Origin of the sequence: Pseudomonas sp. Irchel 3E20, from assembly GCF_900187645.1 — a bacterium.
Taxonomy (GTDB): Bacteria; Pseudomonadota; Gammaproteobacteria; order Pseudomonadales; family Pseudomonadaceae; genus Aquipseudomonas.
In genome coordinates this window covers 281205-330076 of the sequence record NZ_FYEE01000006.1, presented here as the reverse complement: position 1 = coordinate 330076, position 48872 = coordinate 281205, and the positions used below count along the sequence as shown (strand labels likewise).

The 48872-nt window shown below is 62.4% G+C and carries 39 protein-coding genes and 1 rRNA gene (1 of these 40 only partly in view); 21 read left to right on the top strand and 19 right to left on the bottom strand.

The window, feature by feature from the left end:
- Window positions 1–185 precede the first annotated feature (185 nt).
- Together rrf and CKW13_RS14365 are read left to right on the top strand one after the other, a co-directional pair.
- A 5S ribosomal RNA gene (rrf, locus tag CKW13_RS14370) occupies window positions 186–301 on the top strand.
- Window positions 302–604: 303 nt separating this feature from the next.
- Window positions 605–2485, top strand: coding sequence for a methyl-accepting chemotaxis protein (locus CKW13_RS14365; RefSeq protein ID WP_095109291.1), 1881 nt, complete (start codon window positions 605–607; stop codon window positions 2483–2485).
- Window positions 2486–2550: 65 nt separating this feature from the next.
- Here the strand turns inward: CKW13_RS14365 and CKW13_RS14360 are convergent, their stop codons facing one another.
- The 5 genes from CKW13_RS14360 to CKW13_RS14340 form a co-directional block, all read right to left on the bottom strand.
- Complete coding sequence (locus CKW13_RS14360; RefSeq protein WP_095109284.1) at window positions 2551–3021, bottom strand: SRPBCC family protein; 471 nt, start codon at window positions 3019–3021, stop codon at window positions 2551–2553.
- 29 nt (window positions 3022–3050) lie between these two features.
- Window positions 3051–6470, bottom strand: a complete 3420-nt coding sequence (locus CKW13_RS14355; RefSeq protein WP_095109283.1) for an amino acid adenylation domain-containing protein — start codon at window positions 6468–6470, stop codon at window positions 3051–3053.
- 16 nt (window positions 6471–6486) lie between these two features.
- Window positions 6487–7416 carry a diiron oxygenase gene (locus CKW13_RS14350; RefSeq protein ID WP_095109282.1) on the bottom strand — a complete coding sequence of 310 codons (930 nt, stop codon included), beginning with the start codon at window positions 7414–7416 and terminating at the stop codon, window positions 6487–6489.
- Window positions 7413–8177, bottom strand: coding sequence for a DUF3050 domain-containing protein (locus tag CKW13_RS14345; RefSeq protein ID WP_095109281.1), 765 nt, complete (start codon window positions 8175–8177; stop codon window positions 7413–7415). Before CKW13_RS14345 ends, CKW13_RS14350 begins: the two co-directional genes overlap by 4 nt.
- 698 nt (window positions 8178–8875) lie before the next feature.
- On the bottom strand, window positions 8876–9568 hold the full coding sequence (locus CKW13_RS14340) for a GntR family transcriptional regulator (protein ID WP_095109280.1): 693 nt from the start codon (window positions 9566–9568) through the stop codon (window positions 8876–8878).
- Between the two features lie 232 nt (window positions 9569–9800).
- Here CKW13_RS14340 and lapG point away from each other — a divergent pair, with 232 nt between their 5' ends.
- Both lapG and lapD read left to right on the top strand, forming a co-directional pair.
- The gene (gene lapG / locus CKW13_RS14335; RefSeq protein WP_095109290.1) at window positions 9801–10493 is read left to right on the top strand and encodes a cysteine protease LapG; all 693 of its coding nucleotides are present in this window, start codon (window positions 9801–9803) and stop codon (window positions 10491–10493) included.
- 14 nt (window positions 10494–10507) lie between these two features.
- Window positions 10508–12463, top strand: coding sequence for a cyclic di-GMP receptor LapD (gene lapD, locus CKW13_RS14330; RefSeq protein ID WP_095109279.1), 1956 nt, complete (start codon window positions 10508–10510; stop codon window positions 12461–12463).
- On the opposite strand, the gene CKW13_RS14325 is transcribed toward lapD, so the two are convergent.
- Entirely contained in the window at window positions 12460–12945 is a 486-nt protein-coding gene (locus tag CKW13_RS14325; RefSeq protein WP_095109278.1) for an acyl-CoA thioesterase, read from the bottom strand. The genes lapD and CKW13_RS14325 overlap by 4 nt on opposite strands.
- A 292-nt stretch (window positions 12946–13237) precedes the next feature.
- Between CKW13_RS14325 and CKW13_RS14320 the strand changes: the two genes are divergently transcribed.
- Window positions 13238–15001 (top strand): cation:proton antiporter, encoded by a 1764-nt coding sequence (locus CKW13_RS14320; protein ID WP_095109277.1) that lies wholly within the window; start codon window positions 13238–13240, stop codon window positions 14999–15001.
- A gap of 45 nt (window positions 15002–15046) precedes the next feature.
- Here CKW13_RS14320 and CKW13_RS14315 read toward each other — a convergent pair whose 3' ends face one another.
- From CKW13_RS14315 to uvrD, 3 genes are all read right to left on the bottom strand, one after another.
- Window positions 15047–15457 carry an SMI1/KNR4 family protein gene (locus CKW13_RS14315; RefSeq protein ID WP_095109276.1) on the bottom strand — a complete coding sequence of 137 codons (411 nt, stop codon included), beginning with the start codon at window positions 15455–15457 and terminating at the stop codon, window positions 15047–15049.
- Between the two features lie 137 nt (window positions 15458–15594).
- A complete protein-coding gene (locus CKW13_RS14310) occupies window positions 15595–16467 on the bottom strand; it encodes a Tim44 domain-containing protein (RefSeq protein WP_095109275.1) in 873 nt (290 codons plus the stop codon).
- 210 nt (window positions 16468–16677) lie between these two features.
- Entirely contained in the window at window positions 16678–18861 is a 2184-nt protein-coding gene (gene uvrD / locus CKW13_RS14305; RefSeq protein WP_095109274.1) for a DNA helicase II, read from the bottom strand.
- 250 nt (window positions 18862–19111) lie between these two features.
- Between uvrD and CKW13_RS14300 the strand changes: the two genes are divergently transcribed.
- The 3 genes from CKW13_RS14300 (at window position 19112) to CKW13_RS14290 (ending at window position 23322) form a co-directional block, all read left to right on the top strand.
- Entirely contained in the window at window positions 19112–21964 is a 2853-nt protein-coding gene (locus CKW13_RS14300) for a bifunctional diguanylate cyclase/phosphodiesterase (RefSeq protein WP_095109273.1), read from the top strand.
- Between the two features lie 180 nt (window positions 21965–22144).
- Complete coding sequence (hexR, locus tag CKW13_RS14295) at window positions 22145–23011, top strand: transcriptional regulator HexR (RefSeq protein ID WP_095109272.1); 867 nt, start codon at window positions 22145–22147, stop codon at window positions 23009–23011.
- A 98-nt stretch (window positions 23012–23109) separates the two neighbouring features.
- A complete protein-coding gene (locus CKW13_RS14290) occupies window positions 23110–23322 on the top strand; it encodes a PA3496 family putative envelope integrity protein (RefSeq protein ID WP_095109271.1) in 213 nt (70 codons plus the stop codon).
- Here CKW13_RS14290 and CKW13_RS14285 read toward each other — a convergent pair.
- Window positions 23264–24226, bottom strand: a complete 963-nt coding sequence (locus tag CKW13_RS14285; RefSeq protein WP_095109270.1) for a LysR family transcriptional regulator — start codon at window positions 24224–24226, stop codon at window positions 23264–23266. The genes CKW13_RS14290 and CKW13_RS14285 overlap by 59 nt on opposite strands.
- A gap of 190 nt (window positions 24227–24416) precedes the next feature.
- Between CKW13_RS14285 and CKW13_RS14280 the strand changes: the two genes are divergently transcribed.
- Window positions 24417–25832, top strand: a complete 1416-nt coding sequence (locus tag CKW13_RS14280; RefSeq protein WP_095109269.1) for an acetyl-CoA carboxylase biotin carboxylase subunit — start codon at window positions 24417–24419, stop codon at window positions 25830–25832.
- A 102-nt stretch (window positions 25833–25934) separates the two neighbouring features.
- Complete coding sequence (gene oadA, locus CKW13_RS14275; RefSeq protein ID WP_095109268.1) at window positions 25935–27743, top strand: sodium-extruding oxaloacetate decarboxylase subunit alpha; 1809 nt, start codon at window positions 25935–25937, stop codon at window positions 27741–27743.
- 77 nt (window positions 27744–27820) lie between these two features.
- Here the strand turns inward: oadA and CKW13_RS14270 are convergent, their stop codons facing one another.
- Together CKW13_RS14270 and CKW13_RS14265 are read right to left on the bottom strand one after the other, a co-directional pair.
- Window positions 27821–28129: a hypothetical protein gene (locus CKW13_RS14270; protein WP_095109267.1), complete on the bottom strand. Its 309-nt coding sequence runs from the start codon at window positions 28127–28129 to the stop codon at window positions 27821–27823.
- Between the two features lie 99 nt (window positions 28130–28228).
- The gene (locus tag CKW13_RS14265; protein WP_095109266.1) at window positions 28229–30274 is read right to left on the bottom strand and encodes an autotransporter domain-containing protein; all 2046 of its coding nucleotides are present in this window, start codon (window positions 30272–30274) and stop codon (window positions 28229–28231) included.
- 443 nt (window positions 30275–30717) lie between these two features.
- On the opposite strand from CKW13_RS14265, the gene CKW13_RS14260 reads away from it, so the two are divergent.
- The 3 genes from CKW13_RS14260 to CKW13_RS14250 are packed head-to-tail and all read left to right on the top strand — an operon-like array spanning window position 30718 to window position 32816.
- Window positions 30718–32043 (top strand): type II toxin-antitoxin system HipA family toxin, encoded by a 1326-nt coding sequence (locus CKW13_RS14260; RefSeq protein WP_095109265.1) that lies wholly within the window; start codon window positions 30718–30720, stop codon window positions 32041–32043.
- A complete protein-coding gene (locus CKW13_RS14255; RefSeq protein WP_095109264.1) occupies window positions 32040–32324 on the top strand; it encodes a helix-turn-helix domain-containing protein in 285 nt (94 codons plus the stop codon). Before CKW13_RS14260 ends, CKW13_RS14255 begins: the two co-directional genes overlap by 4 nt.
- A gap of 36 nt (window positions 32325–32360) precedes the next feature.
- Window positions 32361–32816, top strand: a complete 456-nt coding sequence (locus CKW13_RS14250) for a YaiI/YqxD family protein (RefSeq protein ID WP_095109263.1) — start codon at window positions 32361–32363, stop codon at window positions 32814–32816.
- A gap of 87 nt (window positions 32817–32903) precedes the next feature.
- On the opposite strand, the gene elbB is transcribed toward CKW13_RS14250, so the two are convergent.
- Window positions 32904–33569: an isoprenoid biosynthesis glyoxalase ElbB gene (gene elbB / locus CKW13_RS14245; protein ID WP_095109262.1), complete on the bottom strand. Its 666-nt coding sequence runs from the start codon at window positions 33567–33569 to the stop codon at window positions 32904–32906.
- Between the two features lie 107 nt (window positions 33570–33676).
- A complete protein-coding gene (locus CKW13_RS14240) occupies window positions 33677–34297 on the bottom strand; it encodes a DedA family protein (protein WP_095109261.1) in 621 nt (206 codons plus the stop codon).
- Window positions 34298–34504: 207 nt separating this feature from the next.
- On the opposite strand from CKW13_RS14240, the gene hemB reads away from it, so the two are divergent.
- Together hemB and ppk1 are read left to right on the top strand one after the other, a co-directional pair.
- Window positions 34505–35518, top strand: coding sequence for a porphobilinogen synthase (gene hemB / locus CKW13_RS14235; protein ID WP_095109260.1), 1014 nt, complete (start codon window positions 34505–34507; stop codon window positions 35516–35518).
- Between the two features lie 18 nt (window positions 35519–35536).
- On the top strand, window positions 35537–37765 hold the full coding sequence (gene ppk1, locus CKW13_RS14230) for a polyphosphate kinase 1 (protein ID WP_095109259.1): 2229 nt from the start codon (window positions 35537–35539) through the stop codon (window positions 37763–37765).
- 49 nt (window positions 37766–37814) lie between these two features.
- Here the strand turns inward: ppk1 and ppx are convergent, their stop codons facing one another.
- From ppx to CKW13_RS14215, 3 genes are all read right to left on the bottom strand, one after another.
- Window positions 37815–39317 (bottom strand): exopolyphosphatase, encoded by a 1503-nt coding sequence (gene ppx, locus CKW13_RS14225; RefSeq protein WP_095109258.1) that lies wholly within the window; start codon window positions 39315–39317, stop codon window positions 37815–37817.
- Window positions 39318–39495: 178 nt separating this feature from the next.
- Window positions 39496–41055 (bottom strand): phospholipase D family protein, encoded by a 1560-nt coding sequence (locus tag CKW13_RS14220; protein ID WP_095109257.1) that lies wholly within the window; start codon window positions 41053–41055, stop codon window positions 39496–39498.
- Between the two features lie 53 nt (window positions 41056–41108).
- Window positions 41109–42545 (bottom strand): PLP-dependent aminotransferase family protein, encoded by a 1437-nt coding sequence (locus CKW13_RS14215; RefSeq protein ID WP_095109256.1) that lies wholly within the window; start codon window positions 42543–42545, stop codon window positions 41109–41111.
- A 176-nt stretch (window positions 42546–42721) separates the two neighbouring features.
- Here CKW13_RS14215 and CKW13_RS14210 point away from each other — a divergent pair, with 176 nt between their 5' ends.
- Entirely contained in the window at window positions 42722–42967 is a 246-nt protein-coding gene (locus tag CKW13_RS14210; RefSeq protein ID WP_095109255.1) for a DUF1127 domain-containing protein, read from the top strand.
- A 104-nt stretch (window positions 42968–43071) separates the two neighbouring features.
- On the opposite strand, the gene CKW13_RS14205 is transcribed toward CKW13_RS14210, so the two are convergent.
- Window positions 43072–44382, bottom strand: a complete 1311-nt coding sequence (locus tag CKW13_RS14205) for an FAD-binding oxidoreductase (RefSeq protein ID WP_095109254.1) — start codon at window positions 44380–44382, stop codon at window positions 43072–43074.
- A gap of 147 nt (window positions 44383–44529) precedes the next feature.
- Here CKW13_RS14205 and CKW13_RS14200 point away from each other — a divergent pair, with 147 nt between their 5' ends.
- Window positions 44530–44883 (top strand): YkgJ family cysteine cluster protein, encoded by a 354-nt coding sequence (locus tag CKW13_RS14200; RefSeq protein ID WP_095109253.1) that lies wholly within the window; start codon window positions 44530–44532, stop codon window positions 44881–44883.
- 135 nt (window positions 44884–45018) lie between these two features.
- Here CKW13_RS14200 and CKW13_RS14195 read toward each other — a convergent pair whose 3' ends face one another.
- A complete protein-coding gene (locus CKW13_RS14195; protein WP_095109252.1) occupies window positions 45019–45507 on the bottom strand; it encodes an Lrp/AsnC ligand binding domain-containing protein in 489 nt (162 codons plus the stop codon).
- A 155-nt stretch (window positions 45508–45662) separates the two neighbouring features.
- Between CKW13_RS14195 and dadA the strand changes: the two genes are divergently transcribed.
- From dadA to CKW13_RS14175, 4 genes are all read left to right on the top strand, one after another.
- Window positions 45663–46964, top strand: coding sequence for a D-amino acid dehydrogenase (gene dadA / locus CKW13_RS14190; protein ID WP_095109251.1), 1302 nt, complete (start codon window positions 45663–45665; stop codon window positions 46962–46964).
- A complete protein-coding gene (locus tag CKW13_RS14185) occupies window positions 46936–47286 on the top strand; it encodes a RidA family protein (protein WP_095109250.1) in 351 nt (116 codons plus the stop codon). The genes dadA and CKW13_RS14185 overlap by 29 nt, the downstream gene beginning before the upstream one ends.
- A gap of 89 nt (window positions 47287–47375) precedes the next feature.
- A complete protein-coding gene (gene alr / locus CKW13_RS14180) occupies window positions 47376–48449 on the top strand; it encodes an alanine racemase (protein ID WP_095109249.1) in 1074 nt (357 codons plus the stop codon).
- A 127-nt stretch (window positions 48450–48576) separates the two neighbouring features.
- A protein-coding gene (locus CKW13_RS14175) for a cupin domain-containing protein (RefSeq protein WP_095109248.1) crosses the window boundary here: on the top strand, window positions 48577–48872 show its 5' portion. It continues 253 nt past the right edge of the window; 296 of the gene's 549 nt are visible here — the first part of the coding sequence; its start codon is at window positions 48577–48579; the stop codon falls past the right edge of the window.

The window sequence follows — 48872 nt, the reverse complement described above, 5'->3', positions numbered from 1 at the left end:
CATCCCGAACTCAGCAGTGAAACGATGCATCGCCGATGGTAGTGTGGGGTTTCCCCATGTGAGAGTAGGTCATCGTCAAGATTAAATTCCGAAACCCCATTTGCGAAAGCAGATGGGGTTTTGTTTTAAGTAGAAGCTAAAGATTTTCGCGAGCCCGTTTCTTTAACGAGCCGCACACAGAATTTCTTGACGACCATAGAGCATTGGAACCACCTGATCCCATCCCGAACTCAGCAGTGAAACGATGCATCGCCGATGGTAGTGTGGGGTTTCCCCATGTGAGAGTAGGTCATCGTCAAGATTGAATTCCGAAACCCCATTTGCGAAAGCAAATGGGGTTTTGTCTTTCTGGTCCCTGCTGTTTTCAGCGTTTTTTTGTCCTTTCCCTAAACCCCGCCATACCGCTCTAGCATGCCGTCCGGCAGGTTTTTGCCTGTTATGTCGTCTATTTCTTACAAAGCCCTAAGTTTTATCGCCGTGGTGCCGACATGTACTGAGACGAGCGTGCACCAAAGTAGAGCAGCCATAGAATGCTGCCTGCGCGGCGACATGGAATGACGCGACACGGATGACCCCCCATTTTTTGCATAAGAAGTCCCATGAAATGAATCTCAAGTTCAGCCATAAAATCCTTTTGGCCGCCTCTGGCGTAGTGGTTCTGGCTTTTGCCTTGTTCACTTTGTACAACGACTACCTGCAGCGGAACACGATCAAGCAAAACCTTGAGGCCTCGGTGGAACAGGCCGGCGACTTGACCGCCAGCAGCGTGCAGAACTGGCTGAGCGGCCGCATCTTGGTGCTGGAGAGCCTCGCCCAGAACGTCGCGCACCAAGGCGCCCAGGCCGACTTCCCGGGCCTGGTGGACCAACCGGCCTTCACCTCGAATTTCCAATTCACCTACGTTGGCCAGAGCAACGGTGTTTTCACTCAGCGGCCTGACGCCAAAATGCCCGACGGCTATGACCCCCGCGAGCGTCCTTGGTACAAGCAGGCCGTTGCGGCCAACCAGACCATGCTCACGCCGCCCTACAAGGCTGCGGTGGGCGGGTTGATCGTTACCATTGCCATGCCGGTAAAGAAAGAGGGGCAACTGCTGGGTGTGGTCGGTGGTGACCTCAGCCTGCAAACGCTGATGAACATCATCAATTCGGTGGACTTCGGTGGCATCGGCCATGCCTTTCTGGTCAGCGGCGACGGTCAGGTCATCGTCAGCCCGGACGAGGATCAGGTGATGAAAAACCTGAAGGACATCTACCCAGGCACCGCACTGCGCCTGGAGAAGACTGCACAGGAAGTGACGCTCAACCAGCAGGAACGCATTCTGTCCTTCACCCCCGTCGCTGGGTTGCCGAATGCCCAGTGGTATATCGGCCTATCGATCGATAGGGACAAAGCTTACGAACCTCTCAGCCAATTCCGCACATCTGCATTGATCGCCATGTTCATCGCGGTATCGGCCATTGCGGTGCTGTTGAGCTTGCTGATTCAGGTGTTGATGCGTCCGTTGACCACCATGGGCCGTGCGATGCAGGACATCGCCCAGGGCGAAGGTGACTTGACCCGTCGTCTGACGGTAGAGAGCAAGGACGAATTTGGCGTGCTGGGCGGCTCTTTCAACCAGTTTGTGGAGCGTATTCACGCATCAATTTCGGAAGTGTCGTCGGCTACCCGTCAGGTTCATGATTTGTCGCAACGGGTGATGGCTTCATCCAACGCTTCCATTGTCGGTTCCGATGAGCAAAGTGCGCGCACTAACAGCGTGGCGGCGGCCATCAATGAACTGGGGGCGGCGACCCAGGAGATTGCCCGCAACGCGGCTGATGCGTCGCAGCATGCCAGCGGCGCTAGCGAGCAGGCGGATGACGGCCGGCAGGTGGTGGAAAAAACCATCCTGGCGATGACCGAGTTGTCGCAGAAGATCAGCTTGTCCTGCACCCAGATCGAAACGCTGAATGCGAGTACCGACAACATCGGCCACATTCTCGATGTGATTAAAGGCATCTCCCAACAGACCAACCTGCTGGCCCTCAACGCAGCCATCGAAGCGGCCCGTGCCGGCGAGGCGGGTCGTGGTTTTGCTGTGGTTGCGGACGAAGTGCGCAACCTGGCACACCGCACCCAGGAGTCGGCCGAAGAGATCCACAAGATGATTACGTCGCTGCAGATCGGCTCTCGCGAAGCGGTTACCACCATGAACGCGAGCCAGGTTTCCAGCGAGGAAAGCGTCGAAGTGGCGAACCAGGCTGGCGAACGGTTGGTCAGCGTGACGCAGCGCATCACGGAAATCGACGGCATGAACCAGTCGGTGGCCGCGGCTACTGAAGAGCAGACGGCGGTGGTGGAAACCCTCAACGTGGACATCAACCAGATCAACCTGTTGAACCAGCAGGGCGTGGCCAACCTCAACGAAACCTTGAAGGACTGCGACGCGCTGTCGTTGCAGGCCAATCGACTCAAGCAATTGGTCGATAGCTTCAAGATCTGAGGCGCAGCCGCTACAGCAAAACGCGATGAAGCCTGCCAGGCTCATCGCGTTTTTTTATGGGCCGCTTACACAAACAGCGTGCGTAGATTGCCCATGGCCTCGTCAGCAAAACCCTGTACGAACTGCGCGAAGGCATCGGCCTCACCCTCACCCTCACCCTGCGTCGGTTCGGCAATGATGGTCCAGGTGGCACGCGAGCAATCGGCGCCCGCGGCTTCAACCACCATGGCTGCCCACAACTGACCGACGCCCAGGGTGTTGTAGAGGGTGGTCCAGGTCATCGTCATGGCCTGCTCGTCGCGATGGTTGAGCTGTTCGACCACCAGGTTGCCGTCTTTAAAGAACTTCTTGCGCAGCGAACCCGGGCCTTGGCCGGTCATCTCGATGCGCTCCAGTGCTGGGATGAAGCGGTCGAAGCCAGCAAACTCGCCGGCCACGGCCCAGACACGGCTGGCCGATGCGCGAATCTCGACGCTGGCGGTGATCGGGTTGCCGTTGGGGTTGCGGATCAGGGTGTCGGGTTGGGGGTGGTTCATGGTCTTACTCCTGTATGCGCTGGGTGGTGTCAGATAAAGGCAATCTGCTTGAGGTACTCACAGCCTTTGCGCAGTAGCGCTGGGGATTTTTCCGGGTAGTGCTCGCCCATTTGTTTGATGCCATGGCGGGCATTGGTGTGGCCGATCATGGAGATATCGCCGATGTCCTCTTCAAAGCCGTTGAGGTAGAAGCCCAGCACGCCGAACAACGCGTTCTGGCTGTCGACTCGGGCCAGTTGTTGCTGCCACTGGGCCACGGTCGCCCATTCAAAACAGTGGCCGACCTGTTCGAACGCGGCCACATAGGCCGCCCAGCTCAAGGGTTGAGGGTTATGCAGGTTGAAGACGGTGCGGCCGGGTTGATAGCGGGTGCTGTGCCAAGCAATGAAACGGGCCAGGAAGTCCACGGGCATCAAGTCGAAGTTCAGTTCAAGACGTGGCACCAGGCCCAGTTGCAGTGAGCCCTTGAGCATCAACAACAAGCGGTTTTTATGGGGTTGGCATACGCCGTTGCGGCTGTTGAAGCTGATGTTGCCCGGGCGGTACAGGTTGACCTGCACACCGCGCTCGCGGGCGCGCTCTAGCAGGCGTTCGCCAACCCATTTGGACAGGTTATAGCCGTTGCGCAGGTAGATCGGCGGGGTCGGCGCGGCGGCCACTTCCAGCACTTGGCCGGCGGCGTCGCGGGTGCTGCAGGCTGAAAGGGTCGAGATGAAATTGAAGATCTTTTTGCTGCGCCCTTCGCACAGCCGCAGCAGGTGCAATAGCGGCTCGACGTTGTCACCCGCCAGCGACGGGTAGTCGAGGACATGATTGACGTTGGCGGCGTTGTGCACCAACGCGCCGAACTCCCTGTCCAGGCGCTCGTACAGCGGCGGCGCCAGCCCCAGGTCGGGGCGGGTCAGGTCGGCGGCGTGAACCTGCACCCGGCTCAGGTCCAGATGCTCCAGGCAGTTGTCCCGCAGGGCCTGGGCGAAGCGCTGCGCCGCCGATTGCCCGGCGCTGTCGCGCACCAGGCACGCCACTTCCCTCGCGCCCGCCGCCAGCAGTGCTTGCACGATATGTACGCCGACGAAACTGTTAGCGCCGGTGACAATTACTTTGCCCACATCGCCCATGCGGGATGACGCCAAGGCTTCGATGTCGAGCGGGCGGCAGGCATCGGCCAGCGCCTGTTCGCAGAGGTTCTGCTCAATGGCGTTGCCGCGCACCAAGGTTGCCAGGCGAGCTAGGGTCGGGTCTTCGATAAAGCGGTTGATCGAGATGCTGCGCCCGAACTGCTCGCGCAGGCCCAGCAGCAGGCGCGACAGTAGGATCGAGTGGCCGCCGAGGTTGAAGAAGCTCTCCTGGGTGCAGATTTCTTCGGCCGGTAATTCCAGTAGCTCGGCCCACAGCGCCCGCAGCCGCTCCTCGTCGGCGCTGCGGGGCAATTGGCGTGAGGTATTGGCGACGACAGTGACGGGCAGCCTGAGCAACGCCTGGCGGTCCACCTTGCCATTACTGGCGCACGGCAAGCTCGCCAGCAGGGTGCAGGCCAGCGGCTGCATGTAGTCGGGCAGGTGTTGCGCGGCCCACTGCTTGAGCCGTTGCGGGGCGAGTTCCGGTTGCTCACCTGCGGGTTGGGCAACGAACGCCAGAATGCGCCGCTGGCTGTCGATCACCACGGCGACCTGGCCAAACAGGCGACTGGCGCGCAGGCAATGTTCGATTTCCTCGGGCTCGACGCGAAAGCCGCGGATTTTCACCTGATTGTCGCGCCGCCCGCACAGCTCGATTCCCGCTTCGGTCCATTTGCCCAGGTCGCCGCTGCGGTAGGCGCGCAGACGCTGGCCGTCCGGCAGGGGCAACTCCAGGTAACGCTCGGCGGTCTGCTGCGGGTTGTGCAGATAGCCCAGCGCCACGCCAGGGCCGACGATGTACAACTCGCCCACTTGCTGCTCCGCCACCGGTTGCTGGGCGTCATCGAGAATCAGCACCCGGCTGTTGGCGATGGGCGCGCCGAGCAGGCGGTTGTGGTCGCCGCTGCGCATCGGGCGAGCGGTGGCCAGCACCGTGGCTTCGGTGGGGCCATACAGGTTGCACAGGCGCGTGTGGGGCGTGAGGCGCTCAATCGCTTCGGGCTCGCACACATCGCCGCCGGTCATGAGCCAGCCCAGCCCCAGCGGTTCATCGCCGGGCAGCAGGCTGAGCAGGGCGGGCGGCAGAAAGCCGTGGGTCAGGCGCTGTTCGCGCAGCAGCGCGGCCAGTTGCAGCGGATCGCGGCGTTGGCTGTCGCTGGGCACGATCAGCGCCGCACCCTGGATCAGCGCTGGGAAGATGTCGATCAGCGAGGCGTCGAACCCCAGGGAGGCGAACTGCAAGACCCTGCTCTGTTCATTCAACTCGCAGAAGTCGGCATACCAGGCGCAAAAATGGCTGAGGTTGTGTTGGCTAAGCACTACGCCTTTAGGTTGGCCCGTCGTGCCTGAGGTGTAGAACGCCATGCACGGCGCGTCGGCGCTGGGGCGCGAGTGCAGCAAGGGTTGGTGCAGGTCGGCGCTGCGGGCGTCGATGCGGGCCACGTCCAACCCAGGCATCTGTTGCGCCAGCGGATGCTGGCCGTCGTGGAGCAGCAGTACCGCCCCGGCGTTTTGCAGGATGTACTGCTGGCGCGGCAGCGGATGGTCCGGCTCCAGCGGCAGGTACACCGCGTCGCTGCCCAGAATCGCCAGGATGGCGGCGTACAGCGGCGCAGATTTTTCCAGGCAAAGGCCCACCACCAATGGCTGCCCGCCGCCGCGCAACGGTGCCAGCAACGGCAGCAGGCGTTGCTGGATCGCCATGCTCTGTGCCCGCAGTTGGCCATAGCTCAGATGAGTGCCGGCAATGACCAGCGCCGTGCGTTGGCCAAAGCGCTGAAGGCTGCGGTCCAGTTGCTCGATGAGCGGTGTTTGCGCTTGGCACAGCAAGTCAGGCCGGGCGGTGTCGTTGAACCGGTGCACGTAGGCCAGCGCCTGCAACCGCAGTAGGCTGGCGCCCTCCAAGGCGTGGTCAGTATCCAGCGCGGTGGTGTGCTGTAGGTACTCGGCCTCGCGGCTCACACGGCTGACCAGCAGCGCGACGTAGTCCACCAGGGTATCGACTGCCCGCCGGTGCAGCATCTGGCCGTTGCCGGAGTTTTCCGGGGCCAGTGGCAGCTGGTCCAACAGGCGTTTGGTGCGTGCGCTGCCGTGCCAACACAGCAGGGTCAGGCGTGGCAGCCATTCGCCCGCGTGGGTGGCCTCCTGCAAGCGCAGGTGCAGGCTGTCGCGGGCGATGATCGGGCTATCCAGCGCTTGGCTGCCGTCCTCGATCAACAGGTCGCAATCGCTGGCCGCGTAGTGGAGGCGGTGGCCGTGTTGCGCCAATTCTTCACCGATGGCATCCAGAGCCTGGCTGTTGCCGATGAGTGCAATATCGAGACATTTCATCCAGTGTTCCTCCCCATCAGCACAGGTAATCGACCATTGCTTGCTGGACGCAGGCCGAGTCCAGCAGCGAACTGCTGCGCAAAAAACGCACGATGTTGCCGACCAAGGGGTGGTGGCGATTGATCGGGAACGCCAGGCCAGACACCTCGTCCTTGAGCGCGAGGCGCACCGCGGGGCTGACGGGCAGGTGATCGATCAACTGAAAGTCGAAGGCGTTCTGCAAGTCGTTGGTCAGGTAGTGGCGGATAAACACCGGCAGGATCTGCGCCAGGCAATGGCGCTCGGCCTCGCTGGCGCGCTGCCAGTAGATCTGCACCAGTCGCGTCCAGAACCCGGAGTGGCGGCCCTCATCGAGCAAATGGTCGGCCATCAGGCCCTTGATCGAGGCCTTCACCGTGTCGTCCCGGGCGAACGCGGCGACATCGTGGGTTACGGTGTTTTCCGCAATGGCCACGCAGATCAGTTCCATGGGCGCGCGCAACTCAGGCGGGGCCAGGGCCAGGGCAGCCGGCACGGCGCGGCTCAACTCGATTTGCGTGGGTAATTGGATGGGCGCGATACCGGTCAGGGCGATGGTTTGCTGCATAAAGTCCATGGCCACTAGTGCGTGGTAGTCCTCGTCCACGACCACGGTCATGGCGTCATACCGGCAGGCTGGCGGGAAGGCCACGCCAAAGCGGTTCTTGGCGATGCTGCGGGCGGTCTGGTCGACGATTTCGGTTTCAAAAATCACCACGTCGTTGATGAACTTGTAGAGGGTCTGTACCAGCACGAAGTCGCGCTGCTGCGGGCATTCGCGCAAAAAGGCCTGGCCCAGAACCAGGGGCTGACGGCTCAGGGGGTAGATCAATTTGTCGTCGTTTTCCAACATCCGCCGGGGCCGGGTGCGGATGCTGGCGCGGTTCTCCCAGGTGTCGGCGAAGGATTGATAGGTGGCGGCGTTCATTGGCTCAGCTCCTGGATGCTGGCGTGCAAGCCATCCCACAGCGCGAGTCGGCTACGCACCGCGGCCAGGGCGGCGGCCTGGGCCTCGGCCTCACGCTGCGGGTCGCCGTCGATCAGGCTTGCCAGTAACTGTTCGGCGGCTGGGCCATGGTCGTGAGCGTCCACGTCGATATGCCGTTGCAGGTAGTAACGCAAAGTCGGCGCCTGATCCGCGCCGATCCGCCATTGGTCGAGCAGGCCCTGGAACATCATCGGAATCACGGTTTCACGGCCATGCACAAAAGCGGCGGCGACGCAGTGGGGCGCAGCGTTCAGGGCGGTTTCGAGGGTGTGGCGGACAAACGTCGCGGCGCTCGGGTGTACGTCGATGCGGTGCAGCGCGGCGTTCCAACTGATGCCTTGGCGTTGCAGGGCGACAAACTGCTCGATGGCCCGGGTGCTGGCGCCGATCTCCGCCATGGCCTCCAGGTACAACTCGAAGTGGCTGCAATGCCCGCCACTGGGTCGCGTGTCGGATTCCTCGCCCAGCACAATGTCGTTGATAAGCCGCGTCGCCTGCGGGTGGGGCGCTGGCAGCCACGGCACCTGGGTGCAGGTCAGCTCGGTTTGCAGGCGCTTGGTCAGCGACATGAAATCCCACACGGCAAATACGTGGGTTTGCATAAAACACTGAAGTTTGCCCAGTGAGTTGATGTCGGAAAATATCCGATGGTTATCTAATTGCGCTTTGCACAGTTGCAGGGGTGTTGGAATGGCAAGCATTGGGCGGCCTCTGACGTAATAAGTGTGACGCGTTAACGACGAGAAGTTCTTTTTATTGGGCGAGCGCGGGGCTCAAACAGAAGTTGATAAAGGGACGGTTTTCTCCCGATGGCAAAGGCCGCATGGTTGTTTAATAAGCCTTTGCCAGAGTGGCGTGCACCCGAGGCGAACTAGCCTGAGTGCTGGCCAACTAAAAATTAATGCAAGAAGTAAGTGTTCCGCAAGTATTTTTTACTGTTTGTAAGTTGCGCATTTTTAATGTGCGATAAGTTGCAATAAAACTTATTGGCTAAGTTTTATTGGGGCGAAGTTGTTCGTTTCGGCTTGAATAAGCCGAAATTGGAATAACAGCGTGAGTGCCTCACGACTGACAACTTCTTGAGTAAGTAAACGCAGCTTGAGGGCATTCTTTAGCGGCGCGAGCGTGCACAGCCCGATCGCAACCTTTGTTTGGCAGACTCCTTCTTGTTGGCTCGTTCCAAGGCGCCTTGGCGCGCAGGAAGACGCGGCGGCGCCGGCGTTTTGCTGGCCCGTACAAGAGTGAGTGCAAATGGGTGGCGCCGCTATTGCTGGCGGCGGGGTTGTTTCGGGTTTTGTCCGTAGGAAATCGCGACTGTTACCAAGCATGTGCCCGGCACAGAGGTTTAGCGGGCTAACGCTGTGCCCGCAGGAGGGAGGTGTGGTTTTTTGTAAATGGATTATTCCCCGACGCGACTTGCCAGAAAGCGGGTGATGACTTCAACGGCGCGCCCAAGGTGTTTTTCCAGGGCTTTTAGGCAAGCCTCGATATCGCCCTCGCGAGCAGTGCGCAGCAATTGTCGATGGTCATCCTGGCTGATTTTGCCCAGGCCCATGGCTTGCAGGTTAAAGCGCAGAAAGCGTTCCTCCTCGATCAGCCCGTTCTCCACCAGGGTCAGCAGCCGTCGGTTACCAGCCTTGTTGTAGAGGGCCATGTGGAACAAGCGATTGAGGTGGCCGATCTGGGCGTAATCGGCTTCGCTTTCCATCGCTTCGATGCAGCGGGCGGCCTCGGCGAAGTTGTCCTCATCGAGATGGGGAATGGCCAGGCGCAGCGCTTCGGATTCCAGCAGTAGGCGCAGGGCGTAGGTTTCGGCCGCGTCGCCTTCGACCAGCGCCGCCACCACCGCGCCTTTGTGGGCGACCACATGCAGCAGCGACTGCGCCTCGAGCTGGCGCAGGGCCTCGCGCACCGGCATGCGGCTGACCCCGAACAGGTCGGCCAGGTCTTGTTGGCGCAGGGCCGTGCCGCAGGGCAGGCGCCCGTCGAGGATGGCGGCGCGCAGGGTTTGTTCAATCACGGAGCGAGCAAGGTGGGCCGGTATGGGCCCGTCGATGGTGATGCTGCTCAAGGGGTTCGGCTTCTGTGTCACGACAACGCTACCCTCTGAAAATAACCAGGCTTGATTGGATCCAATTAACACTAGTGACCACCCAAGGTCTTGTCAAACCTTCGGTTTTGCGCGCCGAGGTGGCCAGACGGGGTGGTGGGCGATTCTATTCCGACAGCTCGCCGAATGCAGTGATTGCACGGTGCCATTGTCTTTTACTTATCGAAGCTGCACCATCGATTGGTTTTCCACGGACCACCCGGACTTCATCGCATTGGCGATACGTTTAGCTTTGCCTCGAACCTTGCGCTGGATGGTTTCAGCGGTGCTCCTGGCCAGCCTGATGCTGGGCGGCCTGCATGCCGATTGGGATTTTTCCCTGATAAGCCGCCGGGCCGAGGCGCTGTACGGGCCCCTGGGCCAGGGCCAGCAGCGTATCGATGCCTGGCAGCACCTGTTGGCTACGCAAAAGCAGACCAGCGAGCAAGAGCAGCTCAAGGTGGTCAACCTGTTCTTCAACAAACAGATGCGCTACATGGAAGACGTCGACCTGTGGGGCCAGGTCGATTATTGGGAAACCCCCATCGAAGGCCTCTGGAAAGGCGCCGGCGACTGCGAGGATTACGCCATCGCCAAATACTTCAGCCTGCGCCGCCTCGGGGTCTCCAGCGACAAATTGCGCATTACGTACGTCAAGGCTTTGCGCCAGAATCGCGCCCACATGGTGCTGACCTACTATTCAACCCCCGAGGCCATGCCGCTGGTTCTCGACAGCCTGATCGACGCGATCCAACCGGCCAGCCAACGAACCGACCTGTTGCCGGTCTACTCTTTCAACGCCGAGGGGCTGTGGCTGCCGGGCGCCAAGGGCAACAAGAAAGTCGGCGACACCAAACGTCTGTCGCGCTGGCAGGACGTGTTGAAAAAAATGAAGGCCGAAGGTTTTCCGGTCGAGACGACTAATTAGGAGCACGCGCTCAGATGTCCCTGTTCAAACAACTGTTGATCGCAATCTGTCTGTTCCTGGTGGTCGCCTTCAGCGGCAGCTTCATGGTCAGCCTGGAAAGCTCGCGCACCCAGTACGTCAACCAGTTGCGCTCCCATGCCCAGGACGCGGCGACGGCGCTGGCGCTGTCGTTGACGCCCAATATCGACGACCCGGCGATGGTCGAGCTGATGGTCAGTTCGATTTTCGACAGCGGCTATTACGCCAGCATCCGCGTGGTGGACCTGGCGACCGACCAAGTCCTGGTCGAGCGCAGCGGCAGCCCTGAGGTCAGTGTGCCGGCGTGGTTCGTTAACCTGATCGGCCTGGAGCCGGCCGGCGGCGATGCCATCGTCAGCCGTGGCTGGGAGCAGGCCGCGCGAGTCGAGGTGGTCAGCCACCCGATGTTTGCCCTGGCCAAACTCTGGCAGAGCGCCCTGGGCAGCCTGGGTTGGTTGCTGATCTGCGGCGCGGTGAGCGCAGTGCTGGGCGCGCTGCTGTTGCGCCGCCAGTTGAAGCCGCTCGATTACATGGTGCAGCAGTCCCACGCCATCGCCCGGCGTGAATTCCTCAGCTTGCCCGAACTACCGCGCACTCCGGAACTGCGCCGGGTGGTGCAGGCGATGAATCAGATGGTCGAGAAGCTCAAGGCCCTGTTCCAGGAGCAGGCCGAACGCAGCGAAAAACTGCGGGTGGAATCCTATCAGGACAACCTGACGGGGCTGGCTAACCGCCGCTATTTTGAAATGCAGCTCAACGCACGGGTCAGCAACCCGGAGCAGGCCAGTTCCGGTTACCTGATGCTGCTGCGGGTCAAGGACCTGGCGGGCCTGAACCAGCGCCTGGGCGGGCAGCGCACCGACCAGTTGCTGCAAGCCGTGGGCGAGCAACTGCAACGCGAGTGCGCCAAGTACCCGGAAACCCAGAACCTGATTACCCGCATCCGGGGTGGCGAATTCGCCGTGCTGGCGCCGGGCCTGGTGCGCGAAGAAGCGCTGCAACTGGCCCAGAGCCTGGAAGGCACCCTGGCGAGCTTGCAGGCGACCGGCGCCTCGGACGTATCGCCGGTGGCCTACATCGGCCTGGCGCCGTTCTCCCATGGCGATTCGCCACAGACCCTGCTCAGCCTCGCCGACCAGGCATTGGCCCAGGCCGAGACCCAGGGCGAGGCCAGTTGGACCTGCCTGGACCATGGCGCGGCGGCCAGCGTGGGCGACGACCACCACGCTTGGCATACCCTGCTCGACCGCGCACTGGACCAACAGCGTCTGGAGCTATTTTTCCAACCGGTAGTCGCCAGCCAAGACACCCAATTGGTCCTGCACTACAAAGTGCTGTCGCGCCTGCGTGACGAACAGGGCCAGACCATCGCCGCCGGGCGCTTCCTGCCGTGGTTGGAGCGCTTCGGCTGGACCGCGCGCCTGGATCGCCTGATGCTCAAACTGGTATTGGAGCAAATGGCCGGGCACGACCAATCTCTGGCGCTGAACCTGTCATCCGCGACCCTGGCCGACCCTCAGGCACTGAACAAGATTTTCGATCTGCTGCGCCAACACGCCAACCTGGGGCCGCGGCTGACCCTGGAAATCGGCGAAGAGCAATTGCCCGAACAAGCGGTGCTGGAACAACTGACCCGGCGCCTGCGTGAGCTGGGCTTCTCCCTCAGCCTGCAACGCTTCGGCGGGCGCTTCAGCATGATCGGCAACCTGGCGCGCCTGGGCCTGGCCTACCTGAAAATCGACGGCAGCTACATCCGTGCCATCGACCAGGAAGGAGACAAACGCCTGTTTATCGAAGCCATCCAACGCGCCGCCCACAGCATCGACCTGCCGCTGATTGCCGAGCGGGTCGAGACTGAGGGCGAGTTGCAAGTGATCCGCGAAATGGGCCTTTACGGCGTGCAGGGCCAGTTGTTCGGCGAACCTGCACCCTGGGGCCCGAAAGCCGATTAAGGGGCTTCGGCCTTGATTTCGCGGTAGCGCTGCTCCAGCTCCTGGCGGATCTGGCGGCGCTGGCGGGCCTGGGTGAAGCGGCGCTGGTCTTCGCTGTTGTGTGGTTGCAGTTGGGGAACCGGGGCGGGTTTGCGGTCCTCGTCCACCGCCACCATGGTGAAAAAGCAACTGTTGGTGTGCCGCACCGAGCGCTCGCGGATGTTTTCCGTTACCACCTTGATGCCCACCTCCATCGAGGTATTGCCGGTGTAGTTGACCGACGCGAGGAATGTCACCAGTTCACCCACGTGGATCGGCTCGCGGAAAATCACCTGGTCCACCGACAGGGTCACCACATAGCGCCCGGCATAACGGCTGGCGCAGGCGTAGGCCACTTCATCGAGGTATTTGAGCAGGGTCCCGCCGTGGACATTGCCAGAGAAGTTGGCCATGTCGGGGGTCATCAAGACAGTCATCGACAGCTGGGCGTTTCCGGGTTCCATAGCTCACTCACGGGTTAAGGCTGCAATAGCGAGGGCGCCTCTGCGGGCACCTGGGTTGTTTTTCAAACCAGCGTTATCGGGACGCCGCGCGGCGGGCGGCCGTCACGCCCGAAGTGATCTGTTTCCATATATTGCGCCGGCTTTCTGCTAGAAGTCGCGGTGTTACCCTTCAAAAGCCCGGCCCAAGGGCATTTCCTACCTTAAATAAAGATTTTTGTTCGGCGTGCTCAGACGTTTCTTCCGTTCTAGGGCTTGAGCAGCAAGATCAGTCCAACTCAAGGAGCCTCTCGCCATGCATGCCATCAGCTTTATCCAGGATTTGGCCGTGATAATGCTGGTCGCAGGTGTGGTGACCATCCTCTTTCACCGGCTCAAGCAACCGGTGGTGCTGGGTTACATAGTCGCCGGTTTCATCATCGGCCCGCACACCCCGCCGTTCGGCTTGATCCACGACGAAGACACCATCAAGACCCTGGCCGAGCTGGGGGTGATCTTTCTGATGTTCTGCCTGGGGTTGGAATTCAGCCTGCGCAAGTTGTTCAAGGTTGGCGCGACAGCCTTCATCGCCGCGTTCCTGGAAATCGTGCTGATGATCTGGATCGGCTACGAAATCGGCCGCTGGTTCGACTGGAACACCATGGATTCACTCTTCCTCGGCGCGATCTTGGCCATTTCCTCGACCACCATCATCGTCAAGGCCCTCAACGACCTGAAAATGAAGGATCAGCGCTTTGCGCAGTTGATCTTTGGCGTCTTGATTGTCGAAGACATCCTGGGCATCGGCATCATCGCCTTGCTGTCGAGCATCGCGGTCAGCGGCACCGTCAGTTCGGGCGAGGTGTTCTCCACGGTGGGCAAGCTGTCGTTGTTCATGATCGTTGCGCTGGTGATCGGCATCCTGCTGGTGCCACGGTTGCTGGCGTACGTGGCGAAGTTTGAAAGCAATGAAATGCTGCTGATTACTGTGCTGGGCCTGTGTTTTGGTTTTTGCCTGCTGGTGGTCAAACTCGAATACAGCATGGTGCTGGGGGCGTTCCTGATTGGCGCGATCATGGCTGAATCCCGGCAGTTGCTGAAAATTGAGCGGCTGATCGAGCCGGTTCGCGACATGTTCAGTGCCATCTTCTTCGTGGCCATTGGCTTGATGATCGACCCGCAGATTCTCTTGCAGTACGCCTGGCCGATTGCCGTGATTACCGTGGCGGTGGTGTTGGGCAAGATGTTGTCCTGCGGCTTGGGTGCCTTTATCGCCGGCAATGACGGGCGCACCTCACTGCGGGTTGGGATGGGGCTTTCACAGATTGGCGAATTTTCATTCATCATCGCGGCGCTGGGCATGACGCTCCAGGTCACCAGTGATTTCCTCTACCCGGTCGCGGTGGCTGTATCCGCGATCACCACGCTGCTGACGCCGTACCTGATTCGCGGTGCGGATCCCTTGTCGATGAAGCTTGCGGCAGTGATGCCCAAGCGGCTGGCGCGGGTGCTGGGCATGTATGGCGAATGGTTGCGCAGCATCCAGCCCCAGGGCGAAGGTGCATTGCTGGCGAAGATGATCCGCAAGATCCTGCTGCAAGTGGGGGTCAACCTGGCGCTGGTGATGGCGATCTTCTTTTCCGGTGGCTTCTTCGCCCAGCGCATTGGGGACTATTTGCAGGGGTGGGTGGCGGAGCCGAGTTGGCAGAAGGCTTTGATCTGGGGCGGCGCGCTGCTGTTGTCGCTGCCGTTTTTGATTGCGGCTTATCGCAAGCTCAAGGCGCTGTCGATGCTGCTGGCGGAGATGGGCGTCAAGGCGGATATGGCCGGGCGCCATACGCAGCGGGTGCGGCGGGTGATTGCCGAGGTGATACCGATCTTGTCGTTACTGGTGATTTTCTTGCTGCTGTCGGCCTTGTCGTCGAGCATCTTGCCGACCAATGAGCTGTTGATCTTGATAGCCGTCGTTGCGGCGGCTGTGGCGGCGGTGTTGTGGCGCTGGTTTATCCGTGTGCATACGCGCATGCAGGTGGCGTTGCTGGAAACCCTGGATAACCACAAGGACCCCGCCGAGCATTGATACCCGCCCCAGGGCTGTGCTGGATGCGGGTTTAAGCGGCGTGGCTCAGCAGCTCTCCAGCCAGACGTCCCGCGCCCAGTGCCATACCGATTCCCAGGACTCTTCGGTGACCAGCTCTTCCTTGCCGGACCACAGCACCACGGTGCCGTCTTCTTCGACGCAGTAGTAATTCTCGCCGTCCTGGCAAATCGGGATCAGCTCCCGTGGCACGCCAGTATCCCAGGCGTTGGCCGCTACTTCAGGCAGGTAGGTGTGGGATTGTGGGTCGGTGACCGTGACCGGTTCCAGTCTGCCGTAGACCACGTCGCTGACGGTCAGCAGGAACTCCTTGAAAACAAAGGGGATATTGATGAACAGCTGTTCTTCGACTTCCACCAGTTGATCTTCGTCGGGCAGCTCCAGCGGTACCGGAACGGGTTCGTTGGCTTCACGCAGTTGTTCGATGACTTCTTCCACGGCCGGAATCCTCTTGCTCGATGGCGCGGTTTATATGGGGCGGTTTATACAGTAGCTCGCTATAAGTGCAACCGCGAAATAGAAAACCCCGGCCAAGACCGGGGTTTCTGTGACTACATGCTTAGCGAGTTGCGCTATCAGCCGTTCTGGCGGATACCGGCTACCAGCCAAGGCTGGTTGTCGCCTTGCGGGCGTTCCATGTTCCAGCTTTCGCTGAACACTTCGCCCTGGTCGAAGCGCGAAGTCTTCGACACGCCGCTGAAGGTCAGGGTGGCGATGGTCTTGTCGGCGCGATCATCCACGCCGTCCAACTGGACGGTGAGGTTGTCGATGTAGGTGGACTGGAAGCCGTCACCCAGCTCGGCGCGTTCGCGCTTGAGGAACTCGAGCAGTTGCGGGGTCACGAACTCGGCGATCTTGTCCATTTCATTGGCGTCCCAGTGCTGTTGCAGGGACTGGAAGTGGTTGCGTGCCGCTTCGATGAAGCGCTCTTCGTTGAACCAGGCTGGCGCATTGATGACCGGGCGCGCAGCAGCTGGAGCAGCCGAACCGCCGAAGATCGAGCCCATGGACGGCTTGTTTTCAAACACTTCACGCTGCATGGGCGCGCCGGCCGGGGCCAGGTGCTCCTGCTGCTTGCGGCGGCGAGCGGCGATGAAGCGGAAGATCACGAACGCAATGACCGCCATGATAAGGATGTCGAAGATCTGCATGCCCTGGAAGCCGCCGCCCATGAACATGGACGCCAGCAAGCCACCCGCCGCGATGCCGGCCAGAGGGCCGAGCCAGCGTGAAGCACCGCCGGCCTTGGCAGCGGCGCCAGCGGCACCGGCCGCGCCCGCAGTGGCAGCAGCGCCACCCATGCCAGGAGAAGAAGGAGCCATTTGGCTGGTCTGGTGGGACGGTGCAGCGCCGGAGCTTTTGCCGCCACCGAAGCGCTTGGCATTGGCGTCCAGACTCATCGTCAGGCCGATGCACAACGCCATGGCGATGCTAAGAAAACGTTTCATAAAGGGAATTCCCATTTGTGGATGGCACGCGCGCCATGGTGCACATGTGAAGTGTTACTGGCTAGCGGCAGAGTGTTTCGGGCTTTTGCCTGACAGGCTGGGTTCAGGTTCGGTCAGCACAAGAGGTTGTGTAGGTTTAGTCTGTAGGCCATGACCATAAGTTCTGTAAGCCTCACCCCCGTGTGACGTGCGGGAGTGAGCGCGAACTTGTCAGACAGTTTCCAGCTTGGCGTACCCCAGCATCAGCCACTTGCTGCCCTCGCTGAAGTTCACCTGCACCCGGGCCTGGGCGCCAGCGCCTTCGAAGTTGAGGATTACGCCGTCGCCGAACACCGAGTGGCGCACTTGCTGGCCGAGGCTGAACGCGGTTTCGGGGATTTGCGCGCCGCTGAACATGCTGGAGGAGTTCTGCTTTTGGCCGCCGCCAAAGGGACGGCTGACGCTGTTGGACAGGCGCACTTCCTGGATCAGCCCCTTGGGCACTTCACGTACGAAACGCGAAACCTTGTTGTAGGTTTCGCTGCCGTAGAGCCGGCGCGTCTCGGCATAGGTCATCACCAGGTTTTGCATGGCGCGGGTGATGCCGACATACGCCAGGCGTCGCTCCTCTTCGAGGCGGCCGGGTTCTTCCAGGCTCATCTTGTGGGGGAACAGGCCTTCTTCCATGCCCACCAGGAACACGTAGGGGAATTCCAGCCCTTTGGCGCTGTGCAGCGTCATCAGTTGAATGCTGTCTTCGTGCTCGTCGGCCTGGGTGTCGCCGGCCTCCAGCGAGGCGTGGCCGAGGAATGCCGCCAGGGGCGAGAGGTCGGCGTCTTCTTCGGTGTTCTCGAAGTTGCGCGCGGCGCTGACCAGTTCCTCAAGGTTTTCCACCCGGGCTTGGCCTTTTTCGCCTTTTTCCGCTTCGTGGTAGGCGATCAGGCCAGACTGCTCGATGACGGTTTGGGTCATCAGGTGCAGCGGCATGTCGAGGGTTTTGGCAGCGAGGTTCTCGATCAGCTCGACAAACCCGCCCAACGCCCCGGCGGCGCGGCCGGTGAGGCCTTTGTTGACGACCAGCAGGCGCATGGCTTCCCACATCGACACATCGCTGTGACGCGCGTGTTCGCGGATGGCCTCGACGGTTTTTTCGCCAATGCCCCGGGCGGGTACGTTGATGACCCGCTCCAGGGCGGCATCGTTGCCCCGGCCTTCCAGCAAGCGCAGGTAGGCCATGGCGTTCTTGATTTCGGCGCGCTCGAAGAAGCGCTGGCCCCCGTAGATGCGGTACGGGATGCGCTCGCGCAGCAGGGCTTCTTCAAGCACCCGTGACTGGGCGTTGGAGCGGTACAAAATGGCTATATCGCTGCGTGCCAGGCCGGTTTTCAGGGCGCTTTCGATGGTTTCCACCACGTAGCGCGCTTCATCGTGTTCGTTGAACGCGGCGTACAGGTTGATCGCTTCGCCTTCGCCGCCGTCGGTCCACAGTTCTTTGCCCAGGCGCCCGGTGTTGTTGGCGATCAGGGCGTTGGCCGCTTTGAGGATGCCGGCGGTGGAGCGGTAGTTTTGCTCCAGACGGATGGTTTCAGCGTCCGGGAAGTCTTCGGAGTATTGGTAGATATTCTCGATTTTCGCGCCGCGCCAGCCGTAGATCGACTGGTCGTCGTCGCCGACCACCATCAGGCTGTCGCCGCCCTTGGCCAGCAGGCGCAACCAGGCGTACTGCACGGCGTTGGTGTCCTGGAATTCGTCGACCAGGATGTGCCGGAAACGCTTTTGGTAGTGGGCCAGCAAACCCGGGTTGTCGCGCCACAGGTCCAGGGCACGCAGCAGCAGCTCGGAGAAGTCGATGACGCCGGCGCGGGCGCAGGCGGCCTCGTAGGCTTCATAGATGCTGCGCATGGTGCCCAGGAACAGGTCGCCGCTGGCCTGGATGTGCTTGGGGCGCAGGCCTTCGTCTTTCTGGCCGTTGATGAACCACTGGGCCTGGCGGGCCGGCCAGCGTTGTTCGTCGAGGCCCAGTTCGCGGATCACCCGCTTGACCAGGCGTTGCTGGTCGTCGCTGTCGAGGATCTGGAAGGACTGGCTCAACCCCGCTTCCTGCCAGTGCGCCCGCAGCAGTCGGTGCGCGAGGCCGTGGAAGGTGCCGACCCACATGCCGGCCGGGCTCAGGCCCATCAATTGCTCGATGCGGTGGCGCATCTCGGCGGCGGCCTTGTTGGTGAAGGTCACCGATAAAATCGAGTGGGGCGATGCGTTTTCTACCTGGATCAACCAGGCGATACGGTGCACCAGCACTCGGGTTTTACCGGAGCCGGCACCGGCCAGGACCAACTGACGACCCACGCGGGCGGCTACGGCCTGGCGTTGGGCATCGTTGAGAGAGTTCAGCAAAAGGGAGAGATCATCGCGCATCGGCGCATTCTAGGGTGCCACGCCACCCCCGGCAAACCGTGCGTTGGGTAAACCGATAAAAAAGAACGGCCGGGGACGACCGGTCAGTCATTGCCTACAGACGACGGCGGGGCTCGCCTGAAGGGTTTTTGGCGGATGGCGGAGGCGTTTTGTTTTCGGATTTTTATGACGTGGAGCAGTTTGGTGCGGGCATTGGCTTGTGTATGCTCGCTCGACGTTTCGGGCTCACCATTATAAGAACACGCCGCCTATGACACTCAGCACTAGCCTGTCGGGCCCTTCTGTTGCGCCCCAGGTTATCCGCCAGCAATACGCCACGCAGATGGCGGTTGAGCGAACCCGTCTGCTCTATCAAGGCTCCCTGCTGCCGACGGTTTTCATGTTGCTCAACGGTTTGGTCTGCGCCGCGTTGCTGTGGAGCCCGCAGCGTTATGGGCTGGTGAGTGTCTGGCTGGTGTGGTTGCTGACGCTGGTGGCGTTGCGGGTGATCCAAGTGGCGGCGTTCGATTCAGCGTTGCCTGCCCGTCAGGCCCAACCGGTGTGGCAGCGCATGTTCCTGCTGGGTTCGGCCGCCAGCGGCCTGACGCTCGGTATCGCCGGTATCGCCGTGGTGCCCACCGACAGTTTCCTTCAGCAAGCCTGGGTGTTCGGCCTGATCGGCGCGGCGACGCTGTCGGCCAGCGTTGCCTACGCGGTGAGCCTGCCGGCGTTCCTGTCCTTTGCTTTGCCTTGCCTGTTGCCTGCCATCGGCTACCTGTTTTGGGGTTCCGGCGAGCAGCAGGGTTGGGGTTGGCTGGGGCTGATCCTGTTGGGCTTGCTGAGCGTGGTGGCGTGGCAGGTCAACCGGTTGATCCAGCGCGGTTTGCTGCGCGGCTTCCAGAACCAGGCACTGATCGAGCATTTGCAGCAATCCCAGCACCGCAGCGAGCAGCTCAACGAGGACTTGGCCCGTGAGATAGAGCAGCGCCGCAGCGCCGAAGAGCAGTTGCGCCAGGCCCAGGTCGGCCTGGAGCAACGTGTAGCCCAGCGCAGCCTGGAGCTGGACGCCGCCAACCAGGCGCTGAAAAAGAGTGAGGCGCGCCTGGGCCTGGCCTTGAAGGCCAGCGAGTTGGGCCTGTGGGATTGGAATCTGCAAACCGATGAAGTGCACCACACCCAGCTCAAGGAGCTGTTCGGCCTGGAGCCGGAATACGTCACGGCCATGCTCGGCCACCTCAAGCCGCGGCTGCACCCGCAAGACGTGCCGTTGCTCAAGCGGGCGTTGGTGGAGCACTTGAAGGGGCGCACCGAGGACTACCAGATCGAGTACCGCGTGCGCCACGAGGACGGCCACTGGGTGTGGATCGAAGACCGTGGCCGCGCGGTGGAGCGGACCAGCAATGGCCGGGTGATCCGCATGGTCGGCACCCGGCGCGATATCAGCACCCGCAAAGAATTGGAAGAGCAGCGGCGCCTGGCGGCGACGGTGTTCGAGGCGGCCAGCGAAGGCATCGTCATTCTTGACCCGGACTACGCGCTGATCGCCATCAATCAGGCATTCAGCCATGTCACCGGCTATCAGATCGAAGACATGCTGGGGCGCAACGTCGTCGAATTGCCGTGCAGCCGCGATGCGCGCCGGCACTACCCGGTGATCCACCAGGCCCTGGAGCAGCACGGCAGTTGGCAAGGCGAACTGGTGGAGGCGCGCAAGAACGGCGAGTTGTATCCGCAATGGCTGCAACTTACGGCGGTGCGCGATGTGCGGGGTAACGTCAGCCATATTGTCGGCTTCTTCACCGATCTGTCGGCCCGCCGCGCCTCCGAAGAACGCATGCGCTACCTGAGCCATTACGACGAACTGACCGGGCTGGCCAATCGCGCGCTGTTTCGCGAACGCCTGCATGATGCCTACCAACGTATCCGCCAGGGCGGCCGCAGCCTGGCGTTGCTGCACATCAACCTGGACCGCTTCAAGCTGCTCAACGACAGCCTCGGCCATGAGGTGGCCGATCAACTGTTACAGAAAATGGCCCGGCGCCTGGTCAACGCGCTACCCGAAGCCGACACCATCGCGCGGCTGTCCGGGGACGAGTTCGCGGTGCTATTTGATGCCTACGGCAACTTGTCCAGCCTGGCGCGGGTGGCCACACGCTTGTCGGCCAAACTGCGTTTGCCGCTGAACATCGAGGGGCACGAATTGGTGGTCAGTGCCTCGATGGGCATCAGCATGCTGCCGGACAACGCACGGGACATCCCCGCCCTGGTCAGCCAGTCGAACATGGCCATGCAGCACGCCAAGCACTTGGGCGGTAATAACTTCCAGTTCTATACCGACAGCCTGCAAGCCAGCACCCTTGAGCGCTTGCAGCTGGAAAACCAACTGCGCAAGGCCATCGATGAGCACCAGCTCAAGGTGTTCTACCAACCCAAACTGTGCCTGGCCACCGGGCGCCTGAATGCCGCCGAGGCGTTGGTGCGTTGGGACCACCCGACCATGGGCCGCGTGCCGCCGGGGGACTTTATCGGGTTGGCGGAAGAAACCGGATTGATCGGCCCGATCGGTGAATTCGTGCTGCGCCAGGCCTGCTGGCAGGCGTGCGAATGGCAGCGCCAGGGGCTGGCGCCGATCCGGGTGTCGGTCAACCTGTCGGTGCACCAGTTGCGCCAGGGCAAACTGGTCAGCCTGGTGCGCCAGGTGCTGGAAGAGACCGGGTTGGCGCCGCACTACTTGGAGTTGGAGCTGACCGAGAGCCAGTTGCTCGACAGCGTCGAGCACATCATCGCCACCTTCCAGCAGTTGCGTGACCTGGGGGTGAAACTGGCGATCGACGATTTTGGCACCGGCTATTCCTCCCTGAGCTACCTCAAGCGCATCCCGGTGGACTACGTGAAGATCGACCAGGCGTTCATTCGCGGGGTGGGCGAGGGCGGCGAGGACGCGGCGATCACCCGGGCGATCATCGCCATGGCCCATGGCCTGTCCCTCAAGGTCGTGGCCGAAGGCGTGGAAGATCAGCGGCAACTGGACTTTCTCAAAGCCGAGGGCTGCGACGAAGTGCAGGGTTACCTCATCAGCCGCCCCGTGGAGGCCAGCGAGTTGGGTGCGTTGCTGGGCCGATAGGTCGCCGGATTGAGCCGCGTCAGGCCATCGCGCCCGTAGGGCTACAAAGGCTCTGGCCTCAAGAACAGTGGGCGGCGGGACGTTTTTGTGATGTTTCGGGCAGGCAAAAAGACGATTCTTGTAGTATAACTACAAGCTCGCTACATCCCTGGCGCCTGCCAATAACAAGAGTCCGATCCTTTGAACCTGTTGCAACATATCGCCCAGTCTCGCCACCTGTTACGCAAATCGGAACTCAAGGTTGCCGATCACGTGCTGCTTGACCCCGCGGCGGTGATGCACAGTTCCATGGCCGACCTGGCCCACAGCGTGGGCATCAGTGAGCCGACCATCGTGCGCTTTTGCCGTGCCATCGGTTGCTCCGGCTTCCAGGACTTGAAGCTGAAACTGGCGCAAAGCCTGGCGGCGGGGGCCAGTTTCGGCCAGTTCGCCATCCACGAAGACGACTCGGTCGCCGACTACAGCCTGAAGATTTTCGACACCACCCTGCACACCCTGATGGAAGTGCGCGAGAAGCTCGACCCGGTGGCGCTGCAACGGGCGGTGACCGCCATGTCCCAGGCCCAACGCGTGGAGTTCTATGGCTTTGGCGCCTCGGGCGCGGTGGCGGCGGATGCCCAGCACAAGTTCTTCCGCTTATTGCTCACTGCGGCGGCCTATTCCGACCCGCACATGCAGGCGATGTCGGCGGTCACCCTCAAGCCGTCGGACGTGGCGATCTGTATTTCCCAGTCCGGGCGCTCCAAGGATTTGCTGATTACCGCCAACCTGGTGCGCGAAAGCGGTGCCTCGCTGATTACCCTGTGCCCGAGCCAGACGCCGCTGGCCGAGCTGGCCACCGTCAACCTGGCCATCGATGTGCACGAAGACACCGAAATCTACACACCGCTGACCTCGCGCATCGCCCACCTGGTGGTGATCGACGTGCTGGCCATGGGCGTGGCCATGGCGCGTGGCCCGAGCCTGGTCAACCACCTCAAGAGCGTCAAGCGCAGCCTTCGTAGCCTGCGGTTGTCGCCCAAGTCGGTGAAGGCGCTGGACGACTGAGCCGGCGCCACCGTCATCTACCTGTAACCCCCGCGCCGCCAAACCGTCACCCTAGGCGCCTATCGTGAAACTCCCGTACTCGCCTTGGGAGACTCGAAATGGCCCAGCCCTACGAAGAACGCAACAGCGCCGTCAAAACCCGTCGTCAGCAGGAAGACCAGCGCCGCATGGCGTTTCGCCGTGCGATCGAGGACCGTTGCCAGCAGCGGCAGTTGCTCGCACAAATTGGCGATTTGCCTGACGCGGCAGAACTCAATTTCTGGCAGGCAGCGCCAAGCGCCGGCCGTCGAAACGCTCAACCAGCTCACTGATCTGCGCCCGCTCGCTGCGAATAAAGCCCAGGAACGCATGGGCCACCGGTGACAGGCGCTTGGCCTTGGCCTGCACCACGCACCAACTGCGGTACAGCGGCAGCTCCTCCACCGGCAACTCCACCAGTCTGCCGGTGGCCAGTTCCAGGTTCAGGGCGTGGCGCGTCAGCAAAGCCACGCCCAGGCCCGCCACCACGCATTCGCGTTGCGCTTCGGCGGACGCCACTTCCTGGGTCTGGGTGAAGTGCACGCGTTTTTCCTTGAAGTATTCCTCACACGCCAACCGCGTGCCCGAGCCGGGTTCGCGGATCAACAGGGTGTGGGGTTCGAGGTCTTGCAGGCGCAGCGGCCCCTGATGGCACAGCGGGTGGTCGGGCGGGGCGACGGCGACGATGGGGTTATTGAGGAAGGGCAGGAACTCCAGGCCCATGTCCTGGGGCACCATCGACATAATCACCAGGTCGTCGCGGTTGTCCGACAGGCGACGTATGGCCTGCGCGCGGTTGATGACCGTCAGGTGCAGATTGACCTCCGGATGCTGGCGCCGGAATGCGGCGAACAGGTGCGGCACGAAGTATTTGGCGCTCGATTCCACCGCCAGTTTTAGTTGCCCCTGGAGCGAGCCCTGCATGTCCGAGAGCTGCATGTCGAGGTTTTCCAGGCGCCCGAAAATATCCCGGCTAGCGCGCTGTAACGCTTCAGCTGCTTCAGTCATGTAGAGTTTTTTGCCCACGTAATCGAAGAGTGGCTGGCCGATCAGCTCTTCAAGTTGACGAATCTGTAGGCTAACGGCAGGTTGTGTGAGGGACATTTCCTCGGCCGCGCGGCTGTAAGAGCGCAAATCACAGACCTCATTGAAGATCTGAAGTTGACGCAATGTCATACGCATCAATGACTTACGCATTTACTGAAAACTCTCGTCACGGGCGGGAAGCTCAACTATAAGCTTTTGCTTATGCACGACCCAATAATTATTGATTTTTGTTAATCCCTTGAGAGGACTAGTGTGGCTACGCGGCTGGCCAGAAACATTTGGTCACTCGTCGACCCGGTCTAGCGGGTGGCAATAGCAATCGGCTCAAGGGAAATTCCAAGTGATAACAAAGATCCTGATCGCCAACCGTGGTGAGATTGCCGTACGCATCGTGCGGGCGTGCGCCGAGATGGGCATCCGCTCGGTGGCGATCTATTCCGATGCCGACCGTCACGCCTTGCACGTCAAGCGCGCCGACGAGGCTCACAGCATCGGTGCCGAGCCCCTGGCCGGCTACCTGAACCCGCGCAAACTGGTGAACCTGGCAGTCGAGACCGGTTGCGACGCCCTGCACCCCGGCTACGGTTTCCTGTCGGAAAACGCCGAACTGGCGGACATCTGCGCCGAACGTGGGATCAAGTTCATTGGCCCGTCGGCCGAAGTCATCCGCCGCATGGGCGATAAGACTGAAGCGCGCCGCAGCATGATTAAGGCCGGTGTACCGGTCACTCCGGGCACCGAAGGCAACGTTGCGGACATCGCCGAAGCGCTGACCGAAGGCGACCGCATCGGCTACCCGGTGATGCTCAAGGCCACCTCCGGTGGTGGCGGCCGCGGCATTCGCCGTTGCAACAGCCGCGAAGAACTGGAGCAAGCCTTTCCCCGGGTGATCTCCGAGGCCACCAAGGCCTTCGGCTCGGCCGAAGTGTTTCTGGAAAAGTGCATCGTCAATCCCAAGCACATCGAAGCGCAGATACTCGGTGACAGCTTTGGCAACGTGGTGCACCTGTTCGAGCGCGACTGCTCGATCCAGCGCCGCAACCAGAAGCTCATCGAAATCGCCCCCAGCCCCCAACTGACCCCGGAACAGCGCGCCTACATCGGTGACCTGTCGGTGCGTGCGGCCAAAGCGGTGGGCTACGAGAACGCCGGCACCGTGGAGTTCCTGCTCGCCGAGGGCGAGGTGTACTTCATGGAGATGAACACCCGGGTGCAGGTGGAACACACCATCACCGAAGAAATCACCGGTATCGACATCGTCCGCGAGCAGATCCGCATCGCCTCGGGCCTGCCGCTGTCGGTCAAGCAGGAAGACATCCAGCACCGTGGCTTTGCGTTGCAGTTTCGCATCAACGCCGAAGACCCGAAGAACAACTTCCTGCCCAGCTTCGGCAAGATCACCCGCTACTACGCCCCCGGCGGCCCCGGCGTGCGCACCGACACGGCGATCTACACCGGCTACACCATTCCGCCGTTCTATGACTCCATGTGCCTGAAACTGGTGGTCTGGGCCTTGACCTGGGAAGAGGCCATGGACCGTGGCTTGCGCGCCCTCGACGACATGCGCCTGCAAGGCGTGAAGACCACCGCGGCCTATTACCAGGAAATCCTGCGCAACCCGGAATTTCGCAGCGGCCAGTTCAACACCAGTTTTGTGGAAAGCCACCCTGAGCTGACCAACTACTCGATCAAGCGCAAACCCGAAGAGCTGGCCCTGGCCATCGCCGCCGCCATCGCCGCCCACGCAGGCCTATGAATGAAGCAGCTGCAAGTTTTCAGTGGTAAGCGGCAAGTTAAGAGCGGATCGGCTTTTACTTGTCGCTTGTGGCTGGAAGCTTGCCGCTAAGAGGAGATAACAATGAGCAAGAAGATCTTCGTAACCGACACGATTCTGCGCGACGCCCACCAATCGCTGTTGGCGACCCGCATGCGCACCGATGACATGCTGCCCATCTGCGACAAGCTCGACAAAGTCGGCTACTGGTCGCTGGAAGTCTGGGGTGGGGCCACGTTCGACGCCTGTGTGCGCTTTCTCAAGGAAGACCCGTGGGAGCGCCTGCGCAAGCTGCGCGCGGCATTGCCCAACACACGGCTGCAAATGCTCCTGCGCGGGCAGAACCTGCTGGGCTATCGCCACTACAGCGATGACGTGGTCAAGGCGTTCGTGGCCAAGGCTGCGGTCAACGGCATCGACGTGTTCCGTATCTTCGACGCGATGAACGACGTGCGTAACCTGCGCGTGGCCATCGAAGCGGTGAAAGCCGCCGGCAAGCACGCCCAGGGCACCATCGCCTACACCACCAGCCCGGTGCACACCATCGACGCGTTCGTGGCCCAGGCCAAGCAAATGGAAGCCATGGGGTGCGACTCGGTGGCGATCAAGGACATGGCCGGCCTGCTCACGCCTTACGCCACGGGCGAATTGGTCAAGGCGCTCAAAGCCGAGCAGTCGCTGCCGATCTTCATCCACTCCCACGACACTGCGGGCCTGGCGGCGATGTGCCAACTCAAGGCCATCGAGAACGGTGCCGACCATATCGACACGGCGATTTCCAGCTTCGCTTGGGGCACCAGCCATCCGGGCACCGAGTCGATGGTTGCGGCCCTCAAGGGCAGTGAATTCGACACCGGCCTGGACTTGGAACTGCTGCAAGAGATTGGCCTGTACTTCTACGCGGTGCGTAAGAAATACCACCAGTTCGAGAGTGAATTCACCGCGGTCGATACCCGCGTGCAAGTCAACCAAGTGCCGGGCGGGATGATTTCCAACCTGGCCAACCAGTTGAAAGAGCAGGGTGCACTCAACCGCATGAGCGAAGTGTTGGCCGAGATTCCACGGGTACGCGAAGACCTGGGTTTCCCGCCCCTGGTCACGCCAACCTCGCAGATCGTCGGCACCCAGGCGTTCTTCAACGTGCTGGCTGGCGAGCGCTACAAAACCATCACCAACGAAGTGAAGCTGTACCTGCAAGGCGGCTACGGCAAGGCGCCGGGCACTGTTGACGAGAAACTGCGCCGCCAGGCCATCGGTAGCGAAGACGTGATCGACGTGCGCCCCGCCGACTTGCTCAAGCCGGAAATGACCAAGCTGCGCGGTGAGATTGGCGCGTTGGCCAAATCCGAGGAGGACGTGCTGACTTACGCCATGTTCCCGGACATTGGCCGCAAGTTCCTCGAAGAACGCGACGCAGGCACCCTGACCCCGGAAGCCTTGCTGCCGATCCCCGAAGCGGGTGGCGTGCGCTCGGCGGGCGGTGAAGGCGTGCCGACCGAGTTCGTCATCGACGTGCACGGTGAAACCTACCGCGTGGACATCACCGGTGTCGGCGTCAAGGCCGAAGGCAAGCGCCACTTCTACCTGTCCATCGACGGCATGCCCGAAGAAGTGGTGTTCGAGCCGCTCAACGAATTTGTCGGCGGTGGCACCAGCCAGCGCAAGCAGGCCAGTACGCCAGGCCATGTCAGCATCACCATGCCGGGCAACATCGTCGATGTGCTAGTCAAGGAAGGCGACGTGGTCAAGGCCGGGCAAGCCGTGCTGATTACCGAAGCCATGAAGATGGAAACCGAAGTGCAATCGGCCATCGCGGGCAAGGTCGTGGCCATCCATGTGGCCAAGGGCGACCGGGTCAACCCGGGCGAGATACTGATCGAGATCGAAGGCTGATTTAACAGCCTTCGGCTACAACGCTTTAAACCTCGGGGGGGCATGTGCTCCCCTTTTTTTTGCGTAAAAAACTCGATTCAAGGCCGGATTCTGAATTTCTCCCGGCTGGCAATAATTTCAGTGCGGCCCAAGTGAGGCTCAGCGATCACGCTGCCCTCAGGGTAGAGCCCGGTGACTTCGTTGGGCCCGTTTTGCAGTGGCGGCGCCTTGAAGTTGACTGCGTCGGCGCTATTTCTGCTGATTTCGACCTGGGTGGCCATATTGTCTTTCTTGAATTGGACGGCGTAGAGGCCAGTCAGGGAATGGGTCTTGGGGTTTTCCAGAAATATGACTTCTCCCACCCGAACAATGCTGGGGAGTGTGGCGGGGTTTTTTGAGCTGGCCATGGTGCACCTCGTGGGCGAGGGGGCGACGGGATCAGGCTAAGCGTGGTCCTGATACCCGTCTACTGTCAGAAGTGACAGGTGTTGAGCCGTACAGTGCTTTTAGAAGCTCATCCGCCACTGCCCTGTCAGGCCATTGCTGCGGTTGTTGCTGCTCAGCTCGCCCTGATAGCCGACGCCCAAGGTGTGGTGCTCGGACAGTCTCAGGTCCAGACCAGCGGCCAGTACCAGGCTGTCACGGTCCTGGGCCGCACCTTCGATGGTGAAACCCTTGCCAGTGCTGACGAAGCTTTGGCGGGTCTTGCTTTGCAAGTCGCCGTAGGTGTGTTTCCAACCGGCGCTCAGGCTCGGCATCAGGGCCATGCCGTTGTCCAGCAGGGTGAACTGGGCGAGGCGCAGGCCGAAGGTGTTGTTCAGGTTTTGCCGGCTCTGGCGCTCGACCCGCAGGGCCGCATCGCCGCCCTTTTCCTGGTAGCTGGCGCGTTGATAGCGCTCATAGCCCAGGCTGACAAAAGGCTCGGCGCTCAGGTTGGCGCTGCCCATTTGGTAGCCCAATTCGGCGAAGGCTTGCTGGGTGCTGGAATCGAAGGAGCCCTTGAGGGTGTCGCGATAGCCCTTGAATGCCAGGTTGCGCTGCGTGTCACCGGAGTGGCTGCCATAGGTTGCGCCCAGGCGCAGCGCGAGCGGGCCGCGTTGGCCTATGGCGTAGGCGCCCAGGTACCAGTTGTCGAGGTCGGCATCGAACCGTCGGCCGTCGACCTGGGTCTGCGATTTGGCGCCCAGCAGGCCCAGGCTCCAGGTCTCGTTCACGGACCAGTCGGCGCCCACCACCACGCCATGGGTGCGTTGTTGCAGCGCACGGCTGGCGTGGGCGCGGTCGGTGGTGGTCGAGTTGCCCAGGGCCTGCACCCACACGCGACCGTTGCCGCTGTCGAACTGCGCCGGGGCATCGCTGCCCTGGCGCAGGGTGGCCAGCAGGCTGCCGACCACGGGCCGGGCGCTGTTCTGGGTAATGTTGGCCAGGTTCGCGTTGGCGCCACCGGCCAGTTGTTCCAGGGCATCGGCCGCTTGGTGCTGGGTGCTGGTGAGCAGGGCGTCCAGGGCGCCATTACCCGTGCCCGCTGGGTTGCCCCTGTTTACAGGGCTGTCAGGGGTGTTTGTGTTCTCAGTGTTAAGTGGAGTGTCTGTGTCCTCGGCGTTGCGGGGGGTGCCAGGGGCGGTTGAGTCGGGTTCCAGGCCGTTGGCGGCTTCGCGGCCGTTATCGCTGCCGGCACCGTCTTCAAGGCGCCGTTCGTTGCGGGTGTAAGCCAGGTCTACGGTCGTTTCGCTGTAGTGCAGGGCGGGCGTCAAGTAGAGCAGGTCGCTGTTCACCTCCCCAAATTCACCCTCGATCTTGCCGGCCTGGATGACGGTGAAGTACAGGGGGTCAGGGTAGGCGGTGTCGGCAGCCTTGACCGTTAATGCGGCGTTGTCGATTTTAGCGGTGCCCTCGACCTGGACCTTGGCGCCGTCGCCGTTTTGAGCGATGTCGTAAACCAGCGTCGAGCCCTCGGCAAGGGTCAGGTCCTCGCCGACCCATGCGGCGCCCTGCGTAGGATTCACGTGCAGGGTTCCTTCGACGATCAGGTTGCGGACCTTGCCGTTGCCGCCATAAGTGGCGCCCTGCGCCACGAACGCATCGCCGACGATGGTGCCCTGGTTGATGAGGGTGGCGCTATTGCGCACCAGTGCACCGAACTGGAAGTCGCCCGTGCCTTGCACTGTCCAGTTGCCTTGCGGAACGTCCAGCCCCTGGAAGTTGCGTGTCTCAGTCAAGGTGGCGCCGTGGTTGGCCTCCAGCCTCAACACATTGAACCCTTCGCCGCCATCGAAAGCGTGTTCCTGGATGCCATCGAGCTGGAGGGTCAGCAGGTCATCGTCCATGCCCAGGGCAGAGTTGAGGATGTTGTCTTTGCTGTTGGTGGCAATCAGGGTCGTCTTGATTGTGGGGTCATTGGCGAAGTCTTCCAGTAGGCCTAACACCTCGGCCACTGTCTTTGGCGGGAGTGGCGCCTGGCTTTGTTGGGCGTGGGCCATTTTCACCGTGGGCAGGGTCAGGGCGATGGCCAGGGCGAGTGCATGGGGGCTAGGTGGGAGCAAGGTCGGCATGAAGGAGGAGCCTCGTGGTTCGGGAGGCGGAACTCTACGGGGCCATGGCGGGCTATTAATGCCGGGGTTTTCCGTGGTTTTTGCGCGCTATGGCGGCATTACGTGTCGGCATTGTGGGGCGGCGGAGCAAAGTTGGCCGGTGGCCTGCTTGAGTGGCAGCTTTGCCTCACCGTGACTGCGGAAACACCTGTAGGGCGCCCCCACCCGGCCCGCCCTCCGTTGCTCCCTTCGCCGGGTTGATTGGCGCCTGTGCCATGGCGCACTGGCAGTGCGGGGGTCGCAGTCGCAGGCATCTGCATTTTATTGCGTGTGAGCACCCTGTTAACGGCGTATAAATGCATTTTAATGCACATATAAGGCACACATAGTGCAACCATCTGCACTATATTGCAGGCAACGACTTTGGACGCTCCCTCAAAGGCATCAAATTGCAGGTAACAGCCATGTTCACTTTGACACTCCAACTTTGGTCGGCAGGCGAATGGCAAGACGCCATGCTCCTGACCTTCCACGAACCGCAAGAGGGCCTGCAAAGCCGTTGTAGCTTCGGCTACCTGCAGGACTACCTAGTGGCGCACCTGGGCGATATCGGCGACCCCTTCGCCAGTGCTGTCAGTGCCAACCTGCCGTTGGACTGGAACAGCGAAGACCAGGCCAGTGCGCCGGCCTTTTTACACGACATCGCTCCGGCCGGCGCAGCCCGGCGCTTCCTGCTGGCGCGCCTGGGCCAGCAAAAGCCCGAAGGCATCAGCCCCGATTTGTTCCTGCTAGGCCGCAGCACCCCGGCGCCCATCGGCCATTTGCGCATCAAGGAGTCGTTGCAGGACGTAGATAAGCGGCTGCCCATGGGGTTTGCCCGTGACGAGGTGATCGCCCGCGACCAGCGTTTCCTGGAATACGCCTACGAGCAGGGCGCGGCGATTGGCGGTGCAACCGGGGCGGGGGGGGAGGCGCCGAAGCTGCTGCTCACCGAAAGCGTCGACGGCCTGCTGTACCCGGACGCTGTGCTCGATGACGCCGAGGCCCGGCAGCACTGGTTCGTCAAATTCGCCCGCAACAAGGGGCTGCAACTGGACCAGGACATCCTGCGTAGCGAGTTCCACTACTACAAAGCCCTGCAAACCCTGGGCATCGAGACCGTGGCCGCCGAGGGCCTGGCGCTGGAAGAGGCGAGCAAGCCGAGCCTGTGGATGCAGCGCTTTGACCGGGGCGTGACGGCCCACGGCGTCGAGCGCTTGGCCGTGGAGTCGGTCTACTCCCTGGCCGGCGTCACCACCCCTGGCAGCGCCATGAACCACGTGCAGGTGATGCAGATGCTGGCGCAACTGTGGTGGCGGGTGGAGCAGGACGAGCAAATCCCGGACCTGGTCGCCGACTACCTGCGCCGTGACCTGCTGAACAAGATACTGGGCAACTCTGATAACCACGGGCGCAACACGGCAATCATCCGCGAGGCCGACTCGGTGCGCCTGGCGCCCATCTACGACCTGGCACCGATGGTGATGGACGACGAAGGCATCACCCGCACCACCAAATGGCCCCGGGAAATCGAGCGGGCCGGGGAGGTCGATTGGCGCGCCGCGTGCGAGGCCTTGGCCGATATCGCCGATCCGCAGGACAGCTTTGAACGCCTGCGCGAAGACGCCGCGCACCTGCTGGCACTGCCCGATATCCTCGCCGACAGCGGCTTGCCCGCCGTGACGTTCAAGCACCCGAGCATAGCCCTGAAAAACCTTGGGCAACGCTTGAAAGACTGGGGGCTGCAATGAACATGACCCTACAAGAACGCGCCCGGTTCATCGACGCCATCCAGCTAGGCCTGGGCGAAGGCACGTTGCAGATCGGCGAAGCCGTGCGGCGCTTGCGGGTCGAAGTGACAGGGCTGCACCAGAGCCAATTTGCGCGCATGTGCAAAATCTCGGTGCGCACCCTGGTGCATATCGAACACGGCGAAGGCAACCAGACCCTGAAGTCGCTTAACGCAGTGTTCAAGCCATTCGGGCTGCAGATGGGCGTGGTAAAAGCCCGGCGCACGAAGGCGGGCGTTTAAACCAATGTTTATTGCTGGACCCAGCGAGGAGAAACCATGCGCGTGTGGATCGATGCCGACGCTTGCCCCAAGGCCGCGAAGGATCAAGTGGTGAAATTTGCCCTCAAGCGCCAGTTCGAGGTGTTGCTGGTGGCGGGCCAGAGCCAGATCAAACCGCCGTTCGCCTGTGTGCGGCTGATCGTGGTGCCGGCCGGGCCGGATGCGGCGGACGATTACCTGGTGGAACATGCCGTGCCCGGCGACCTGGTGATTTGCAGCGACGTACCGCTGGCTGACCGCTTGGTGAAAAAAGGCGTGGACGCCCTCGACCCACGGGGCAAACCCTTCGACGCGCAAAACATGGGCGAACGCCTGGCCGTGCGCAACCTGTTCACCGACCTGCGCGAACAAGGCCAGGCCAGCGGCGGGCAAGGGCCCTATGGCGAACGGGACAAACAGGCCTTCGCCAATAGCCTGGATCGGCTGCTGACACGGTTGATGCGGGGGGAATGACCCGGACCACATCCCTGTGGCAGCGGGCTGGGTCCGGGCGGCGATCCGACGATGGCGCCGGGTCAGGCAACGTGATGTTGGCTGGGCTCAGTCGTTTTCGTGAGTCAGCTCAAGCACGCGGTCAACCAGTTTGTTGATTCCTGCCGCCGCTTCGCCGATGGATTGGGCGAGCATGTAGGCCGGGGTGCTGACTAGTTTGCGGGCCTTGTCTTCGACGATTTCGCTGACCGCGCATTCTTCATGTTCGGCGCCCATGGCGGTGATGGCGGCGGCGGTGTCGCTGTCGTTGCCGATGGTGCAGACCACGCCCGGGCCGTAGATCTTGGCAGCGATGGCCGGGGAGATGCAGATCAGCCCCACCGGTTTGCCCGCTTCGGCAAAGGCTTCGGCCAGGGCCAGGACATCGGGCTGCACCGTGCAACCGGCGCCTTGGGTAGCGAAGTTGGACAGGTTTTTCGCCGAGCCAAAACCGCCGGGCACGATCAACGCATCGAAGTCCTCGACCCGCGCCTCGCGCACGTCCTTGACCTGGCCGCGGGCGATGCGCGCCGATTCCACCAGCACATTGCGCGACTCCGGCATTTCCTGGCCGGTCAGGTGGTTGATGACGTGCAACTGCGCAATGTCAGGGGCGAAGCACTGCACCTGCGCGCCGCGTTGGTCGAGGCGCAGCAGGGTAATCACGCTTTCGTGGATCTCGGCGCCGTCGTATACGCCACAACCGGAAAGGATCACTGCAACTTTTTTGCTCATGGGTTTTTCTCCAGGTTCATGGCGTCCAAATGTCCACTAATTTGCCGCCCGGTGCCATAGCTCAGACACCGGGTGTGTGGATTCGATCGATTGGATAGGGCGCGCGGTTACAGCGGCGGCGAGGACTCGCCGTTGGCGGCTTTTTCGGCCTGTTCGGCCCGGCAGATTTCCTTGGCCAGGCGCGCGTTCTTGACGCGGCGGCGCAGCCACAGCAACAGGCCCAGCAGGAGCAGGGCACCGAGCACCCACAATTCGTACTTCTTGATGCTGCCCAGCATGCCTTCGAGCACCGCGCCAAAGTGGTAGGCCGCCGCCGCCAGGGCCGTGGCCCAGATCGCGGCGCCGATGCCGTTGAGGATCAGGTAGCGCCCCGGTGGATAGCCGGACAGGCCAATGGCCACGGGCATCACCGTGCGCAGGCCATAGACGAAGCGAAAACTCAGCACCCAGATATCCGGGTGTTTGCGGATGTGCTCCAGCGCGCGATCGCCCATCAGTTGCCAGCGCGGTTTGCGCGCAAGCAATTTGCGCCCGTGCTTGCGACCCAGGAAGTACCACAGCTGATCGCCGGCATAGCTGCCGCAGAACGCCACCACCACCACCAGGTTGATATCCATGTATCCGCGGAACGCAAGGAAGCCGGCGAGCACCAGAATGGTTTCACCTTCAAAGAACGTGCCGAGAAAAAGGGCGAAGTAGCCGAAATCCTGAAGAAATTGTTGGAGCATTGTCTGGATGCTGGCGAAATGAACGCGCAGCCTACGCCTTCGGGCAGTGTGAGGAAAGTATCGAAATGTGTCTCGACGTGAACATTTCCTACAAAGACAATGGCTGCGGCGACCGGTCGCACGGCTGAGCGCGACTGTCATCTGTTCGTCATAATGGCCGCTTATAACTGTCACGCTCGCCCGCCAGCGCGGGCTCAGGAGTCTGCCGTGAGCTTCACCCCCGCCACTCGTGTGTTCCCCGCCACCCGCCTGCGGCGCAACCGTCGCGACGACTTTTCCCGCCGCCTGGTGCGCGAAAACCTACTGACGGTGGACGACCTGATCCTGCCGGTGTTTGTCCTCGACGGGCACAATCGCCGCGAAACCGTGGCCTCGATGCCGGGTGTGGAGCGCTTGAGCATCGACCTGCTGCTCGAAGAAGCCGCCCAGTGGGTGGAACTGGGCATACCGGCGCTGGCGCTGTTCCCGGTCACGCCCAGCGCGCTCAAGTCTCTGGACGCCGCTGAAGCCTGGAACCCCGACGGCATCGCCCAACGCGCTACCCGCGCCTTGCGCGCACGCTTTCCGCAGTTGGGGGTGATTACCGATGTGGCGCTGGACCCGTTCACCACCCACGGCCAGGACGGCATCCTCGACGACAGTGGCTACGTGCAAAACGACACCACGGTGGCCGCGCTGGTGCGCCAGGCGTTGTCCCATGCCGAGGCGGGCGCCCAGGTGGTGGCCCCGTCGGACATGATGGACGGTCGCGTGCAAGGTATTCGCGAAGCCCTTGAGCTGGCCGGCTACGTCAACGTGCGGATCATGGCCTACTCGGCCAAGTACGCCAGTGCCTACTACGGGCCGTTCCGCGATGCGGTGGGCTCGGCGCTGAACCTGGGCCAGGCGAACAAGGCCTCCTACCAGATGGACCCGGCCAACGGTAATGAAGCCCTGCACGAGGTGGCTGCGGACTTGTCAGAAGGCGCGGATATGGTCATGGTCAAGCCTGGCATGCCCTACCTCGACATCCTTTACCGGGTCAAAGAAGAATTTAAAGTGCCGACCTTTGTCTATCAGGTCAGCGGTGAATACGCCATGCACATGGCGGCCATCCAGAATGGCTGGTTGAGCGAGGGGGTTATTCTCGAATCCCTGACCGCTTTTAAACGGGCAGGCGCTGATGGCATCCTGACTTACTTTGCCGTTCGTGCTGCTCAATTGTTACGAGAGCCAAAATAGCCCTCCCAGGAACACGTCATGAATACCGAAGGACTGACTGAAGTGGCAGTAAAAGACGCTCAACCGGTGGTCGAACAGATCGTCGAAACCCCGCCGGAACTGGAGCAGGAGCTACCCGCGCCGGCCGTAGCCAGCGAGCCACAACCGGCGCCGCCGGCGATTGCGATCCCGAGCCTGGATGACAGCAGCCTGTACATCCACCGCGAGCTGTCGCAACTGCAATTCAACATCCGCGTGCTGGAACAGGCGCTGGATGAGTCCTACCCGTTGCTGGAGCGGCTCAAGTTCCTGCTGATCTTCTCCAGCAACCTGGATGAGTTCTTTGAGATCCGCGTGGCGGGCCTGAAGAAGCAGATCACCTTCGCCCGCGAACAGGCCGGCGCCGACGGCTTGCAGCCGCACCAGGCCCTGGCGCGCATCAGCGAGTTGGTGCACGGCCACGTTGACCGCCAATACGCGATCCTCAACGACATCCTGCTGCCGGAGCTGGAAAAGCACCAAGTGCGCTTCATCCGCCGCCGCCACTGGACTACCAAGATCAAAACCTGGGTGCGCCGCTACTTTCGCGACGAGATCGCGCCGATCATCACCCCCATCGGCCTGGACCCGACGCACCCGTTCCCGCTGCTGGTCAACAAGAGCCTGAACTTCATCGTCGAGCTCGAAGGCATCGACGCCTTTGGCCGCGATTCGGGCCTGGCGATCATCCCGGCGCCGCGCCTGTTGCCGCGCCTTATCAAGGTGCCGGAAGAAGTCGGCGGCGCAGGCGACAACTACGTGTTCCTGTCGTCGATGATCCACGCCCACGCCGATGACCTGTTCCAAGGCATGAAGGTCAAGGGTTGCTACCAGTTCCGCCTGACCCGTAACGCCGACCTGGCGGTCGATACCGAAGATGTCGAAGACCTGGCCCGCGCCCTGCGCGGCGAACTGTTCTCGCGCCGCTACGGCGACGCGGTGCGCCTGGAAGTGGCCGACACCTGCCCTAAACACCTGTCCGACTACCTGCTCAAGCAGTTCAACCTGCACGAGACCGAGCTGTACCAGGTCAACGGCCCGGTGAACCTGACGCGCCTGTTCAGCATCACGGGCCTGGAGAGCCAGCGCGAACTGCAATACATGCCGTTCACCCCGCAAATCCCCAAGCTTTTGCAAAACAGCGAGAACATCTTCAGCGTCGTCAGCAAGCAGGACATTTTGCTGCTGCACCCGTTCGAGTCCTTCACCCCGGTGGTCGACCTGCTGCGCCAGGCCGCCAAGGACCCGCATGTGCTGGCCGTGCGCCAGACCCTGTACCGCAGCGGTGCCAACTCGGAAATCGTCGATGCCCTGGTGGACGCCGCGCGTAACGGCAAGGAAGTCACCGCGGTGATCGAATTGCGTGCGCGTTTCGACGAAGAGTCCAACCTGCAACTGGCCAGCCGCCTGCAAGCGGCCGGCGCGGTGGTGATCTACGGCGTGGTCGGCTTCAAGACCCACGCCAAGATGATGCTGATCCTACGCCGTGAAGCGGGCGAGATCGTGCGCTACGCCCACTTGGGCACCGGCAACTACCACGCCGGTAACGCCAAGCTCTACACCGACTACAGCCTGCTGACCTCCGACGACGCCTTGTGCGAAGACGTGGGCAAACTGTTCAGCCAGTTGATCGGCATGGGCAAAACCCTGCGCATGAAAAAGCTGTTGCATGCGCCGTTCACCCTCAAGAAGGGCATGCTCGACATGATTGCCCGCGAAACCCAGTTCGCCCTCGACGGCAAACCGGCCCACATCATCGCCAAGTTCAACTCGCTGACCGATCCGAAGATCATCCGTGCGCTGTACAAGGCCAGCCAGTCGGGCGTGCGCATCGACCTGGTGGTACGCGGCATGTGCTGCCTGCGCCCAGGGATTGCCGGGGTCTCGCATAACATCCACGTGCGCTCGATCATCGGCCGCTTCCTGGAGCACACGCGGGTGTTCTACTTCCTCAACGGCGGCGAAGAGCAGATGTTCCTCTCCAGCGCCGACTGGATGGAGCGCAACCTCGACAAGCGCGTGGAGACTTGCTTCCCGGTGGAAGGCAAGAAGCTGATCCTGCGGGTCAAGAAGGAGCTGGAAAGCTACCTCACCGACAACACCCACAGCTGGAGCCTGCAATCGGACGGGCGCTACATCCGCAACACGCCCACCGGCAACCAGAACCCGCGCAGCGCCCAGGCGACCTTGCTGGAGCGCCTGAGCAACCCGGTGTTGAGCGTTCGCTGAACAAAAAAGGGGCCTGAAAAGGCCCCTTCTTCGTTGCTGCACCCGGGGCTCAATGCACGTTGAGCACAATCCCGACGCGGGTCAGCCATTCGGCTTCAAGGGCGAAGTCGGCTTGGGTCAATTGGTTTTCGTCCAGCCAGCCTGCGGGGAAGGACACTTCCAGGCTATCGCCCTGGGCATGCAGCGCCACCTGGGGCATGGCCTGGGTGCCGCGGATGTGATGGAACAGAATCGCAAAGCGCAGCAGCACGCACAGGCGGATCAGCTTGATGCCTTCGTCGCCGAACTCGGCGAATTTGTCCTTGGGGATGTTGCGGCGGTGGCCGCGCACCAGCAGGGCGAGCATTTGCTGGTCTTCGCGGGAGAAGCCGGCCAGGTCCGAGTGCTCGATCAGGTAGGCGCCGTGCTTGTGGTAGTGGTAGTGGGCGATATCTAGCCCCACTTCATGCACTTTCGCCGCCCAGCCCAGGAGTTCGCGCCAGATACCGTCCGCCAGGTCCCAGTCCGCCGCCACTTGGTCGAAGGCATGCAGGGCCTTGCGCTCGACCCGTGCTGCTTGCTCTTTGTCGACGTGGTAGCGCTCCATCAATGAGCCGAGGGTGCGTTCGCGCACGTCTTCGTGGTGGTGGCGGCCCAGCAGGTCGTACAGCACGCCTTCGCGCAGCGCGCCATCGCAGTGGTCCATGCGTTGCAGCTCGAGGGCATCGAAGATCGCTTCGAGAATCGCCAGGCCCGCCGGGAAAATGGTGCGCCGGTCAGGCTTGATGCCTTCGAAGTCGATTTTTTCCGCGTCGCCCAGTTTGAACAGCTTGCGCTTGAGCCACGCCAGGCCTTCGGCGTTGACTTCGCCGGTGCCGTGGCCGCCGGCCTTGAGCGCCAGGCCAATGGCGCGAATGGTGCCCGAGGAGCCGATGGCTTCATCCCAGGTCAGGCGATGCAAGGCATGCTCGATGCTCATGATTTCCAGGCGCGCGGCGGTGTAGGCCTGGGCGTAGCGCGCCGGGGTGATCTTGCCGTCCTTGAAATAGCGCTGGGTGTAGCTGACGCAGCCCATTTGCAGGCTCTCGCGCAGCAGCGGCTCGAAGCGTTGGCCGATGATGAACTCGGTGCTGCCGCCGCCGATGTCCGCCACCAGGCGTTTGCCCGGGGTGTCGGCCAGGGTATGGGAGACGCCGAGGTAGATCAGGCGCGCTTCTTCACGGCCGGAGATGACTTCCACCGGGTGGCCGAGGATCTCTTCGGCGCGGCGGATGAATTCGCCACGGTTGCGCGCCTCGCGCAGGGCGTTGGTGCCCACGATGCGCACCGCGCCCAGGGGCATGCCGTTTATCAATTGGGCAAAGCGCTTGAGGCAGTCGAGCCCGCGCTGCATGGATTCTTCGTTGAGGCGACGTTCGTCGTCGATGCCGGCGGCCAGTTGGACCTTCTCGCCGAGTCGCTCCAGGATGCGGATTTCACCGTTCTGGGCCTTGGCCACGACCATATGAAAGCTGTTGGAGCCCAGGTCGATAGCGGCGATCAGGGACAGATGCTTGGCTTTGGATTGCGGCATGGGTAGGGGGTCTCGGTCGAAAACTTCGCCATCGTGCCACGATCACAGGCTCGCGCCAACGCACAGTGTTGGCTGGCGTGATCTGGCTCAGGAAAAATCGACAACACGTGTAAGTAATTGGAGGTGCCGCCGTCGTCGCGGGCAAGCCCGCTCCTACAGGGAGAAGGCTGGGTACGGCTTACAGCATCCGCTCCAGCCCCACGCGGGTGCTGAACCAGGCGTTGAAGCGGCGCCACCAACTGCCCGGTTCGCGGGTCAGGGTGTGGCGCTGGCCGTGGTCTTCGGTGACCCACACCACGTCGCCGTTGTCGATTTTCGCTTCGTAGCTCAGGGCCGGGGCCATGCCTTGCAGGGCCAGGGTGCGCACGTGTTCGGCCAGTTCCGGGCTGTCCACCATGACCCCCACTTCGGTATTCCACAGCACCGAGCGCGGGTCGAAGTTGAACGAGCCGATAAAGGCGTAGCGGCGGTCGAAGATCATCGCCTTGCTGTGCAGGCTCGAATCCGAGCCCTGGCGCGAAGCGCCGCTGAACAGGCGCGGGCCGCTGCCGCCGGTGGCGCCGGGTTGGCGGCGCAGCTCGAACAGGCGCACGCCGTGCTCCAGCAGGGCCTTGCGGTAGGGCGTGTAGCCGCCGTGCACCGCCGGCACGTCGGTGGCTTCCAGGGAGTTGGTCAATAGGCTCACCGCGACCCCCGCATCGGCGCGCCCGGTGAGGTACAACAGCCCCGGTTGGCCTGGCACGAAGTAGGCGGAAATCAGGATCAACTCCTGGCTCACCCCTTGCAGCTGCGGCGCCATCTGCGTGGTCAGCAGCAGCTGCGGGTCGGGCTCGCCTCGGGCCAGGACTTTGCTCGGCGCATCCCACAGCGCCTGGTTCCAGGCCCAAATCAATTCCTTGCGCCAGAGGTCCAGGCGCGGCTCGGTGCGATAGCTCATCAGTTGCTGGAACAGCGCGTGGTTCTCGCGCCGGTTCTGCTCCAGGGAGGCTTCGAGCTGCGCGCGGGTCTTGGCCAGGTCCTTGGCCGAAGGCTGCGAGAGGAACTCATCGATGGGTTTGCTCAGGGCGCTGTTCCAGTACTGGTCGAAGCTGTGGCCCAACTGCTCGGCCACCGGCCCGACGCTGAGCATGTCGATGTCGGTGAAGTTCAGGTTGGGTTCGGCGTCGAAGTATTCGTCGCCCAGGTTGCGCCCGCCGACAATCGCCGCCGCGTTGTCGGCCAGCCACAGCTTGTTGTGCATGCGCCGGTGTTGCAGCGACAGGTTGAACAGCCGCCCCATGGCCCGCGTGACGCCGGTGCTGCGCCCCAGGTGCAGCGGGTTGAAGAGGCGGATCTGGATTTGTGGGTGGGCGGCGAGGGTGGCGATGATCTGGTCCAGGCCATCGCTGGTGGTGTCGTCCAGCAGGATGCGCACGCGCACGCCACGGTCGGCGGCCTTGAGCAACTCTTCGACGAGCATCCGCGTACTGATGCCGTCGTGCACGATGTAGTACTGCAAATCCAGGCTGCTTTGGGCGTTGCGGATCAGCTCGGCGCGGGCCATGAACGCCTCGCTGCTGTTGGACAGCAAGCGAAACCCCGAGCGGCCCTGGTGCGGCGCGGCCTGGGCCTGGATCGAGCGGCCGAACGCCGAGCCCTGGGCGGGCAGGGCCTGGCTCGGTTCGCGCGGCACGTCGAGGCTGGCGCAACCGCTGGTGGCCAACAGCAGGAAAAAGGGCAGGGCCTGGGTGAGTTTCAAGGAGTGGCCTCTGAGCGCGGCGTGGAATGTTGTTTTTCGACGCCAACCAGCGGTTAAAAGTCCGTGGTGCCTTGGGTTTCGGCCAACAACCGGGCCGCCGCCGCGCCGACTTTGCGTACCGCTTCTTCAATCTCTGCCGTCGGCTTGGCAGCGTAGTTCATCCGCAGACAATTGCGGTACTTGCCCGAGGCCGAAAAAATGCTGCCCACGGCGATCTGCACGCCTTGCTCCAGTAGCACGCGGTTGAGCTTGAGGGCGTCGAAGTTGTCCGGCAGCTCAACCCACAGCATGAAGCTGCCCTGAGGGCGGCTGGCGCGGGTGCCAGCGGGGAAATAGCGGCTGACCCAGTCGAGCATCTGGTCGCGGTTGCGCTGGTACTGCGTGCGCATGCGCCGCAAATGGGGCTCGAAATGCCCGCCCTTGAGGAATTCGGCAATGGCGATCTGCGGCTGCGGCGCGGTGGAGCCGGTGCTGATGTATTTCATGTGCAGCACCCGCTCCAGGTAACGCCCGGGTGCTACCCAGCCAATGCGCAACCCGGGGGCGAGGGTCTTGGAAAACGAACTGCACAGCAACACGCGGCCGTCTTCGTCGAAGGATTTGATGGTGCGCGGGCGCGGGTAGGTGTAGGCCAATTCGCCATACACATCGTCTTCGATGATCGCCACGTCAAAGCGTTGCGCCAGGGTCAGCAGGGCGCGTTTGCGCGACTCGGGCATGATGTAGCCCAGCGGGTTATTGCAGTTGGGGGTCAACTGTATGGCCTTGACCGGCCACTGCTCCAGGGCCAGCTCCAAGGCTTCGAGGCTGATACCGGTGAGCGGGTCGGTGGGGATCTCCAGGGCCTTCATGCCCAAACCCTTGAGGGTTTGCATGGCGCCGTGAAAGCTCGGCGAGTCGACGGCGACGATATCCCCCGGCTCGCAGATGGCGCGGATGCTGGTGGACAGCGCCTCATGGCACCCGGTGGTGATGACCAGGTCCTGGGCGCCGAGCTGGCAGCCGGAGTCGAGCATCAGGCGCGCAATCTGCTCGCGCAGCTCCAGGGTGCCGCAGATGTTGTCGTAATACAGGCCGGGCATGTCCTGGCGCCGGCTGATGCGCGCCAGGCCCCGCAGCAGGGGTTGCAGGGTGGGTGTCATCACGTCCGGCATGCCCCGGCCCATCTGTATGACGTCCTTGCGCGGCACGGCGCGCACCAGTTCCAGCACCTGGTCCCACTGCGAAATATCCACCGGCCGCTGCGCCGGGCGGCCCACGGCGGGCAGCTCCGGTAGCTCGCGGCCCACCGGCACGAAATAGCCGGACTTGGGCTTGGGCGTGGCCAGGCCGCTGTCTTCGAGCATGCGATAGGCCTGCTGCACCGTGCTCAGGCTGACCCCGTGTTCCGCGCTCAGGGCCCGCACCGAGGGCAAGCGGTCGCCGGGGCGGTAGAAGCCCTGCTCGATGCGGGTGCCCAGCAGTTCGGCGAGATTCACGTAGAGGGTCATGGCGGCTCCGGTGTGTCTGCTTCGGCGACCCGTACAGATGGGCCGAAAACGGGGGATTCAGTGGGCAAAGCGGGAAAACTGTATGGAGATAATAGGCGGCGGTTGAATCTGTATCGATTTTCGCCGCCCGCGCATCATGAAAGCTCTCGCTACCCAAGTAAACAGGAGCAATCACCATGAATGGTTTAAGCGATGTGCGGCTGGCGCTACACAGTCAGGAGCTGGCGGCAGCACGGAACACCGGCGCGCGTGCCGGCGCACTGCGCAACGCGCCGCTCGGCCTCGGCCGCTGGGGGCTGTTGTGGCATCGCCTGAACACCCGCAAGGCCCTGCTGGAACTGAGCGCCGAACAACTGCGCGACGTCGGCCTGAGCCGCGAACAGGCGCGTGAGGAAGGGTTGAAACCGTTTTGGCGGGTGTGATTTCAATCCTGAACCCTGTGGGAGCGGGCCTTGCCCGCGATGGCGCCGCCGAGGTGCCTGAGCCCCCGAGCGTGGGATCGCCACCCCGCAGGCTCAACCGTCTATCAAAACCGCTCTTTAAGCCGGTGCCACAACATGCCCAGCGCCAGCAGCGGCGAGCGCAAGTGTTTGCCGCCGGGGAAGGTCATGTGGGGCACCTTGGCGAACAGGTCGAAACCGCCGCCCTGCTGGCCGCTGATGGCTTCGCCCAGGAGCTTGCCGGCCAGGTGTGTGGCGTTGAGGCCGTGGCCGGAATAGGCCTGGGCGTAATACACATTGGGTTGCTCGGCGAGGCGGCCGATCTGCGGCAGGCGATTGGCGCCGATGCCGATCATGCCGCCCCACTGGTAGTCGATCTTCACCCCGGCCAGGTGGGGGAACACTTCAAGCATTTTCGGCCGCATGTAGGCGCCGATGTCCTGCGGGTCGCGGCCCGAATAGTGGCAGGCACCGCCGAACAGCAGGCGCCGGTCGGCCGAGAGGCGGTAGTAGTCCAGTGCCACCCGTTGATCGCACACCGCCATGTTTTGCGGCAGCAAGGCGTGGGCCTGTTCCGCGCTCAAGGGCTCGGTGGCGATGATGTAGCTGCCGGCTGCTAGCACTTTGCCGCTTAGGTGCGGGTTGAGGTCGTTGAGGTAGGCGTTGCAGCCCAGCACCAGGGTGTTGGCGCGCACCGTGCCTTGGGCAGTGTGCACGCGCACCTGCGGGCCGTAATCGATGCGGGTGACCGCCGATTGCTCGAATAGCCGCACCCCCAGTTGTTGCGCCACCATTGCTTCACCCAGCGCCAGGTTGAGCGGGTGCAAGTGCCCCGAACCCATGTCGATCAAGCCGCCGACGTAGCGTTCGGAGCCCACCACGCTGTGCATCTCGTTGGCCTGCAACAGCCGCGTTTCGTGGCGATAGCCCAGGCTGCGCAGTTCGGCGGCGTCTTCGGCGAAGCCTTCCAGGTCGCCGGGTTTGTTGGCCAGGTCGCAGTAGCCCCAGGTCAGGTCGCAGTCGATCTGGAAGCGCTCCACCCGCTGGCGCACGATTTCCACGGCCTCCAGGCCCATGAGTTTCATTTGGCGCACGCCGTCGTTGCCGATCACGTTGGCGAACTGGTCGAGGCCATGCCCCACGCCGCGGATCAACTGCCCGCCATTGCGCCCGCTGGCGCCCCAGCCGATCTTGCGCGCCTCCAGCAGCACCACGCTGAACCCGCGCTGCGCCAGCTCGATGGCGGTGTTGAGCCCGGAGAACCCACCGCCAACCACGCACACGTCCGCCACCTGCTCGCCCGTGAGCGCCGGGTGGTCGGGCTGGGGCAGGCTGCTGGCGGCGTAATAAGAAGCGGTGTGTTGGGCGGGAACAGGTGAGTGTGCACGGGCATTCATGTGCGTAATCCTGATTATTGTGTTTAAAAAATTTTACGGAGCATAAGCCGGACCTTTCGCGGGCGGCAACACTGGTCGGCCCGCGCTGTCTGCGCCGGGGGTTTTAAGGCAAAATCCGGGCCTTCTCGTTTTTCAGGTCGCGCTTGCATGAGCTGCAACAGTCAGAAAGTCCGCTACCTGCGCCAGCAGATTCCCTCGTTCGAGTGCGTCCCCGGTTGCCACGACTGCTGTGGGCCGGTGACCACCTCGCCGGAGGAAATGGCGCGCCTGCCGCGCAAGACCGCCGCCGAGCAGGACGCGGCCATGGACGAGCTCAACTGCGTACACCTGGGCCCCCACGGTTGCACGGTGTACGACGAACGCCCGCTGATCTGCCGCTTGTTTGGCACCACCGCCACCCTGCCATGCCCCAACGGCCGCCGCCCGGTGGAACTGATCCACCCGCGGGTTGAAAAGCAGATCCACGAGTACATGGCCAGTACGCGGCAGGTGTTGGTTTAGCGCGGTGTTGGTGGGTTGACGGTATCCATCTATCGGCTGTACCGGCGCCATCGCGGGCAGGGCCCGCTCCTACAGTTGAGCTGTGGTGTGGGGTGGGATTTTCACTTTTCCTCTGTGGTCGCGGGCGAGCTCGGCTCAATCGGCAATCGGTAGGCTCAGGCTCTCTTTGACTTCTTCCATCACGATGTAGCTCTTGGATTCGCGCACGTGGGGCAGCTTGAGGAGGATGTCGCCCAGCAGCTTGCGGTACGAGGCCATCTCGGAAATCCGCGCCTTGACCAGATAGTCGAAATCCCCCGACACCAGGTGGCACTCCAGTACATGGGGCAACTTCAGCACGGCGCGTCGGAATTCGTCGAAGGTATCGCCAGATTTGTAGTCGAGGCTGATCTCGACAAACACCAGCAGGCTGCCCTTCAGGTGCTGCGGGTTGAGCCGGGCGTTGTAGCCCATGATGATGCCTTCGCGCTCCAGGCGCCGGACCCGCTCGGTGCAGGGCGTTGTCGACAAACCGACCTTCTCTCCCAACTCGGTGAACGAGATGCGCCCGTCCGCTTGCAGGATGCGCAGGATGTTGCGGTCGATCTTGTCCAGCTCGCGCTTGGTCTGGGTGTTGGTACGCATAGGCGATGCGCCTCCGTGAAAAGGGTTTTTGCCGAGAATTCTCGCCAAATATAGGCGCTTATATAGTGAAAAGCACTGGCGGATCTTTCTTACACTGCCCGCAACTTTGCTCGAATAACAAACGTCAGCGGCTCGCCGCGATGAGGGATACGAAAATGCGCGTTCTGGTCTTGGGTAGCGGCGTCATCGGTACGGCCAGTGCCTACTATTTGGCGCGGGCCGGTTTTGAAGTGGTGGTCGTCGATCGCCAGCCCGCCGCTGCCATGGAAACCAGCTTCGCCAACGCCGGCCAGGTCTCGCCGGGCTATGCCTCGCCCTGGGCCGCGCCGGGCGTGCCGCTCAAGGCCATCAAGTGGCTGCTGCAACGCCACGCGCCGCTGGCCATCAAGGCCACCGCCGATATCGGCCAATACCTGTGGATGGCGCAGATGCTGCGCAACTGCACGGCCAACCGCTATGCGGTGAACAAAGAGCGCATGGTGCGCCTGTCCGAGTACAGCCGCGATTGCCTCGACGAATTGCGCGCCGAAACCGGCATTGCCTATGAAGGCCGCAGCCTGGGCACGACCCAGTTGTTCCGCACCCAGGCCCAGCTCGACGGCGCGGCCAAGGATATTGCCGTGCTGCAAGAGTCCGGCGTGCCGTTCGAGCTGCTCGACCGTGAAGGCATCGCCCGCGTGGAGCCGGCCCTGGCCAGCGTTACCGATATCCTCGCCGGCGCTCTGCGCCTGCCCAACGATCAGACCGGCGACTGCCAGATCTTCACCACGCGCCTAGCGGAAATGGCTGTGAAGCTGGGGGTGGAATTCCGCTTTGGCCAGGACATCCAGAGCCTGGACCACGCGGGCGACCGCATCAACGGCGTGTGGATCGACGGCAAGCTGGAAACCGCCGACCGCTACGTGCTGGCCCTGGGCAGCTATTCGCCGCAACTGCTCAAGCCCCTGGGCATCAAGGCCCCGGTGTATCCACTCAAGGGTTACTCCCTGACCGTGCCGATCACAAACCCGGCGATGGCACCGACCTCGACCATCCTCGACGAAACCTACAAGGTCGCCATCACCCGTTTCGACAACCGCATCCGCGTGGGCGGCATGGCCGAGATCGCCGGTTTCGACCTGTCGCTCAACCCGCGCCGGCGCGAAACCCTGGAGATGATCGTCAACGACCTCTACCCCCAGGGCGGCGACCTGGCCCAAGCCAGTTTCTGGACCGGCCTGCGCCCCACCACCCCGGACGGCACGCCGATTGTGGGCGCCACGCCGTTTCGCAACCTGTTCCTGAACACCGGACACGGTACACTCGGCTGGACCATGGCCTGTGGCTCTGGTCGCCTGTTGGCCGATCTGATGGCGAAGAAAACCCCGCAGATCAGCGCCGAAGGCCTCGATATTTCCCGTTACGGCAATCACCAGGAGGCGACACCCCATGTCAATCCAGCGCCAGCTCACCAATGAGCGCATGAGCCAGATCGTCGTTCACAACGGCACGGTGTACCTGGCCGGGCAAGTGGCCGACGACCTGGATAGCGGGATCGAGCAACAGACCCGTGAAGTGCTGGGCAACCTCGAGCGTTTGCTGGACCTGGCCGGGACCGACAAGAACCGCCTGTTGTCGGTGACCATCTACCTGAAGCACGTCGCCGATTTCGCCGGCATGAACGCGGTGTGGGACAAGTGGCTGCCCAAAGGCGTGGCACCTGCCCGGGCCACGGTGGAAGCCAACCTGTGCGAGCCGCGCATCCTGATCGAGTTGTCGGTCGTGGCCGCTTTGCCGTAACAACGATCCCTCTTGCGGTGCTGTCGCAGGCCCAGGCCTGCGGCTCGCACCGCTTTTTATTTCCCATGTCTGCCTAGAAGCCTGCCGCCATGCGCCCTGCCCGTGCCCTGATCGACCTCCAAGCCCTGCGTCACAATTACCAACTGGCCCGCGAAGTGACGGGCGCCAAGGCACTGGCCGTCATCAAGGCTGACGCCTATGGCCATGGTGCGGTGCGCTGCGCCCAAGCCTTGGAGGGCGAGGCGGACGGTTTCGCCGTTGCCTGCATCGAGGAAGCCCTGGAACTGCGGGCCGCGGGCATCCGTGCGCCGGTGCTGCTGCTGGAAGGTTTTTTCGAGGCTGACGAGTTGGCACTGATCGTCGAACACGACTTTTGGTGCGTGGTGCATTCACTGTGGCAACTGGAGGCGATTGAGCAGGCGTCGGTGGCCAAGCCGCTGAATATCTGGCTCAAGCTCGATTCCGGCATGCACCGCGTGGGCTTGCACCCCGACGACTACCAGAACGCTTACCAACGGCTGCTAGCCAGCGGCAAAGTGGCGAAAATCGTGCTGATGAGCCATTTCGCCCGCGCTGATGAACTGGACAGCGCCGCCAGTGCCCGGCAAGTCGAAGTGTTCGAGGCGGCCCGCGAGGGCCTGTCGGCGCAGATCAGCCTGCGCAACTCGCCGGCGGTGCTGGGCTGGCCGAACATCCCCAGCGACTGGGTGCGCCCGGGCATCATGCTGTACGGCGCCACGCCTTTCGAGCAGCAGCAGGCATTGGCCGCGCGCCTGCAACCGGTGATGAGCCTGGAATCGAAGGTGATTTGCGTGCGCGAACTGCCGGCCGGTGAGCCGGTGGGTTATGGCGCGCAGTTCATCGCGCCGCGGCCGATGCGCATCGGCGTGGTCGCCATGGGCTATGCCGATGGTTACCCGCGCCAGGCGCCGACCGGTACCCCGGTGCTGGTGGCCGGCCAGCGCAGCCAATTGCTGGGCCGGGTGTCGATGGACATGCTGTGCATCGACCTGACCGATGTACCCCAGGCGGGCCTCGGCTCACCGGTGGAGCTGTGGGGCAAGCACATCCTCGCCAGCGACGTCGCGGCCGCTGCCGGCACCATTCCCTACCAGATCTTCTGCAACCTGCGCCGCGTGCCAAGGCTCTATAGCGGTAGCTAGCGGTGAGTGGGCCGCGGCACTGCCGAACGGCCCGGGTGGATTGCGCCCCAAGTGTTGTAAATACTGAACGCTGTCGCCATGATACCGCTCATTATTCATACAACCTGAATCCTGGGAGGCTAATGCATTGGACGTCGGTGAACGACTGCAATCCATCCGTAAACTGAAAGGTCTTTCGCAGCGTGAGCTCGCCAAACGGGCGGGCGTCACCAATAGCACCATTTCGATGATCGAGAAAAACAGTGTCAGCCCCTCCATCAGCTCCTTGCGCAAGGTGCTGGGCGGCATTCCCATGTCCATGGTCGAGTTCTTCTCCGAAGAAATCCTGCAGGAGAAACCGACCCAGGTTGTTTATAAAGCCAACGAACTGATCGATATTTCCGATGGCGCCGTGACCATGAAGCTGGTGGGCAAGGCCCATCC

What these genes read in the sequence shown, in the direction of transcription:
- CKW13_RS14365 (WP_095109291.1), top strand. Translation starts at nt 605, where the DNA reads ATGAATCTCAAGTTCAGCCATAAAATCCTTTTGGCCGCCTCTGGCGTA.
- CKW13_RS14360 (WP_095109284.1), bottom strand. Translation starts at nt 3,021, where the DNA reads ATGAACCACCCCCAACCCGACACCCTGATCCGCAACCCCAACGGCAAC.
- CKW13_RS14355 (WP_095109283.1), bottom strand. Translation starts at nt 6,470, where the DNA reads ATGAAATGTCTCGATATTGCACTCATCGGCAACAGCCAGGCTCTGGAT.
- CKW13_RS14350 (WP_095109282.1), bottom strand. Translation starts at nt 7,416, where the DNA reads ATGAACGCCGCCACCTATCAATCCTTCGCCGACACCTGGGAGAACCGC.
- CKW13_RS14345 (WP_095109281.1), bottom strand. Translation starts at nt 8,177, where the DNA reads ATGCTTGCCATTCCAACACCCCTGCAACTGTGCAAAGCGCAATTAGAT.
- lapD (WP_095109279.1), top strand. Translation starts at nt 10,508, where the DNA reads ATGTCCCTGTTCAAACAACTGTTGATCGCAATCTGTCTGTTCCTGGTG.
- CKW13_RS14325 (WP_095109278.1), bottom strand. Translation starts at nt 12,945, where the DNA reads ATGGAACCCGGAAACGCCCAGCTGTCGATGACTGTCTTGATGACCCCC.
- CKW13_RS14320 (WP_095109277.1), top strand. Translation starts at nt 13,238, where the DNA reads ATGCATGCCATCAGCTTTATCCAGGATTTGGCCGTGATAATGCTGGTC.
- CKW13_RS14310 (WP_095109275.1), bottom strand. Translation starts at nt 16,467, where the DNA reads ATGAAACGTTTTCTTAGCATCGCCATGGCGTTGTGCATCGGCCTGACG.
- uvrD (WP_095109274.1), bottom strand. Translation starts at nt 18,861, where the DNA reads ATGCGCGATGATCTCTCCCTTTTGCTGAACTCTCTCAACGATGCCCAA.
- CKW13_RS14300 (WP_095109273.1), top strand. Translation starts at nt 19,112, where the DNA reads ATGACACTCAGCACTAGCCTGTCGGGCCCTTCTGTTGCGCCCCAGGTT.
- CKW13_RS14290 (WP_095109271.1), top strand. Translation starts at nt 23,110, where the DNA reads ATGGCCCAGCCCTACGAAGAACGCAACAGCGCCGTCAAAACCCGTCGT.
- CKW13_RS14285 (WP_095109270.1), bottom strand. Translation starts at nt 24,226, where the DNA reads ATGCGTAAGTCATTGATGCGTATGACATTGCGTCAACTTCAGATCTTC.
- oadA (WP_095109268.1), top strand. Translation starts at nt 25,935, where the DNA reads ATGAGCAAGAAGATCTTCGTAACCGACACGATTCTGCGCGACGCCCAC.
- CKW13_RS14270 (WP_095109267.1), bottom strand. Translation starts at nt 28,129, where the DNA reads ATGGCCAGCTCAAAAAACCCCGCCACACTCCCCAGCATTGTTCGGGTG.
- CKW13_RS14265 (WP_095109266.1), bottom strand. Translation starts at nt 30,274, where the DNA reads ATGCCGACCTTGCTCCCACCTAGCCCCCATGCACTCGCCCTGGCCATC.
- CKW13_RS14260 (WP_095109265.1), top strand. Translation starts at nt 30,718, where the DNA reads ATGTTCACTTTGACACTCCAACTTTGGTCGGCAGGCGAATGGCAAGAC.
- CKW13_RS14255 (WP_095109264.1), top strand. Translation starts at nt 32,040, where the DNA reads ATGAACATGACCCTACAAGAACGCGCCCGGTTCATCGACGCCATCCAG.
- CKW13_RS14250 (WP_095109263.1), top strand. Translation starts at nt 32,361, where the DNA reads ATGCGCGTGTGGATCGATGCCGACGCTTGCCCCAAGGCCGCGAAGGAT.
- elbB (WP_095109262.1), bottom strand. Translation starts at nt 33,569, where the DNA reads ATGAGCAAAAAAGTTGCAGTGATCCTTTCCGGTTGTGGCGTATACGAC.
- CKW13_RS14240 (WP_095109261.1), bottom strand. Translation starts at nt 34,297, where the DNA reads ATGCTCCAACAATTTCTTCAGGATTTCGGCTACTTCGCCCTTTTTCTC.
- ppk1 (WP_095109259.1), top strand. Translation starts at nt 35,537, where the DNA reads ATGAATACCGAAGGACTGACTGAAGTGGCAGTAAAAGACGCTCAACCG.
- ppx (WP_095109258.1), bottom strand. Translation starts at nt 39,317, where the DNA reads ATGCCGCAATCCAAAGCCAAGCATCTGTCCCTGATCGCCGCTATCGAC.
- CKW13_RS14215 (WP_095109256.1), bottom strand. Translation starts at nt 42,545, where the DNA reads ATGACCCTCTACGTGAATCTCGCCGAACTGCTGGGCACCCGCATCGAG.
- CKW13_RS14210 (WP_095109255.1), top strand. Translation starts at nt 42,722, where the DNA reads ATGAATGGTTTAAGCGATGTGCGGCTGGCGCTACACAGTCAGGAGCTG.
- CKW13_RS14205 (WP_095109254.1), bottom strand. Translation starts at nt 44,382, where the DNA reads ATGAATGCCCGTGCACACTCACCTGTTCCCGCCCAACACACCGCTTCT.
- CKW13_RS14200 (WP_095109253.1), top strand. Translation starts at nt 44,530, where the DNA reads ATGAGCTGCAACAGTCAGAAAGTCCGCTACCTGCGCCAGCAGATTCCC.
- CKW13_RS14195 (WP_095109252.1), bottom strand. Translation starts at nt 45,507, where the DNA reads ATGCGTACCAACACCCAGACCAAGCGCGAGCTGGACAAGATCGACCGC.
- dadA (WP_095109251.1), top strand. Translation starts at nt 45,663, where the DNA reads ATGCGCGTTCTGGTCTTGGGTAGCGGCGTCATCGGTACGGCCAGTGCC.
- CKW13_RS14185 (WP_095109250.1), top strand. Translation starts at nt 46,936, where the DNA reads ATGTCAATCCAGCGCCAGCTCACCAATGAGCGCATGAGCCAGATCGTC.
- alr (WP_095109249.1), top strand. Translation starts at nt 47,376, where the DNA reads ATGCGCCCTGCCCGTGCCCTGATCGACCTCCAAGCCCTGCGTCACAAT.